The 57,048-nt window shown below is 70.7% G+C and carries 51 protein-coding genes and 1 tRNA gene (2 of these 52 cut by a window edge); 21 read left to right on the top strand and 31 right to left on the bottom strand.

Going from position 1 to position 57,048, the window contains the following annotated elements; all coding sequences use genetic code 11:
• From AB0O93_RS04070 to AB0O93_RS04060, 3 genes are all read right to left on the bottom strand, one after another.
• Positions 1–557, bottom strand: partial view of a ribose-phosphate diphosphokinase gene (locus tag AB0O93_RS04070; RefSeq protein WP_363340748.1) — the 5' portion only. 478 nt of this gene lie to the left of the window's left edge; 557 of the gene's 1,035 nt are visible here — the first part of the coding sequence; its start codon is at positions 555–557; its stop codon lies beyond the left edge, outside the window.
• Positions 532–2,007 (bottom strand): bifunctional UDP-N-acetylglucosamine diphosphorylase/glucosamine-1-phosphate N-acetyltransferase GlmU, encoded by a 1,476-nt coding sequence (gene glmU / locus AB0O93_RS04065; protein ID WP_363340746.1) that lies wholly within the window; start codon positions 2,005–2,007, stop codon positions 532–534. Before glmU ends, AB0O93_RS04070 begins: the two co-directional genes overlap by 26 nt.
• A gap of 1 nt (position 2,008) precedes the next feature.
• Positions 2,009–2,080: transfer RNA gene (locus AB0O93_RS04060), tRNA-Gln, on the bottom strand.
• A gap of 59 nt (positions 2,081–2,139) precedes the next feature.
• Between AB0O93_RS04060 and AB0O93_RS04055 the strand changes: the two genes are divergently transcribed.
• Positions 2,140–2,637 (top strand): MarR family transcriptional regulator, encoded by a 498-nt coding sequence (locus tag AB0O93_RS04055; protein ID WP_363340744.1) that lies wholly within the window; start codon positions 2,140–2,142, stop codon positions 2,635–2,637.
• 24 nt (positions 2,638–2,661) lie between these two features.
• Here AB0O93_RS04055 and AB0O93_RS04050 read toward each other — a convergent pair whose 3' ends face one another.
• Positions 2,662–4,455: an ABC-F family ATP-binding cassette domain-containing protein gene (locus AB0O93_RS04050; RefSeq protein ID WP_363340742.1), complete on the bottom strand. Its 1,794-nt coding sequence runs from the start codon at positions 4,453–4,455 to the stop codon at positions 2,662–2,664.
• Between the two features lie 117 nt (positions 4,456–4,572).
• On the opposite strand from AB0O93_RS04050, the gene AB0O93_RS04045 reads away from it, so the two are divergent.
• Complete coding sequence (locus AB0O93_RS04045) at positions 4,573–6,270, top strand: FAD-dependent oxidoreductase (RefSeq protein ID WP_363340740.1); 1,698 nt, start codon at positions 4,573–4,575, stop codon at positions 6,268–6,270.
• The gene (locus tag AB0O93_RS04040) at positions 6,267–6,557 is read left to right on the top strand and encodes a metal-sensitive transcriptional regulator (RefSeq protein WP_363340738.1); all 291 of its coding nucleotides are present in this window, start codon (positions 6,267–6,269) and stop codon (positions 6,555–6,557) included. Before AB0O93_RS04045 ends, AB0O93_RS04040 begins: the two co-directional genes overlap by 4 nt.
• 14 nt (positions 6,558–6,571) lie before the next feature.
• Here the strand turns inward: AB0O93_RS04040 and AB0O93_RS04035 are convergent, their stop codons facing one another.
• From AB0O93_RS04035 to AB0O93_RS04025, 3 genes are read right to left on the bottom strand one after another with little or no spacing between them, the layout of a single operon-like run.
• Complete coding sequence (locus tag AB0O93_RS04035; protein ID WP_363340736.1) at positions 6,572–7,897, bottom strand: GNAT family N-acetyltransferase; 1,326 nt, start codon at positions 7,895–7,897, stop codon at positions 6,572–6,574.
• 37 nt (positions 7,898–7,934) lie between these two features.
• Complete coding sequence (locus AB0O93_RS04030) at positions 7,935–8,861, bottom strand: 4-(cytidine 5'-diphospho)-2-C-methyl-D-erythritol kinase (RefSeq protein WP_363340734.1); 927 nt, start codon at positions 8,859–8,861, stop codon at positions 7,935–7,937.
• Positions 8,858–9,925: an aldo/keto reductase gene (locus tag AB0O93_RS04025; protein WP_363340732.1), complete on the bottom strand. Its 1,068-nt coding sequence runs from the start codon at positions 9,923–9,925 to the stop codon at positions 8,858–8,860. The genes AB0O93_RS04030 and AB0O93_RS04025 overlap by 4 nt, the downstream gene beginning before the upstream one ends.
• Before the next feature lie 123 nt (positions 9,926–10,048).
• Here AB0O93_RS04025 and AB0O93_RS04020 point away from each other — a divergent pair, with 123 nt between their 5' ends.
• Positions 10,049–11,635: a stealth conserved region 3 domain-containing protein gene (locus AB0O93_RS04020; RefSeq protein WP_363340730.1), complete on the top strand. Its 1,587-nt coding sequence runs from the start codon at positions 10,049–10,051 to the stop codon at positions 11,633–11,635.
• Here AB0O93_RS04020 and AB0O93_RS04015 read toward each other — a convergent pair.
• Both AB0O93_RS04015 and rsmA read right to left on the bottom strand, forming a co-directional pair.
• Entirely contained in the window at positions 11,583–12,503 is a 921-nt protein-coding gene (locus AB0O93_RS04015) for a phosphodiesterase (RefSeq protein WP_363340728.1), read from the bottom strand. The genes AB0O93_RS04020 and AB0O93_RS04015 overlap by 53 nt on opposite strands.
• A gap of 91 nt (positions 12,504–12,594) precedes the next feature.
• Positions 12,595–13,446 carry a 16S rRNA (adenine(1518)-N(6)/adenine(1519)-N(6))-dimethyltransferase RsmA gene (rsmA, locus tag AB0O93_RS04010; protein ID WP_363340726.1) on the bottom strand — a complete coding sequence of 284 codons (852 nt, stop codon included), beginning with the start codon at positions 13,444–13,446 and terminating at the stop codon, positions 12,595–12,597.
• Between the two features lie 64 nt (positions 13,447–13,510).
• Between rsmA and AB0O93_RS04005 the strand changes: the two genes are divergently transcribed.
• Positions 13,511–14,959: a sugar porter family MFS transporter gene (locus AB0O93_RS04005; protein ID WP_363340724.1), complete on the top strand. Its 1,449-nt coding sequence runs from the start codon at positions 13,511–13,513 to the stop codon at positions 14,957–14,959.
• Here the strand turns inward: AB0O93_RS04005 and AB0O93_RS04000 are convergent.
• From AB0O93_RS04000 to rsmI, 3 genes are read right to left on the bottom strand one after another with little or no spacing between them, the layout of a single operon-like run.
• Positions 14,941–15,831 (bottom strand): TatD family hydrolase, encoded by an 891-nt coding sequence (locus AB0O93_RS04000; protein WP_363340722.1) that lies wholly within the window; start codon positions 15,829–15,831, stop codon positions 14,941–14,943. The genes AB0O93_RS04005 and AB0O93_RS04000 overlap by 19 nt on opposite strands.
• A 2-nt stretch (positions 15,832–15,833) precedes the next feature.
• Positions 15,834–17,411 carry a methionine--tRNA ligase gene (metG, locus tag AB0O93_RS03995; RefSeq protein WP_363340720.1) on the bottom strand — a complete coding sequence of 526 codons (1,578 nt, stop codon included), beginning with the start codon at positions 17,409–17,411 and terminating at the stop codon, positions 15,834–15,836.
• 9 nt (positions 17,412–17,420) lie between these two features.
• The gene (gene rsmI / locus AB0O93_RS03990) at positions 17,421–18,272 is read right to left on the bottom strand and encodes a 16S rRNA (cytidine(1402)-2'-O)-methyltransferase (RefSeq protein WP_363340718.1); all 852 of its coding nucleotides are present in this window, start codon (positions 18,270–18,272) and stop codon (positions 17,421–17,423) included.
• Between the two features lie 22 nt (positions 18,273–18,294).
• Here rsmI and AB0O93_RS03985 point away from each other — a divergent pair, with 22 nt between their 5' ends.
• The gene (locus tag AB0O93_RS03985) at positions 18,295–19,875 is read left to right on the top strand and encodes a phospholipid carrier-dependent glycosyltransferase (RefSeq protein ID WP_363340716.1); all 1,581 of its coding nucleotides are present in this window, start codon (positions 18,295–18,297) and stop codon (positions 19,873–19,875) included.
• 43 nt (positions 19,876–19,918) lie between these two features.
• Here the strand turns inward: AB0O93_RS03985 and AB0O93_RS03980 are convergent, their stop codons facing one another.
• Positions 19,919–20,761, bottom strand: a complete 843-nt coding sequence (locus AB0O93_RS03980) for an aldo/keto reductase (protein WP_363340713.1) — start codon at positions 20,759–20,761, stop codon at positions 19,919–19,921.
• Positions 20,762–20,838: 77 nt separating this feature from the next.
• Between AB0O93_RS03980 and hrpA the strand changes: the two genes are divergently transcribed.
• Entirely contained in the window at positions 20,839–24,786 is a 3,948-nt protein-coding gene (gene hrpA, locus AB0O93_RS03975) for an ATP-dependent RNA helicase HrpA (RefSeq protein ID WP_363340711.1), read from the top strand.
• Positions 24,787–24,792: 6 nt separating this feature from the next.
• Here the strand turns inward: hrpA and AB0O93_RS03970 are convergent, their stop codons facing one another.
• A complete protein-coding gene (locus AB0O93_RS03970; protein ID WP_363340709.1) occupies positions 24,793–25,647 on the bottom strand; it encodes a sulfurtransferase in 855 nt (284 codons plus the stop codon).
• 35 nt (positions 25,648–25,682) lie between these two features.
• Complete coding sequence (locus AB0O93_RS03965; RefSeq protein ID WP_363340707.1) at positions 25,683–27,011, bottom strand: M20/M25/M40 family metallo-hydrolase; 1,329 nt, start codon at positions 27,009–27,011, stop codon at positions 25,683–25,685.
• Positions 27,012–27,056: 45 nt separating this feature from the next.
• Between AB0O93_RS03965 and AB0O93_RS03960 the strand changes: the two genes are divergently transcribed.
• From AB0O93_RS03960 to AB0O93_RS03920, 9 genes are all read left to right on the top strand, one after another.
• Positions 27,057–28,061: a Gfo/Idh/MocA family oxidoreductase gene (locus tag AB0O93_RS03960; protein ID WP_363340705.1), complete on the top strand. Its 1,005-nt coding sequence runs from the start codon at positions 27,057–27,059 to the stop codon at positions 28,059–28,061.
• A complete protein-coding gene (locus AB0O93_RS03955; RefSeq protein WP_363340703.1) occupies positions 28,061–28,924 on the top strand; it encodes an NYN domain-containing protein in 864 nt (287 codons plus the stop codon). Before AB0O93_RS03960 ends, AB0O93_RS03955 begins: the two co-directional genes overlap by 1 nt.
• Before the next feature lie 32 nt (positions 28,925–28,956).
• On the top strand, positions 28,957–30,144 hold the full coding sequence (locus AB0O93_RS03950) for an ROK family transcriptional regulator (RefSeq protein WP_363340701.1): 1,188 nt from the start codon (positions 28,957–28,959) through the stop codon (positions 30,142–30,144).
• 3 nt (positions 30,145–30,147) lie between these two features.
• Entirely contained in the window at positions 30,148–31,203 is a 1,056-nt protein-coding gene (locus AB0O93_RS03945; protein ID WP_363340699.1) for a substrate-binding domain-containing protein, read from the top strand.
• A 16-nt stretch (positions 31,204–31,219) separates the two neighbouring features.
• Positions 31,220–32,101 (top strand): ATP-binding cassette domain-containing protein, encoded by an 882-nt coding sequence (locus AB0O93_RS03940; RefSeq protein WP_363341002.1) that lies wholly within the window; start codon positions 31,220–31,222, stop codon positions 32,099–32,101.
• Positions 32,098–33,330 (top strand): sugar ABC transporter permease, encoded by a 1,233-nt coding sequence (locus AB0O93_RS03935; protein ID WP_363340697.1) that lies wholly within the window; start codon positions 32,098–32,100, stop codon positions 33,328–33,330. Before AB0O93_RS03940 ends, AB0O93_RS03935 begins: the two co-directional genes overlap by 4 nt.
• 164 nt (positions 33,331–33,494) lie before the next feature.
• Positions 33,495–34,577 (top strand): substrate-binding domain-containing protein, encoded by a 1,083-nt coding sequence (locus AB0O93_RS03930; protein WP_053548762.1) that lies wholly within the window; start codon positions 33,495–33,497, stop codon positions 34,575–34,577.
• A 94-nt stretch (positions 34,578–34,671) separates the two neighbouring features.
• Entirely contained in the window at positions 34,672–35,490 is an 819-nt protein-coding gene (locus AB0O93_RS03925; protein WP_236968933.1) for an ATP-binding cassette domain-containing protein, read from the top strand.
• Positions 35,490–36,764 carry an ABC transporter permease gene (locus tag AB0O93_RS03920; RefSeq protein WP_363340694.1) on the top strand — a complete coding sequence of 425 codons (1,275 nt, stop codon included), beginning with the start codon at positions 35,490–35,492 and terminating at the stop codon, positions 36,762–36,764. Before AB0O93_RS03925 ends, AB0O93_RS03920 begins: the two co-directional genes overlap by 1 nt.
• Before the next feature lie 55 nt (positions 36,765–36,819).
• Here the strand turns inward: AB0O93_RS03920 and AB0O93_RS03915 are convergent, their stop codons facing one another.
• The 8 genes from AB0O93_RS03915 to AB0O93_RS03880 form a co-directional block, all read right to left on the bottom strand.
• A complete protein-coding gene (locus tag AB0O93_RS03915; RefSeq protein WP_363340692.1) occupies positions 36,820–38,346 on the bottom strand; it encodes an ATP-dependent DNA ligase in 1,527 nt (508 codons plus the stop codon).
• A 72-nt stretch (positions 38,347–38,418) separates the two neighbouring features.
• Entirely contained in the window at positions 38,419–39,183 is a 765-nt protein-coding gene (locus AB0O93_RS03910) for an ABC transporter ATP-binding protein (RefSeq protein ID WP_363340690.1), read from the bottom strand.
• Positions 39,180–40,025: an ABC transporter ATP-binding protein gene (locus AB0O93_RS03905; RefSeq protein ID WP_363340688.1), complete on the bottom strand. Its 846-nt coding sequence runs from the start codon at positions 40,023–40,025 to the stop codon at positions 39,180–39,182. Before AB0O93_RS03905 ends, AB0O93_RS03910 begins: the two co-directional genes overlap by 4 nt.
• Complete coding sequence (locus AB0O93_RS03900; RefSeq protein ID WP_363340686.1) at positions 40,022–40,891, bottom strand: ABC transporter permease; 870 nt, start codon at positions 40,889–40,891, stop codon at positions 40,022–40,024. The genes AB0O93_RS03905 and AB0O93_RS03900 overlap by 4 nt, the downstream gene beginning before the upstream one ends.
• A complete protein-coding gene (locus AB0O93_RS03895; RefSeq protein ID WP_231718044.1) occupies positions 40,888–41,832 on the bottom strand; it encodes an ABC transporter permease in 945 nt (314 codons plus the stop codon). Before AB0O93_RS03895 ends, AB0O93_RS03900 begins: the two co-directional genes overlap by 4 nt.
• A 29-nt stretch (positions 41,833–41,861) precedes the next feature.
• Complete coding sequence (locus AB0O93_RS03890; RefSeq protein WP_363340684.1) at positions 41,862–43,391, bottom strand: ABC transporter substrate-binding protein; 1,530 nt, start codon at positions 43,389–43,391, stop codon at positions 41,862–41,864.
• A 44-nt stretch (positions 43,392–43,435) separates the two neighbouring features.
• Positions 43,436–44,176: a DUF1684 domain-containing protein gene (locus tag AB0O93_RS03885; RefSeq protein WP_363340682.1), complete on the bottom strand. Its 741-nt coding sequence runs from the start codon at positions 44,174–44,176 to the stop codon at positions 43,436–43,438.
• Between the two features lie 98 nt (positions 44,177–44,274).
• Positions 44,275–44,739 carry a DUF3817 domain-containing protein gene (locus AB0O93_RS03880; RefSeq protein WP_363340679.1) on the bottom strand — a complete coding sequence of 155 codons (465 nt, stop codon included), beginning with the start codon at positions 44,737–44,739 and terminating at the stop codon, positions 44,275–44,277.
• 77 nt (positions 44,740–44,816) lie between these two features.
• Here AB0O93_RS03880 and AB0O93_RS03875 point away from each other — a divergent pair, with 77 nt between their 5' ends.
• The gene (locus tag AB0O93_RS03875; protein WP_363340677.1) at positions 44,817–45,926 is read left to right on the top strand and encodes a methyltransferase; all 1,110 of its coding nucleotides are present in this window, start codon (positions 44,817–44,819) and stop codon (positions 45,924–45,926) included.
• A 27-nt stretch (positions 45,927–45,953) separates the two neighbouring features.
• Here AB0O93_RS03875 and AB0O93_RS03870 read toward each other — a convergent pair whose 3' ends face one another.
• The 3 genes from AB0O93_RS03870 to AB0O93_RS03860 form a co-directional block, all read right to left on the bottom strand.
• A complete protein-coding gene (locus AB0O93_RS03870) occupies positions 45,954–47,327 on the bottom strand; it encodes a DUF222 domain-containing protein (RefSeq protein ID WP_363340676.1) in 1,374 nt (457 codons plus the stop codon).
• A 133-nt stretch (positions 47,328–47,460) separates the two neighbouring features.
• Positions 47,461–47,835 (bottom strand): hypothetical protein, encoded by a 375-nt coding sequence (locus tag AB0O93_RS03865; RefSeq protein ID WP_363341000.1) that lies wholly within the window; start codon positions 47,833–47,835, stop codon positions 47,461–47,463.
• Positions 47,835–48,083, bottom strand: coding sequence for a DUF4287 domain-containing protein (locus tag AB0O93_RS03860; protein WP_363340674.1), 249 nt, complete (start codon positions 48,081–48,083; stop codon positions 47,835–47,837). Before AB0O93_RS03860 ends, AB0O93_RS03865 begins: the two co-directional genes overlap by 1 nt.
• A gap of 52 nt (positions 48,084–48,135) precedes the next feature.
• On the opposite strand from AB0O93_RS03860, the gene AB0O93_RS03855 reads away from it, so the two are divergent.
• Positions 48,136–49,098: an NAD-dependent epimerase/dehydratase family protein gene (locus tag AB0O93_RS03855; protein WP_363340672.1), complete on the top strand. Its 963-nt coding sequence runs from the start codon at positions 48,136–48,138 to the stop codon at positions 49,096–49,098.
• A gap of 260 nt (positions 49,099–49,358) precedes the next feature.
• Here the strand turns inward: AB0O93_RS03855 and AB0O93_RS03850 are convergent, their stop codons facing one another.
• On the bottom strand, positions 49,359–50,684 hold the full coding sequence (locus AB0O93_RS03850) for an MFS transporter (RefSeq protein WP_363340670.1): 1,326 nt from the start codon (positions 50,682–50,684) through the stop codon (positions 49,359–49,361).
• A gap of 59 nt (positions 50,685–50,743) precedes the next feature.
• Between AB0O93_RS03850 and AB0O93_RS03845 the strand changes: the two genes are divergently transcribed.
• The gene (locus AB0O93_RS03845; RefSeq protein ID WP_363340668.1) at positions 50,744–51,280 is read left to right on the top strand and encodes a helix-turn-helix domain-containing protein; all 537 of its coding nucleotides are present in this window, start codon (positions 50,744–50,746) and stop codon (positions 51,278–51,280) included.
• A complete protein-coding gene (locus tag AB0O93_RS03840; RefSeq protein WP_363340666.1) occupies positions 51,277–51,786 on the top strand; it encodes a DUF1990 family protein in 510 nt (169 codons plus the stop codon). The genes AB0O93_RS03845 and AB0O93_RS03840 overlap by 4 nt, the downstream gene beginning before the upstream one ends.
• Before the next feature lie 9 nt (positions 51,787–51,795).
• Here AB0O93_RS03840 and nrdF read toward each other — a convergent pair whose 3' ends face one another.
• From nrdF to nrdH, 4 genes are read right to left on the bottom strand one after another with little or no spacing between them, the layout of a single operon-like run.
• Positions 51,796–52,770 carry a class 1b ribonucleoside-diphosphate reductase subunit beta gene (gene nrdF / locus AB0O93_RS03835; RefSeq protein WP_053548779.1) on the bottom strand — a complete coding sequence of 325 codons (975 nt, stop codon included), beginning with the start codon at positions 52,768–52,770 and terminating at the stop codon, positions 51,796–51,798.
• Positions 52,771–52,806: 36 nt separating this feature from the next.
• Positions 52,807–54,966 carry a class 1b ribonucleoside-diphosphate reductase subunit alpha gene (nrdE, locus tag AB0O93_RS03830; RefSeq protein ID WP_363340664.1) on the bottom strand — a complete coding sequence of 720 codons (2,160 nt, stop codon included), beginning with the start codon at positions 54,964–54,966 and terminating at the stop codon, positions 52,807–52,809.
• Complete coding sequence (gene nrdI, locus AB0O93_RS03825) at positions 54,948–55,424, bottom strand: class Ib ribonucleoside-diphosphate reductase assembly flavoprotein NrdI (protein ID WP_363340662.1); 477 nt, start codon at positions 55,422–55,424, stop codon at positions 54,948–54,950. Before nrdI ends, nrdE begins: the two co-directional genes overlap by 19 nt.
• 4 nt (positions 55,425–55,428) lie before the next feature.
• Positions 55,429–55,662, bottom strand: coding sequence for a glutaredoxin-like protein NrdH (gene nrdH / locus AB0O93_RS03820; protein ID WP_363340660.1), 234 nt, complete (start codon positions 55,660–55,662; stop codon positions 55,429–55,431).
• A 353-nt stretch (positions 55,663–56,015) separates the two neighbouring features.
• On the opposite strand from nrdH, the gene AB0O93_RS03815 reads away from it, so the two are divergent.
• A protein-coding gene (locus AB0O93_RS03815) for an MFS transporter (protein ID WP_363340658.1) crosses the window boundary here: on the top strand, positions 56,016–57,048 show its 5' portion. It continues 173 nt past the right edge of the window; only the first 1,033 of its 1,206 coding nucleotides appear in the window; the start codon lies at positions 56,016–56,018; the stop codon falls past the right edge of the window.

Genomic DNA, 57,048 nt, shown 5'->3' with positions numbered 1-57,048 from the left:
TCGGCGCTGAGCGTGCGCTGGAAGTACTCGAGCAGAACGGGCTTGGCGAACAGGTGGTCGACCGGTCCGTCGAAGAAGCCCTGGATCTGTGCCGCGTGGAGGTCGACGCTCATGACGCGGTCGGCACCGGCGGTCTTGAGCAGGTCCGCGACGAGGCGGGCACTGATCGGCTCGCGCCCGCGCCCCTTCTTGTCCTGACGCGAGTAGGGGTAGTAGGGAGCGACGACGGTGATCCGCTTCGCGGACGCGCGCTTGGCGGCATCCAGCATGATCAGCGTCTCCATCAGCCACTCGTTCACGGGCGGACCGAAGCTCTGGATGAGGAAGAGATCGCATCCGCGGATCGAGACCTGGAAGCGCGTGAGCATCTCACCCGACGCGAACGTGCGGTACTCGGTGGGCACGAGCTCGGTGCCGAGGGACCGGGCCACGTCCGCGGCCAGTTCGGGGTGCGAGGAGCCTCGCGCGACGACCAGACGCTTCTTCGTCTTCGCGATCAGCCCCGGGGCGATCTCGTTGTCCCGATCGAGCTCAACCGTTCTGTTCTTGCGACCCATCGTCCGCTTTCTGTGCGGACCGAGCCGTGGCCGCGGCCTGCGCGGCACCGGTACCCGGTCGGTTCTTCTCGACCCAGCCGTCGATGTTTCGCTGGGGGGCGACGCTCAGGGCGAGAGCCCCCGGGGGGACATCCTTGCGGATGACGGCTCCCGCTCCGGTCTTGGCGCCGTCTCCGATCCTAACGGGCGCGACGAAGACGTTGTGCGAGCCCGAGTGGACCTCGTCCCCGATCTCCGTGCGGTGCTTGGTGACATCGTCGTAGTTGGCCGTGATCGCGCCCGCGCCGAGGTTGACCCCGCGCCCGATGGTGGTGTCGCCGATGTAGGACAGGTGCGGCACCTTGCTGCGCGCGCCGATGGTGGAGTTCTTCGTCTCGACGAACGTACCGATCTTCCCGCCCTCTCCGAGTTCGGTGCCGGGACGCAGGTAGGCGAACGGGCCGACGGTGGCGTTCGCACCGATGACGGCGAGGGTCGCATCGGTGCGGGTGACGGTCGCGTTCGCGCCGACCTCGCAGTCCACGAGGGACGTGTCGGGGCCGATCGTCGCCCCCTCGTCGACGACGGTCGCGCGAAGGATGTGCGAGCCGGGCAGCACCGTCACATCGGGGGCGAGGGTGGCCGTGACGTCGATCCACGTGGTCGCGGGATCGAGGATGCTGACGCCCTCACGCTGCCAGTGACGCACCGTGCGGGCGTTGAGCAGGCGCGCGGCGTCGCTCAGCTGGACGCGGTCGTTCACGCCCAGCGCGCTGTCGGCGTCGGGTGCGGCCACCGCGGCCACCGCGTCCCCCGCGGTGCGCAGGAGCGCCACCACGTCGGTGAGGTACTTCTCGCCCTGGGCGTTGGCGGTGCCCACCCGCGCGAGCTCGTTACGCAGACGCGCGGCGGCGAAGACGTAGACACCGGCGTTGATCTCGGTGACGGCGGCCTCCTCGGCGGAGGCGTCCTTCTGCTCGACGATCCGCGAGACCGAGCCGTCCGCGGCGCGCAGCACGCGACCGTAGCCGGTGGCGTCGTCCAGGACCGCCGTCAGCAGGGTGGCCGACGCGGCGCCCGCCCGGTGGGCGTCGAGGATCGACCGCAGCGTCTGCTCCTGCAGGAGCGGCACGTCGCCGGAGAGGACGAGGACGTCGCCGTCGAAATCCTCGAGGGCGCCGAGGGCGAGCTCGACGGCGCGCCCGGTGCCGGGCACCTCGTCCTGGTCGACGATCCGGACGCCCGGCAGGTCGTCCGCCACGGACTGCGCGACGAGGTCGCGCTCGTGGCGGACCACGGTCACCACGGCGTCGGGTTCGAGGGCCGCCGCCGTCGCGAGGACGTGCCCGACGAGGGTCCGTCCGCCGATCCGGTGGAGGACCTTCGGCAGCGCGGACTTCATCCGAGTGCCCTGGCCGGCGGCGAGGACGATGACGGCCAGGGGTGCGTCCGAGGAGGGGTGTTGGGTCATGCTCCGCCGCCAGGATTCGAACCTGGTCCTCACAGCTCCAAAGGCTGTCGTGCTGCCGTTACACTACGGCGGACCGCGGCCCTGCGGGTCGCCCGTCAAGTCTGCCAGACCCGGCGCGCCCATAATGGAGGGATGGCTGGCCAGACCGACGAGGTGGACCGGATCGTCGGTGCCTGGAGCGCGCAGCGACCGGATCTGGACTTCTCCCCGCTGGAAGTCCTCTCGCGTGTCGACCGCCTCTCCCGGCACCTCGATCGCGCCCGCCGGGAGGCCTTCCGCCGCAGCGAGCTGGAGCCGTGGGAATGGGACGTGCTGTCCGCCCTCCGCCGCGCCGGTGAGCCTTTTCAGCTCAGCCCGAAGCAGCTCCTCCAGCAGACGCTGGTGTCGTCGGGGACGATGACCAACCGGATCGACCGGCTCGTGGGACGGCGCCTGGTGCGGCGTGAAGCGGACCCGGATGACGGACGCAGCGTCCTGGTCACCCTGACCGACGAGGGACGGACACGGGTCGATGCCGCGATCACCCGCCTGGTCGACGCGGAGGCGCTGCTCCTGGCCGCGCTCTCGCGCGCCGATCGGGACCGCCTGGCGGGTCTCCTGCGCAAGCTGAGCCTCGGCTTCGACGGCTGACCGCCCCGGGCGCCCGCCCGCGTGTCAGCCGATCTGCTCGGACAGCGCGAACCAGCGCTCCTCGACCTCGTCGCGCTCGCTCTCCCACGCGCCGATGCGCTCCATCTCGCGAGCGAGCCCGACGTAGTCGGCCTGGTCGTGCTCGGCGAGAGCCGCCTTCGCCGCGGCGATCTGCTTCTCCAGCTTCTCCAGCCGACGCTCGAGGGCGGCACTCTCCTTCTGCGCGGCGCGCAGGTCGGCACCGGACAGACCCCATGCACCGCCGGTCGGCGCGTCCCTGTTCCCGGCCTGCGGTTCCTCGCGCTGTCGCTGGCGCAGACGGAGGTACTCGTCGACACCGCCCGGGAGATGCCGCACCCGACCCCCGAGGATCGCGTACTGCTGATCGGTGACGCGCTCGAGGAAGTACCGGTCGTGGGAGACCACCAGAAGCGTGCCCGGCCAGGAGTCGAGCAGATCCTCCATCGCGGCGAGCATGTCGGTGTCGAGATCGTTCGTCGGCTCATCGAGGATCAGCACGTTCGGCTGCTCGAGCAGGATCAGCAGCAGCTGGAGGCGCCGCTTCTGACCTCCGGAGAGATCCTTGACCGGTGTCGACAGCTGCGCACTGGAGAACCCCATGCGTTCCAGCAGCTGTCCGGGGGTCAGTTCCTGCTCCTTCGAACCGCTCCCGAAGCTGTAGGTGGTGCGGAGCCCGGCGATCACGACCCGCACGGGGTCGTCCAGATGCTGCTCGAGCTCGTCGAGCCGCTGCGTGAGCGTGGCCACCCGCACGGTCTTCCCGCGTTTGACCCGACCCGTCGTCGGCTCCACCTCTCCGGAGACAAGCCCCAGGAGCGTGGACTTCCCCGCGCCGTTCACGCCGAGGATGCCGGTGCGCTCCCCCGGAGCGATCCGCCATTCGAACGGATGCAGCACTTCGCGACCGTCGTAGGAGACGCCCGTGTCGAGGAGGTCCACGACATCCTTGCCGAGCCGGGAGACGGCGAGCGCCCGCAGCTGGGTCGCGTCGCGGATCTCCGGCTCGTCGGCGATGAGGGCGTTGGCCGCATCGATGCGGAACTTCGGCTTCGACGTCCGCGCGGGCGCGCCGCGGCGCAGCCACGCGAGCTCTTTGCGGGCGAGATTCTGGCGGCGCGCCTCGATCGCCGCCGCCTGCCGGTCGCGCTCCACGCGCTGCAGGATGTAGGCGGCGTAGCCGCCGTCGAAGGGTTCGACGATGCGGTCGTGGACCTCCCACGTGCGCGTGCAGACCTCGTCGAGGAACCACCGGTCGTGGGTCACGACGAGCATCGCACCGGACCCGGCGGCCCAACGGCGCCGGAGGTGGTCGGCGAGCCAGGCGATGGCCTCGACGTCGAGGTGGTTGGTGGGCTCGTCGAGGAAGATCACGTCGTGATCGCCGACGAGGAGCGCCGCCAGCGCCACGCGGCGCCGCTGCCCACCCGAGAGGTCGACGACGGGTGCGTCCCAGTCGAGGTCGCCGAGCAGCCCCGCGATCACCTCGCGCGTGCGGGCATCACCCGCCCATTCGTGCTCGGGCGTGTCGCCGACGACGGCACGGGCGATGGTGTGGGTGTCATCGAGGGTGTCACCCTGGTCGAGGACCCCGACGCGGACGCCACCGCGGACCGTGACCCGGCCGGCATCCGGCGCGAGACGTCCCGCGAGCATCGCGAGCAGCGAGCTCTTGCCGTCGCCGTTGCGACCGACGATGCCGATGCGGTCCCCCTCGTCGACGCCGAGGGAGACGGCGTCGAAGACGACCTTGGTCGGGAATTCCAGGTGCAGGGCCTCGGCCCCCAGCAGATGTGCCATGACCTCCCCAGCGTAGGCGAGTCCTCCGCGCCCGTTCGTCGCGTTGCGACGTTGATACCCCAGGGGGTATAGTTTGGACACGCCGGGGCGACGGATCCCGGCACGAGGAGGACACCTGTGCGCATCGTGATCGTGGGCGGCGTCGCCGCCGGCATGAGCGCCGCCGCGCGAGCCCGGCGGCATGACGAGTCAGCCGAGATCATCGTCATCGAGCGCGGCCCGGAGGTATCGTTCGCGAACTGCGGCCTCCCGTACCACGTCAGCGGCGAGATCGCCGATGCCGAGGCGCTCCTCCTCCACACCCCGGCCTCCCTCCGAGCCGCTCTGAACCTCGATGTCCGCTGCGGCCACGAGGTGTCGGCGATCGATCCCGATGACAGGACCGTGACGGTCGTCTCGGCGGCCGGGGTCGACACCCTCGCCTACGACGCGCTCGTCCTCACCCCCGGCGCGAGCGCCCTGCGGCCCCCGTTGCCGGGGCTCGACTCGGACCGCGTGAGCACCCTCCGCACAGTGGCGGATGCCGTGGGCCTCCGCGCACGCGTGGACGACGGAGCGCGACGGGCAGTGGTCCTCGGCGCCGGCTACATCGGCCTGGAAGCCGCCGAGGCCTTCCACCACGCAGGACTCGAGGTCGACGTGGTCGAGATGGCCGCGCACGTCCTCCCCCCGCTGGAGCGCGAGCTCGCCCACCTCCTCGACGCCGAACTCCGCCGTCTCGGCATCCGCGTGCACGCGGGCGTCGCCGCCGAGCGGATCGAACCCGGCGGCACGGAGGACGTCGTCGTCCTCGCCGACGGGTCACGGGTGCCCGCCGACGTCATCGTCCTGTCGGTCGGGGTCCGCCCCGACACCGCCTTCGCGGTGGACGCGGGGCTGGCCCACGACCGGGGCGCCATCGTCGTGGACGACCGCGGTCGCACCAGCATCCCGGGAATCTGGGCCGCGGGGGATGCGACCGTGAGCGTCGATGCGGTGACCGGCGCGCGGCGTCCGATCGCCCTCGCCGGTCCCGCGAACCGCGCGGGGCGACTCATCGCCGACGACATCTTCGGCCACGGCGCGGGGCGTCCGATCCCCACGGGCCTCGGCACCGCCGTGGTCCGGGTCGGCTCCCTCACGGCGGCGATGACCGGAGCGAACCGGGCCGCGCTCGACGGCGCCGGCATCGCCCACCACACCCTGCACCTGCACCCGAACCAGCACGCGGGCTACTTTCCCGGCGCCTCCCCCGTGCATCTCATCGTCCATGTGGCCGCGGACGACACCCGCATCCTCGGGGCGCAGGCGGTCGGCGCGGAGGGCGTCGACAAACGCATCGACGTCTTCGCCACCGCGATCCGGGCGGGGCTCACGGCGATGGACCTCATCGACCTCGACCTCGCGTACTCGCCTCCCTACGGCCAGGCGAAGGATCCGGTGAACCTCACCGGCATGGTGGCCGAGAACGTCGCCGAGGGGCGACTGCGCCTGTGGTACGCCGCCGACCTGGACGCCGTGGCCGCGTCGAGCCTGATCCTCGACGTCCGCACCCCGGCCGAATTCGCGTCCGGGCACATTCCCGGCGCCCTCAACATCGCGCACACGGAGCTGCGCGCGCGGATCGACGAGGTGCGGGCCGCGGCCGCCGGGCGGCCCGTACGCGTCCTGTGCGCCGCCGGAGTCCGCGCGAACATCGCCCACCGCATCCTGGTGGGGAACGGGCTGGACTCCGCGTCGCTCTCGGGCGGTATCCAGACCCTCCGGCACTGGTACGGTGCCGAGATCGACCGCATCCTCACCCCCGACACCACCATCGAAGGAGCACGCGCATGATGATCACCGGCACCCCCGAGGAGCAGGCCGCGACGCGCAGACGCATCGTCAACCGTCTCAAGCGCGCCCAGGGCCAGCTCGCCGGTGTGATCACCGCCGTCGAGAACGGCGGCGCGTGCCGCGACGTCGTCACCCAGCTCGCAGCCGTGGGCAGCGCCCTGGACCGGGCGGGCTTCGCCATCGTCTCGGCGGCCATGCGCGACTGCGTCGCCGACCCCGACGCAGCCCGAGAGGCCGAAGGCCTCACCCAGGAGGAGCTCGAGAAGCTCTTCCTCGCCCTCGCCTGATCCGCGTCCGTCGATCAGTACCAGATCGACAGACGCGGAGCCGTCGGCCAGGAGAAGATCCGGCCGGCGGCTTCGGCATCCGTCGAGCGGATCCGGCCGGCGTACGCGAGCGTGGTCGCCGACACCCCGCCGAGGAACAGCGCGGAAAGCTCCTCGACGCCGAGCGCGAGGTCCACGGCGCCGGTCGGCACTTCGGCCGGCATCAGCGGCGTGACGACGGCAGCACCGTCGTCACCCACCTGCAGGAGCCATCGACCTTCGGCGTGCCCCAACGGGTCGGAGACCTCCAGCACGACCGACCCGGGCGCACCGTAGCGACGGGACGAGAGACAGGCCGCGACGTCGAGGATGCGGACGTACTGGTGGTCTCGGACGGACACCGTCGCCGCGCGCTGATCGGCGATCATCCAACGCAACGGCTCCTCCACCGAGAGCTGCTCGGCGGTGACCTCGGCGATGAGGTCCAGCGAGAGCACGAAGCGCCACAGCGCCGCATACGCGTCGGGGGTCTCCGCGAGGAGGTAATGCACGTGGGCTCGCGACGCGGCGAAGTCCGCCTCGTTCTCCTGCACCGTGTAGACCAGCGCGCCGCGCACCTCGCCGTCGTCGTCGGTGTACTGCACCGCCCGTCGCTGCTCCGCCTTCTCGAGGTCGGGGCGCGTCCCCGCGATCGCATCCCAGTGACCGCCCGGCACGTCCACCTCGCCGGGAACCGTGTGACGGCTGCGCTCGTGCACCGTCGCGAGAATCTCACGGACACGCTCACAGGAGATGAAGTCGACCCGACCGGAGAGCGTCGGTCCGATCCAGCCCGCGCGACGCGCGTCGATCCGCCAGGAGGCACCGAAGGCGGCCGAGGCGAAGCCGTAGCGACCGTAGAGCGGCGATTCGCTGACCGTCAGCATCGCTGCGGGGAACCCGGTCGATCGTGCGACGTCGAGCTCGCCCTCCAGCAGAGCGCGCGCGATGCCGCGACGCCGGTGCGTGGGAGACACCGTCACCGAGGAGATGGCGCACGCCGCGATCGCGGCGTCCCCCGGCACGGAGAGCTCGCCGCGCCACGACGCGAGCGTCGCCACCGGCGCGTGCGGGTCCGGCGCGGACGGGTCGTAGACCCCGGTCGCCCGACGGTAGGCGGAGCGTTCCCGCACCGCCTCGATCTGCGCGGGCGTGCGGACACCGTCGAGGAAGCCGCGCGCGACGACCTGCAGCCAGGCCGCGAAGCCGTCGTCCGTGCCGGGCACACGACGCAGCTCGAGGCCGCGGGGGGCGAGGCGGGACGCGGAGGCTTCCGAGACGTCGGCGGCATGCAGGTCACGGGAGAGGGAGTCGTCGATCACCCCTCGATGCTACGCACCGGCTCCGACGTCCCCGGGGTCAGGCCGAGAGGACGCGGGCTCCGGCGACCGGGCCGTGCACGTGAAGGGCGGTCAGGCCCGCGGCGGACAGGACGATCTGAAGCTCGAGCGCCGCCTCCGATCCCGCCGCGAGGAAGGCCAGGGTCGGCCCCGAGCCGGACACCATGCCCGCGAGCGCCCCCGCCTCCGTGCCGAGGTCGAGCACCCGCGCGAGATCGGGTCGCAGCGACAGCGCCGCCTGCTGCAGGTCGTTGCGCACGTGAGCGGCGAGGACACGGGGGTCCCCGGCCCGCAGGGCCTGGAGCACCTCGGGAGCGACTGCCGGCTCGGCGGCCTCGGCAGCATCGCCACGGGCGCGCATCTCGTCGAGATGGCCGTAGACCGCGGGGGTCGACAGGCCGCCCTCGGCGGGAACGACCACCCAGTCCAGGCGGCCTGTGGCGAGCGCCGGACTCAGCTCGTCTCCGCGCCCCGTCCCCACGGCCGTGCCCCCCATGAGCGCGAAGGGCACGTCGGCACCGAGCCGGGCGGCGAGGGCGTGCAACGCCGTAGGTGGAAGGCCCGCGCCCCACAGCGCGTCGCAGGCGACGAGCGCGGCCGCGGCATCCGCCGATCCGCCTCCCATCCCCCCGGCGACCGGAACGTCCTTGACGGCATCGAGGTGCACGCCGCCGTCGTATCCGATCTCCGTCGCGAGGATGCGCGCGGCACGCAGGGCGAGATTGCGGTCGTCGGCGGGGACGCCGGAGACATCGACCGAGCCGCGGACGGTCATCGAGAAGCCCGATGCGTGCGTGGCCCGGATCTCCTCGTACAGCGACACCGCCTGGTACACCGAGGCCACGTCGTGGTAGCCGTCGGGCTGAACCGCCCCGACCTGGAAGAAGACGTTGAGCTTACCGGGGGCGCGCACGCGCACCGCCGTCGAGCGCGCCGTGTCGGTCATCGGGTGGCCGAATCCGACCAGAGGTCGACGTCGATGCCGTCGGAGAGGGCGTCGATGCGCTCGATCTCCTCGACGGAGAAAGCGGGGCCGTCCAGCGCCGCGAGGTTCTCGTCGATCTGCGCGGGCCTCGAGGCTCCGATCAGCGCGGAGGCGACCACGGGATCGCGTAGGACCCACTGGATCGCCATCTGCGCGAGAGTCTGGCCGCGCTCGCGCGCGATCAGGTCCAGACTCTGCAACTGGCCGCGCTGGTCGTCGGTGAGGGTCATGCCCTGGAGCGACCCGCGATCCTGCGCACGGTCGACCGGCCCGTCGCCGAGGTACTTGTCGGTGAGGAGCCCCTGGGCCAGCGGTGTGAACGCGATCGCCCCCATGCCCTCCTGACGCAGGACGCCGGTCAGGGAGTCCTCGACCCACCGGTTCAAGATCGAGTACGCCGGCTGGTGGATGATCAGCGGAGTGCCGAGCGAGCGGGCGACCGCGACGGCTTCGACGGTGCGTTCGGCACTGTAGGAGGAGATCCCGACGTAGAGGGCCTTGCCCTGGCGCACGAGGGTGTCCAGCGCCCCGATCGTCTCCTCGATGGGCACGGTGTCATCGACGCGGTGCGAGTAGAAGACGTCGACGTAGTCGACGCACATGCGGCGGAGGGACTGCTCGGCGCTCGCGAGGATGTACTTCCGCGACCCCCCGTCACCGTAGGGGCCCTCCCACATCTCGTAACCCGCCTTCGACGACAGGATGAGCTCGTCCCGGTAGGGCGCGAAGTCCTCGCGCATCATCCGACCGAAGTTGGTCTCGGCACTGCCGAAAGGCGGTCCGTAGTTGTTGGCGAGATCGAAGTGGATGATCCCCCGGTCGAACGCGTGCCGCAGGAGCGTGCGCTGATCGTCGAACGGGATGTTGTCGCCGAAGTTCCACCACAGGCCCAGCGAGATCGGCGGGAGGACGAGCCCCGACCCGCCCACCCGGCGATACGCGAGGCGGTCGTAGCGGTCCTCCGCCGCGGTCCACGGGCGGTGCAGGTCTCCTCCGCGCGAACGCGGTCGCGGTGATTCGGTCACCGCCCCAGGCTATCCACTCCGTCGCGAAGCGGCACGGGGTGCGGCGAAACCTGCGCGTAACGACGGCCACGTATCGTTGCTCAGTCGGACACGCACACCCGCGACATCCGAGAAGGAGGATTCGTGACCACACTGTCGGCTCTCCCCGCGCGCACCCACACCTGGACGACGCTGCTGGCGCGCCCGGACGTCGTCGTCGACGCCGGGATCCTGCATCTCGTCCACGACGACCTGGCCCCGCACGATGCGCGCATCGCCGACCTGTCGTTCGTCTCCGATGTGCTGCAGGCCGCCGGGATCGACGCACTCCTCATCCGGCACTCCCGGTTCCTCCCGGCCCTCGTGGTCGACGTCGACGACGCCGAGAGGGCCTTCACGGCGCTCGCGGACGCCTGCGGACGCGAACCCCTCTACGTCAAGACGAAGGGCGCGCCGCCGACGCTCGTCGCCGACGGCGCCCCGTTCGCGCAGACGCCGACCACGGTCCGCCTCTACCGCCCGCGGATCACCCCGTCCGGAAGCCTCCGGTACGGCGCGTCCCTTGCTGCGCACGTGGAGTTCTGGCGCTTCGGCGACGAGACGATCGACGCCCCGCGGGACAACACCCTCACCCGTCGCACCACCGCGGCGGCGGACGTCTCCTTCGTCGAGATCGAGCGCTACGGCCGCACCTGGCGGACGATCGCCGGGATGTTCGACCCCCAGCCGCAGGAGGTCACCGAGGACGTGGACATCGTCTTCTCGTGGGTCGACGGCTCCGCCACGGAGTTCCAGCGGCAGCGCGCCGCGCAGATGGCGGAGTACGTCGTCGGCGAGGGCGACGACGGTCCGGCCCGCTACCGGCACGTCGACGAGCTGCGGTACGCCCTCCGCAGCGTCCACATGTACGCCCCGTGGGTGCGGCGCATCTTCATCGCCACCGACTCCCCCGTGCCGGCGTGGTTGGACGATCACCCGAGAGTCACGGTGGTGCGGAGCGAAGAGTTCTTCGCCGACCCGGGGGTGCTCCCCACGCACAACTCGCACGCGGTCGAGGCCCAGCTGCACCGCATCCCCGGGCTCGCGGAGCACTTCCTCTACTCCAACGACGACATGTTCTTCGGTCGCCTCGTCGAGCCGGAGATGTTCTTCACCCCCGGCGGCGTGACGAAGTTCGTCGAGTGCGACGTCCGGATCGGGGCGGGGCCGACCGCGGTGCACCGCAGCGGACACGACAACGGTCTGCGGGTCAACCGCGCGCTGCTCGCCGAGCGCTTCGGACGGACGATCGTGCGCGACCTCGAGCACTGCGCCACGCCGCTGCGCCGCAGCGTGATGTCCGAGCTCGAGGCCGCGTTCCCCGAGGACTTCGCCCGGACGGCGGCCTCCCGTTTCCGTTCGGCGACCGACATCTCCGTCACCAACAGCCTGTACCACTACTACGCGATGATGACGGGCCGGGCCGTCTCCACGCGCGCGCCGCGCGTCCGCTACGTGCAGACGACCCTCGCGCGGGGGCTGCGCCAGATGGATCGACTCGCGGACGGGGCGGACGTCGACATGTTCTGCCTCAACGACGGGGGCAATGCCGAGGTCCCCGAGGAGGTCCGGGTGCAGACCCTGCGCGCGGCGCTGGAGCGGATGTTCCCCGTCCGAGCTCCGTGGGAGCGGCAGGAGCTCAGCGCAGCAGCGTCGTCCGTCCGCGCGGCGCATCCCGTCGCGCAGCACTGACCGGACCGACGCCCGCCTCCCGGAGGCGGCGCTGCGCCTCACCCGGGTCGATGAACTCCAGCGTCCGCGGAGCATCGACGGGGACGACCGAATGGACCACGGTGTCGTCGTAGACGTGCACCAGATTGAACGCCTGCGCCCCGTCTTGCGGCCGCGTGCCCCCCGTGGGGACCGTCAGGTCCTGCGCGTAGCACGTGGATGAGGCGACGGACACCGGGATGCCGGCGACCGTGGCGAAGGTGGAGTAGTGGAGGTGCCCGGCGATGATCGCGCGCACGTCCGTTCCCCGCACCACACGGGCGAACGCGCGCTGATCGCGCAGCTCGACACTCGAGGCGAGCGGCAGGACGCTCGGGACGGGCGGGTGGTGCATGGCGATGATCGTCCCGAGCGGCGCGGGCGTGGACAGCACGTGGGCGAGCCAGGAGAGCTGCGCCTCGGCGACCTCGCCGTGATGGTGACCGGGGACGGTCGAATCCAGCGTGATCACGCGGAGTCCGTCGAGCTCGTCGACCCGGTCGTAGACGCCGGTGTCCGAGGCGTCGCCGTCGACGAGCTCCGCGCGGAACGCCCCGCGGTCGTCGTGGTTCCCCATCACCCAGAGCACGCGTGCGGACAGCGAGTCCGCGAGCGGTTCGACCATCCGGCGCAGCTGCGCGTAGGCCGCGGGCTCGCCGAGGTCGGCGAGGTCGCCGGTGAAGACCACCGCGTCGGGGCGGACTCCGGAGGAGGCGATGACGCGGAACGCCCGCTCCAAGCGGTCGGCGGCGTCGACCGTGTCGAACAGACGGACGCCCTCGGCGCGCAGGTGGGTGTCGCTGATGTGCAGGAGAACGCGTTCGGGCGCCGGATGCTCTGCGGTGCGCATGGCCCGAATGTTACCGGCATGTTTCGTCGCCCCGGCGACTGGACAGGCCGGAAGAGGTGAACGTCCGGCGAACGTTCGGCTGCGGGCCGGCTCAGGCGGGCCCGACGATCTCGGCGATGCGGACGAAGTCCTGCACCGAGAGCTCCTCGCCGCGCGCGGTCGCAGCCACTCCCGCAGCTTCGAGCAGAGCGGATGCCGCGGCCGCGGACCCGCCCAGCACACCGGACAGCGCCTGGCGGAGCATCTTCCGTCGCTGTTGGAAGGCGGCGTCCACCAGCGCGAACGTCCGTCGCCGCAGTTCCTCCGATCCCCGCGGCTGCGCGTCGCGCCGAAAAGCCACGAGGACGCTGTCGACGTTCGGGACGGGCCAGAAGACCTGTCGCGAGACCGTCCCGGCCAGGCGCCACGCGCCGTACCAGGCGGCCTTGACGCTCGGGGCGCCGTAGATCTTCGACCCCGCGGGCGCCGCCAGGCGCTCCCCGACCTCCGCCTGCACCATGACCACCCCGCGCTCGAGGTAGGGGAAGGACTCCAGGAAATGCAGGAGGACCGGGACCGAGACGTTGTACGGGAGGTTCGCCACGAGCACCGTGGGGTCGCCCGGGAGCTCGCGGACGCGCAGGGCGTCGGCGTCCACGACCGTCAGCGCGTCGGGAGCGACGCCGTGGGCGGCGGCCGTCTGCGGGAGCCGTGCGGCGAGGCGGTGGTCGATCTCGACCGCGGTCACCGACGCGCCGGTCTCCAGGATCGCGAGCGTGAGCGACCCGAGCCCCGGCCCGACCTCGACCACCCGCTCGCCCGCGCGCACGCCGGCGACCTGGACGATCTTGCGGACGGTGTTGGCGTCGACCACGAAATTCTGCCCCAGCTTCTTGGTGGGGGTGACCTCGAGTTCGGCCGCGAGCGCGCGGATCTCACCGGCGCCGAGAAGCTGGACGGGCATGGTCTCCACCCTAGTTGCGCGCCGAAGCTCCCCCCTCGCCCGGGGAAGGACTACGGTTCCGGATATGACTTCTCCCCTGCCCACGTCGGCGTTCTCGATGAAGAGTCCCTTCGGTCGTCGCGCGGTGGCCCTGTCCATCGCCGCCGCGGTGGGCGGGTTCCTGTTCGGTTTCGACTCCTCCGTCATCAACGGCGCGGTGAACTCGATCGAGTCCCAGTTCGGCCTCACCTCGATCACCACCGGATTCGTGGTGGCCGTGGCGCTCCTCGGCTGCGCCTTCGGCGCGGTCCTCGCCGGCGTCCTGAGCGACCGATGGGGGCGCCTGCGGGTCATGCTCATCGGTGCGGTGATGTTCTTCGTCAGCGCCCTCGGCTCGGGCCTCGCCTTCACCGCGATCGATCTGACCTTCTGGCGCCTCGTGGGCGGCATCGGCATCGGCATCGCCTCGGTGGTCGCCCCCGCGTACATCGCCGAGGTCGCTCCGCGTCAGATCCGCGGGACGCTCGGCTCGCTCCAACAACTCGCGATCACCCTCGGAATCTTCGCCGCGCTCCTGTCCAACGCCGTCCTCGCAGGCGTCGCCGGCGGTGCGTCCGACACGCTGTGGCTGGGTCTCGAGGCCTGGCGGTGGATGCTGCTGGTCGAGGCGGTCCCCGCACTCGTCTACGGTCTCCTCGCGCTGAGGATGCCGGAATCCCCGCGGTTCCTCATCGCCAAGGGCCGACCGGATGAGGCCCGCGCGATCTTCGCCAAGCTCGTCCCCGAGGTCGACCTCGATCAGACGATGCGGGAGCTGCAGCAGCGGATCGTCACCGATCAGAAGAACGCCGGGGTGTCGCTGCGCGGCCCGCGGTTCGGACTCCAGCCGATCGTGTGGGTCGGCATCATCCTGTCGGTGTTCCAGCAGTTCGTCGGCATCAACGTCATCTTCTACTACTCCACGACGCTGTGGCAGTCGGTCGGGTTCGACGAGTCGTCGTCCTTCGGCATCAGCGTGTTCACCTCGGTGATCAACGTCCTGGTCACGCTCGTGGCGATCTTCCTCGTCGACCGCGTGGGCCGCAAGCCCATCCTCCTCAGCGGCTCGCTCCTCATGGCGGTCTCCCTCGGCACGATGGCGCTGTGCTTCGGGTTCTCCACCACGGATGCCGAGGGCGCCGTGTCTCTCCCCGCACCGTGGGGACCGATCGCCCTCGTCGCCGCGAACCTCTTCGTGATCGGCTTCGGCGCGTCGTGGGGACCGCTCGTGTGGGTGCTCCTCGGCGAGATCTTCCCGAGCCGGATCCGCGGCAAGGCGCTCGGCGTCGCCGCCGGCGCGCAGTGGATCGCCAACTTCCTCATCACCGTCAGCTTCCCCGCGATGTCGTCGTGGTCGCTTCCGATCACCTACGGGATGTACGCGGCGTTCGCGGCGCTGTCCTTCTTCTACGTGCTCCTGCGCATCCCCGAGACCAAGGGGATGGAGCTCGAGCAGACCGAGACGCTGTTCGTCCGTCAGTCGAAGGCGCCGTAGACCGCGAGGGTGTTCGCGGCGATCTGTGTGCACAGCTCGTCCAGCTCGACGCCGAGCTCGGCCGCGAGGAAGCGCACCGTCACCGGGATCAGGTAGGGCGCGTTGGGTCGCCCGCGGTGCGGGGTCGGGGTCAGGAAGGGCGCGTCCGTCTCGACCAGGATCCGCTCGAGAGGGGTGACGGCGAGGGCGTCGCGGAGATTCTGCGCATTCTTGAACGTGACGTTCCCGGCGAAGGACAGGTAGTAGCCGCGGTCCGCGGCGATGCGTGCCATGTCGGCGTCGCCGGAGAAGCAGTGGAACACCGTGCGGTCGGGTGCGCCGACGCGCGCGAGAGTGGCCAGCACCTCATCGTGGGCGTCGCGGTCGTGGATCTGCATCGCGACATCGCGCGCCTTGGCGAGCGCGATGTGCGCCTCGAAGCTCTCGTACTGGGCCGGGAGACCCTCCGCCTCGGTGCGGAAGAAGTCCAGCCCCGTCTCTCCGATGGCGCGCACGCGGGGCTGTGCGGCCAGCTCGTCGATGACCGCGATCGCCTCGCCGAGGCGTCCCGCGGCCTGGTACGCCGGGGCCTCGTTGGGGTGGATCGCCACCGCCGCCAGGACCCGCGGGTGGGATGCCGCCGCCCACGCCGACCACCGGCTGGAGTCGATGTCGCCGCCGGCCTGCACGACGCCGATGACCCCGACCTCCTCGGCGCGGGCGAGCTGCGCTGCGAGATCGAGCGGCTCGTCCCCGTCGACGATCTCGAGGTGGGCGTGATTGTCGTACACCGGCACCGCCAGCGGCTCGGGCGCCGCGGGCCACCGGACGTCGCGGCGCCCCTCCTGCGTGCGCTCGCGTACGTAACCGCTGGGGTCGATCGGATCGCTCATCGTCAGGCGGACTGCTCCACCCGGGGGAACAGCGGCGCGAGACCGTTGACGCTCGTCCCGGGGCGGAGGACCCCCCACGCGCCCGCCTCGCGGATCGGCTGATCCTGCAGGCGCCCGATCGTCTCGGCGGCACCGAGCGCGATCCAGAGCTTCTCTGTCGACTCCGGCATGACCGGCGACAGCAGCACCGCCAGCGCGCGCAGGCCCTCGGCGGCCGTGTAGAGCACCGTCTCCAGGCGTGACCGGCGCTCGGGATCCTTGGCGAGCGCCCACGGCTCGTTCTCGGTGATGTAGAGGTTCAGCGCGTCCACGATCGTCCAGATCGCCGAGATAGCCTCGTCGACCCGGAATCGCTCGATCGCGGCATCCGCGGCGGCCGCCGCCTCGGCGACGATCCGCTGGATGCGCAGATCACCCTCCTCGGAGGAGGCCGCGGGCGGGATCACGCCCTCGAAGTAGCGCTCGATCATCGCCGTGGTGCGCGACGCGAGGTTGCCGAATCCGTTGGCGAGCTCCGCCTGGTACCGAGCCGACAGATCTTCCCACGAGAACGATCCGTCCTGTCCGAACGCGATCGCCGAGAGGAAGTAGAACCGGTAGGCGTCGGACCCGAAGACGTCGGTGATCTCGGTGGGCGCGATGCCGGTCAGCTTCGACTTGGACATCTTCTCGCCGCCGACCAGCAGCCAGCCGTGGGCGAAGACCCCGCGGGGAACCTCGACGCCGGCGGCCATCAGCATCGCCGGCCAGATGACGGCGTGGAAGCGCAGGATGTCCTTGCCCACCACGTGGTAGGCCGGCCAGCGGCGGTCGAACTCGTCCTGCTCGGCGCCGTATCCGACCGCGGTGGCGTAGTTCAGCAGCGCGTCGACCCACACGTAGATGACATGCGACTCGTCCCACGGGACGGTGATGCCCCAGTCGAAGGTGGATCGCGAGATCGACAGGTCCTTCAGACCGTTCTTGACGAAGGACACGACCTCGTTGCGGGCGGATTCGGGACGGATGAAGTCCGGCTGTGTGGCGTAGAGCTCCAGCAGGCGGTCGCCGAACTCGCTGAGCTTGAAGAAGTAGTTCTTCTCCTGGAGGAGCTCGAGCGGCTTGGAGTGGATCGCGCAGACCTTCAGCCCTTCGAAGGGTCCGGTGCCGTCCACGATCTCGGACTCGGTCTTGAACTCCTCGCAGCCCACGCAGTAGAGCGCCTCGAACTCGCCCGCGTAGATGTAGCCGCGGTCGTGGATCGCCTGGACGAACTTCTTCACGCGCTCCTCGTGACGCTCCTGCGTCGTGCGGATGAAGTCGTCGTTGGCGACGTCGAGGGTCTCCAGCAGCGGGAACCAGGACTCGGAGACGAGCTTGTCGACCCACTCCTGGGGCTGGACGCCGTTGGCCGAGGCGGCGCGCATCATCTTCTGCCCGTGCTCGTCGGTGCCGGTGAGCATCCAGGTGTCGTCACCGGCCTGACGGTGCCAGCGCGCCAGGGTGTCGACGGCGACCGTGGTGTACCCGTGCCCGATGTGCGGGACATCGCTCGGGTAGTAGATCGGCGTCGTGATGTAGAAGGATCGGCCGGTGCTCACCAGGGAATTCTAGTTCGGTCCCGCGGACGCCCCGTCGCCGTGACGATCCGGTGACCCCAGCGCCGCCTGATACAGATCACGGCGCGTGTGGCCGGTGTGCGCGGCCACGTCCACCGCCGCCTCCTTCAACCGGATGCCGGAGGCGACCTGCGCGCGCACCTGCGCGACCGCGTCGGCGAAGGAGATCTCGCGGGCGGGTGCTCCCTCGACCACGAGGACGACCTCCCCGCGGATGCCGACCCGCGCCTGCTCGGCGACCTCGGCCGCGGTCCCGCGCAGGACCTCCTCGTACATCTTCGTGAGTTCCCGAGCGAGCGCGACCCGGCGGTCGGGACCGAGCACCTCGGCGATGTCGGTCAGCGACGCCGCGACGCGCGACGGCGAGTCGAAGAACACCATCGTCCGCGCCTCGGCGGCCAGCTGGCGGAGCACGGTGCGGCGCTCCCCGGATTTCCGCGGCAGGAATCCCTCGAAGGCGAACCGGTCGGTCGGAAGCCCGGACAGCGCGAGGGCGGTGAGGACGGCGCTCGGCCCCGGCAGGGCGGTCACACCGACGCCCGCCGCGATCGCGGCGGCGACCACGCCGTACCCGGGGTCGCTCACGGTCGGCATCCCGGCGTCGCTCAACAGCAGCACGTCCGCGTCGCGCGCGAGCTCGACGATCTCGCCCGCGCGCTCCTTCTCGTTGTGGTCATGGAGCGCCACGAGACGCGGCCGGTGGGTCACGCCGAGGGCGGCCAGGAGGCGCTGCGTGGTGCGGGTGTCTTCGGCCGCGATGACCGGAACGGTGCCGAGGGCCTCCACGAGCCGCGCCGAGGCGTCCCCCAGATTGCCGATGGGGGTCGCCGCGAGGATGATCACCGCTCCAGCCTAGACTTGGCGGGTGACGCACGCCCGGCTCGAGATGCACGCGGGGGCGGCGCGACCGAGCGTCTATGACCGGTGGCGTATCCGCCTCGGAGAGCCGCGGATCCTCCGCATCGCGGAGTGGGTCGCCCCGCTGCTGATCACCGTCCTGGCCGGCATCCTCCGGATGTGGAATCTCGGCCATCCGCACGCCCTGGTGTTCGACGAGACGTACTACGTCAAGGACTCCTGGAGCCAGTGGAACCTCGGCTACTCGGCGACCTGGCCCGACGACGTAGACGATCGCTTCGTCGCCGGCGAGACGGGACTGTTCGGCTCGGACGGCAGCTTCGTGGTCCACCCTCCGCTCGGCAAGTGGATCATCGGCGCCGGGATGGCGCTGTTCGGCGCGGATTCCTCGGTGGGCTGGCGGATCGGCGTGGCCGTCGTGGGGACCCTCACCGTCCTCGCCCTCTACCTGCTCGCCCGCACGCTCACCGGGTCCGTCGTCTTCGCGTCCGTCGCGGGCCTCCTCATGGCGATCGACGGCATGGCGATCGTGATGAGCCGCGTGGCGCTCCTCGACGGGCTCCTCACCTTCTTCCTCGTCCTGGCCTTCTGGTTCGTCGCCCTCGACCGCGCGCAACAGGACCGTCGGGCCGCGGCCCGTCGGCTCCTCGACGCGGATGCCGACCCCCCGGGGTGGGGGCGACTCAGCGTCGACCGCCCGTGGGTGCTCGCGGCGGGCGCAGCGCTCGGCGCCGCGAGCGCGGTGAAGTGGTCGGGTCTGTACGTGCTCGCGGCGGTCGGGCTGTATCTCGTCGTGATCGACGCCCTCGCGCGGCGGCGCGCGGGCGTGACGTTCTGGCCGAGCGACGCGGTCTTCCGGCAGGGACCGGTGACCTTCCTCCTGCTCGTTCCGATCGCGGGCCTGGTGTACCTCATGTCGTGGAGCGGGTGGCTCCTCACGTCCGGGGGGTACGGCCGCACGACGGACGCGGTCCCGGCTCCCCCGGGGGATCTCGTCGGCGCCCTCGCGAACCTCTGGACCTACCACCAGGGGATCTACGGCTTCCACGTGGGGCTCTCCACCCCGCACAGCTATCAGAGTCCGGCGTGGGCGTGGCTGTTCCTGCTCCGGCCGACGGCGATGTACACCTTCAGCTCCACGGCGGGGGATGCCGGGTGCCCGGGCCCCGGCGACTGCATCGCCACGATCTCGAGCATGCCGAACCCGGTGATCTGGTTCGCCGGCGTCATCGCCGTGGGCTACCTGCTCGTGCGCCTGGTGCGCCGGCCGGCCGCGGGGCCGGCCCTGGCCCTCCTCGGCGTCGCGGCGACGTTCGTGCCGTGGCTGCTGTACCCGGAGCGGACCATCTTCCAGTTCTACGCCGTGGCGATGCTGCCGTTCATGATCCTCGCGCTGACCTACGCCCTCCGCGACGTCCTCGGACCCCCGGATGCCGGTGCCCACCGGCGCACGACGGGATTCGGTCTGGTCGCGGTCTTCCTCGTCGCGGCGATCGCGATGTCGGTGTTCTGGTACCCGATCCTCACCGCCGTCACGGTCCCCTACGACTTCTGGCGGCTCCACTACTGGTCGGTCGGCGCGATCTGACGCGCCGACCGACCGGGAGGTGGAATCGCAACCGGGAGCGCGGTCAGTTGACCTCGTCCGGGTGGGCGCTGACCCGGCCCGAGCCGTCGCCCGGATCCATCGCGTCGATCGCGGCGATCTCGTCGGCACTGAGGGTGAAGTCCCGCACGTCGAGGTTCTCGGCGAGACGCTCGCGGCGCACCGACTTCGGGAAGACGATGAAGCCCTTCTGCAGGTGCCAGCGGAGCACCGCCTGGGCGGGCGTCTTGCCGTGGGCCGCTGCCGCCGCGGCCACGGGGGCGGCGCCGAACAGGTCGTACTTGCCCTGGCCGAGGGGGCCCCACGACTCGATCGCGACACCGTGTTCGGCGGCCCAGTCGGTGATCTCGCGCTGCTGGTAGGCCGGGTGCAGCTCGATCTGGTTGACGGCGGGGACGACGCCGGTCGCCGCGACGATGCGCTCGAGGTGCGGGACGAGGTGGTTGGAGACGCCGATGCTGCGCGTGAGTCCCGCGTCGCGCAGAGTCACCATCTGCTCCCACGCGTGGACGTAGTCGTCCTTGGCGGGCGTCGGCCAATGCACGAGGTACAGATCGACCTGCTCGAGGCCGAGACGGCCGAGGCTCTCGTCGATGGCCCGACGCGGTTCGTCGTCGTGATGGCGGTCGTTCCAGAGCTTCGTGGTGACGTAGAGCTCGTCGCGCGGGATGCCGCTCTTGGCGATCGCGGCGCCGACGCCCTCCTCGTTACCGTAGATGGCGGCGGTGTCGATGTGGCGGTAGCCGAGCTCGAGGGCCTCGGTGACGGCGCGCTCCGCGTCGTCGGCCGGAACCTTGAACACGCCGTAGCCGAGCTGGGGGATGCGGTGACCGTCGTTGAGGGTCACCGTGGGAATCGAATCGGTCATGCCGACACCCTAGGACGGGGTCCGCGAGCTCGCGGGGCGGAGACATCGCCCCGGTCCGCACGATACGATCGAAGGCTATGTCTTCGCCCGCGCCCGTGATCTCCTATCCGCCGGAGCTCCCCGTCAGCGCCGCGCGGGACGAGATCGCCGATGCCGTCGCGCACCATCAGGTCGTGATCGTCGCGGGCGCGACCGGCTCGGGGAAGACCACCCAGCTGCCGAAGATCTGTCTCGACCTCGGCCGGCAGAAGATCGCGCACACGCAGCCGCGCCGGATCGCGGCCCGAACGATCGCCGAGCGCATCGCCGAGGAGCTCGCCGTTTCGCTCGGGACGACCGTCGGCTACAAGGTGCGCTTCACCGACAACGTCTCCGCCGAGACCTCGATCGCGCTGATGACCGACGGCATCCTCCTCAACGAGATCCACCGCGACCGGCTGCTCTCGCGGTACGACACGATCATCGTCGACGAGGCGCACGAGCGCTCGCTCAACGTCGACTTCCTCCTGGGATACCTGCACCGCCTGCTCCCCCGCCGCCCCGACCTCAAGATCATCATCACCAGCGCGACGATCGACCCGGAGAGCTTCGCCGCGCACTTCGCCGCGGCCGACGGCACTCCCGCACCGATCATCGAGGTCTCCGGCCGCACGCACCCGGTCGAGGTCCGCTACCGGCCCGGAGAGGCTCCGGGCGGGGGCGACGGAGAGGGCGACTCCGGTGATGACGTGGACGGCATCCTGCGGGCTCTCCGCGAGCTCGATCGCGAACCCGCCGGGGATGTCCTGCTCTTCCTTCCGGGCGAGGCGGAGATCCGGGATGCGGTGGATGCCGTACGCGGCATGTACGCCAAGGACGCCGCACCGACCGAGGTGCTGCCGCTCTACGGCCGTCTCAGCGCCGCCGACCAGCACCGGGTCTTCGAGCGCTCGAGCGTCGCCGGCCTCCGGCGCCGCGTGATCCTCGCCACCAACGTCGCCGAGACGAGCCTGACGGTGCCCGGCATCCGCTACGTCGTCGACACCGGGACCGCGCGCATCTCCCGCTACTCCGCACGCAGCAAGATCCAGCGGCTCCCGATCGAACCGATCTCGCAGGCCTCGGCGCAGCAGCGCTCCGGTCGCGCGGGCCGCACGAGTCCGGGTGTCGCGATCCGTCTGTACGGCGAGGACGACTTCCTCACGCGCGACGAGTTCACCGACCCCGAGATCCTCCGGACCTCCCTGGCGGCCGTCATCCTGCAGATGCTCGCTCTCGGGTTCGGCGACATCGAGCGCTTCCCGTTTCTGACACCCCCCGACTCCCGCGGGGTGAAGGCGGCCTTCGACCTCCTCCGCGAGCTCGGCGCGGTCGCGTCGGGAGCCCGCGGGGAGAACCGGCTCACCGACATCGGTCGCGAGATCGCGCGGCTGCCCATCGATCCGCGGTTCGCGCGCATGCTGCTCCAGGCCCGCAAGGACGGGGTCCTCCCGGCGGTGCTGGCGATCGTGTCGGGCATGTCGATCCAGGACGTGCGCGAGCGCCCCGAAGAGCGACGGGAGGAGGCGGATCGCCTCCACGCGCGCTTCACCGATCCGACGAGCGACTTCCTCTCCCTGCTGAACCTGTGGAACCACCTGCGCGAGAAGCAGGACGAGTTGGGGTCGAGCGCCTTCCGCAGGCTCTGCCGCGCCGAGCACCTCAACTACGTGCGGGTGCGGGAGTGGTCCGACGTCCACCGGCAGCTCACCCAGCTCCTGCGCCCCACCGGGGACGAGCGTCGCGACCCCCGCGACGCCCCCGCGGATCCGGATGCCGTCCACCGGGCGATCCTCTCCGGCCTCCTCTCCCACATCGGCATCCTCGACGAACGCTCCGTCGCAAAGGGCGCCCCCGCGCGCGGCACCGGTCGCGGCAAGCCGCCGGGGGCGGAGTACCTCGGCGCGCGCGGAGCGCGGTTCGCCATCTTCCCCGGGTCGGGGCTGAAGAAGAAGCGCCCCGCCGCGCTCATGGCCGCCGAGCTCGTCGAGACCTCGCGGCTGTTCGCCCGGACGGTCGCCGAGATCGATTCGGCCTGGGCCGAAGCCCTCGCGGGGGATCTCGTCCGCCGCCAGCTCAGCGAGCCGCACTGGTCGCAGACCGCGGGAGCGGCGTCGGTCTACGAGAAGGTCACCCTCTTCGGCGTGGAGATCATCGCGCGCCGGCGGGTGCAGCTGGCCCGATTCGACCGTCCCCTGGCCCGGGAGATGTTCCTCCGCCACGCGCTCGTCGACGACGAGTGGGACCCGAGCGGCCTCGACAAGCGCGCGAGCGCGTTCCACCGTCGCAACCACGAGCTGCGCCGCCGTCTCGAACGGCTCGAGGAGCGCCAGCGCCGGCGCGACATCCTCGTCGGCGACGAGGCGGTGTTCCGCTTCTACGACGCCCGCGTCCCGCGCGACGTGTTCGACGTCCGCTCGTTCGAGGCGTGGTGGAAGGAGCACTCCCTCCGCGCTCCGCGGCTGCTCGACATGAGCGAGGCCGATCTCGTCGACGAAGCCGCCCGCGGGGACGAGCGCGACTTCCCCGGGCGGTGGACCCAGGGCGACCAGGTGCTCTCCCTCGCCTACCGCTTCGAGCCGGGCGCGGAGGACGACGGCGTCACCGTCGTCGTGCCCATCGCCCTCCTCGCCACCCTCCGCCCCGACGGATTCGACTGGCAGGTCCCGGGCATGCGGGACGAGCTGATCACGGCGCTCCTGCGCGCCCTCCCCAAGGCGATCCGTCGTCACGTCGTCCCGGCCGGGGACTGGGCGGGCACCTTCGCCGCGGAGCTGCGGGGCCAGGGACCGGAAGATCACGACGGGCTCCCGCCGGAGTCCCTCCGCGCGGCCCTCGCGCGACGGATCCAGCGCGTGGCGCACCAGCCCGTGACCGCCGACGACTTCGAGTCCGATCGCATCCCCACCCACCTGCAGGTCACCTTCCGCGTCGTCGACGGGCGCGGGCGCGTGCTCGGACGCGACACGGATCTCGCCGCCCTCCAGTCCGCGCTCTCGGCCCGCGCCCGCGAGGAGGTGTCCCGTTCGCTCTCCCGGCCCGCCGCGGCCACGCCGTCCGCCCGGGGCGGCGCACCCCGCGCAGGCGCGCGGAAGGATGCCGCGCCGAACGACGCGCCGGCCTTCACGGAGCAGTCCGGCCTCACTTCCTGGCCGGCGGAGACCCTCCCCGAGGTGGTCGACACCCGCGTGGCCGGCGGTGTCGTCCGCGGGTATCCGGCGATCGTCGACGACGGATCGACGGTGTCGCTGCGCGTGGAGTCCACGCCGGAGCGCGCACGGGAGGCCACGCACCGCGGTATCCGTCGACTGCTGCTGCTGGCGGTGCCCTCCCCCGCGACGTATGTGCTGGACCACCTCACCTCGACCGAGAAGCTCGCCCTCGCCGCCTCGCCCTACCCCTCGGCGAAGGCCCTGGTGGAGGACGGCCGCGTCGCCGTCGCCGACGCGGTGCTCCGCCACGCCGCTCCGGACGGCGTGCTGCGCACCCGGGCGGAGTTCGAGCGGGTGCGGGACGCCCTGTCGGCGGTCGTCGTCGACGAGACGTTCCGGGTGGTCTCGCTCGCGGCGAAGATCCTCATCGCGGCGCGCGACGTCGAACGCGGCATCCGGGATCGGAACTCCCTCACGCTCCTCTCCGCCCTCGGCGACGTGAAGTCGCAGCTGGCGGGGCTGGTCTTCCCCGGCTTCGTCGCCCGCACCGGAACGGCTCGGCTCGCTCATCTGCCGCGCTACCTGCGCGCGGCGCGGGAGCGTCTGGACGGCATGGCCGACAACCCCGGACGCGACCGGCAGCGCCAGACCGAGTTCGAGCGGGCGGCTGCCCTTTACGCGGATGCCGGCGGCGTGCTCCCCCTCCCCGAGGACGCCGCTCCCGCGCTCACGAGCGCGCGGTGGCTGCTCGAGGAGTACCGGGTGAGTCTGTTCGCGCAGGGGCTCGGGACGGCCGAGCCGGTGTCGCTGCCGCGCATCCAGAAGGCGCTGCGCCCGGACGCGGGATCCCGCTGACGCGCGTCACGCCGGTCGCACCACACCCGCCGGCGTCGGACCGGTCGCCACGAGGCGTCCCGGCGTCCGCGACCATGCACTCCACGACCCCGGGAAGAGGGTGACTTCGATCCCGGCGAGTTCACCCGCGAGGACGGCGTGGCTCGCGGCGATCCCCGACCCGCAGGACGCGGCCACCGGCACCGTGCCGTCGGCGCCGACCGCGGCGAACAGCGCGCGCAGCCGCGCGGGCTCGGCGAAGCGTCCCCGATCGATCAGGGTCGTCGTGGGCAGGTTCACCGCTCCCGGGATGTGACCGGCCACGGGGTCCATGGGCTCGCTCTCGCCGCGGTAGCGTTCGGCGGCGCGCACGTCGAGGAGGACGCCGTGCGATGACCACCGCGCCGCCTCCTCGATGTCGATCGTGCCGCCGTCGATCGCGTCGAGGGCGATGTCCCCCGCCGCCGGAAGCACGTCGCCGGTCTCGAGGGCGTGACCGGCGTCGGTCCAGGCGCGCAGGCCCCCGTCGAGCACGCGCACGTCGGCGACACCGCTCCGGGTGAGCAGCCACCAGGCGCGCGCCGCCGCCACGGAATCGATGTCGTCGTAGACCACGACCACATCGCCGCGCGAGATGCCCCAGCGCCGGGCCGCGCGCTCGAGATCACCCGCCTTCGGGAGCGGATGGCGCCCCTCCTCCGGTTCACCGGGCCGGGAGAGCTCCCGCTCCAGGTCGACGTACACCGCGCCCGGAAGGTGGCCCGAGAGGTAGTCGGGTCGGCCGTCCGGCCGGTCCAGACGCCACCGCACGTCCAGCAGACGGACAGGGGCGCCCGTGACCAGGAGGTCGGACAGGTCGGCGACGGAGAGGAGCGGAGCCATACGGTCATGGTGCAGCCCGATGGCGCGCCCCGCCGTCACGACGCGCGGATCAGCGCCGCGTAGAACGCGATGCCGCGCAGCCACACGTCGACGCGGATGCGCTCGTTCGGCGCGTGCAGGGCGTCGCGCTCGGCGCGGGTGAGGTGGAACGGGGTGAAACGGTAGACGTGCTCGCTGATCCCGGTGAACCAGCGGCTGTCGCTGGCTCCGAGCTGCAGGTAGGGCGTGGTGACGACGTCCGCCCCGAGCGTGTCGGCGACCGCCGTGGCGATCCGCCGCCACGGCTCGCCGCGCCAGGGCGAAACCGGAGAGGGGTCGCTCCCCTGGCGCAGCGCGACCTCCACCGCCGGATCGCCGATCACGCGTCGCACCCGCGCGATCGCGCCCTCCACCGTGTCGCCGGTGAGCAGGCGCACGTTCACGGTCGCCCGCGCGCGCGTGGCGAGGACGTTCTCCCCCACCGCGCCGTCCAGCTCGGTCACGACCGCGGTGGTCCGGACGATCGCGTTCGTCTCCGGGCCCGCGAGCGGCAGGGCGCGGGCGAGCAGCGGCGCGGTGACCGCGAGGTTCGCGAGGAGCGGCCGCAGCGGCCCGCGCGCGTGCGGGGCCAGCGTCGCCAGCATCGCCCGCACCGGCGGGGCGAGGCGCACGGGGAACGGATGCCGGTGCAGTCGCCCGATCGCGCGGGCGAGCCGCGCGGGAGCCGGGAAGGACGGCGGCGTCGAGGCGTGGCCCCCGGCCTCGTGGACGGTGAGGGTCAGCGTCATCACCCCGCGCTCGGCCACCCCGACCATGGCCGTGGGGACGTCGACGCCGGGGAGGACCCCGTCGACCACCGCTCCGCCCTCATCGAGGACCAGGGCGGGGCGGATGCCGCGCTCCTGGAGCACCGTCGCGATCGCGCGGGCGCCGTCGCCGGCGGTCTCCTCGTTGTGGCCGAACGCGAGATAGACGTCCTGTGCGGGGACGACGCCGTCCGCGAGCGCGTCCTCCACCGCCTCGAGGATCGCCACGAGGGCGCCCTTGTCGTCGATCGCGCCGCGGGCGTGGATCTCGGCATCCGCTCCCTCGCCGGAGATCTCGGCCGCGAACGGCGGATACCGCCACTCGGTCGGATCCACCGGGACGACGTCCTGGTGGGCCATGAGCACCAGCGGCCCTTCCGCCGTCGTGCCGCGCCAGCGGTAGAGGAGTGCGTGCCCGGCGACGACCTCGCGCTCGAGCTCGTCGTGCACGCGCGGATAGAGCCGCGCGATCGTGTCGTGCAGGAGATCGAACGCGGCGGTGTCGACGAGCGACGCGTCGACGTGCGAGACAGTGGGGATCCGCAGGATCTCTCGGAAGCGGTCGATCGGAGTGCTCACCCTGCGAAGCCTAATTCGCGACGCCCCGCCCGCTACCCTCGGAGGATGACCGCATCCGCATCCCCGAGTCTTCGCTGGGGCATCCTCGGCCCCGGCGGCATCGCGCACGCCTTCACTCGCGACATCCGTCTCGCCGGCCGGGAGGTCGTCGCCGTCGGATCGCGCGATCGCGACAAGGCCGCGGCCTTCGCCGAGCAGTACGCGATCCCCCGCGTCCACGGGAGCTACGAGGAGCTCGTGGCCGACCCCGAGGTGGACATCGTCTACATCGCCACTCCGCACCCCTTCCACCACGCCCAGGCCCTCCTCGCCCTGAACGCCGGCAAGCACGTCCTGGTGGAAAAGCCCTTCACCCTGACCGCCGCCGAGGCCGCGGAGGTGCGCGACGTCGCCGCCGAGAGAGGCCTGCTGGCGATGGAGGCGATGTGGACGCGCTACCTCCCGCACATGGCGCGCATCCGCGAGATCATCGCCGCCGGGACGCTCGGCGAGGTGCGCGCGGTCATGGCCGACCACACGCAGCTGCTGCCGTCGGATCCGACCCACCGCCTGAACGCCCTGGAGCTCGGGGGCGGCGCGCTGCTGGACCTCGGGGTGTACCCCGTGTCGTTCGCGTGGGACATCCTGGGCGAACCGATCTCGATCGCCGCCTCCGGACGCCTCGGCGAGACCGGCGCCGACACCGAGGTCGCCACGATCATGGTGCACCCCTCCGGCGCCGTGTCCACGTCGCTCTCGGCCTCCCGGGCGTCGGGACCGAACGTCGCCCACATCATCGGCACCGAGGGGCGGATCGACATCGACCGCGTCTGGTACAACGCCACCTCGTTCCGCGTGATCGGCCCCGATGGCACGGTCATCGAGGAGTACCGCTCCGAGATCTCCGGGCGCGGGATGCAGTTCCAGGCGCTCGCGGCGGAGGCGTACATCGCCGACGGCACCCTCGACAGCGCCCTGCTCCCGATCGACGAGACGGTGGCGATCATGGAGACCCTCGACGAGATCCGCGGCCTCATCGGCGTGCGCTACCCGTCGGAGGAGGAGGACTGATGGCTCCCGCTCCCGGCGCCCGCGTGGCGGTGTACCTCGACTTCGACAACATCGTGATGTCCTGGTACGACCGGGTCCATGGACGGAACGCCTACTCGCGCGACCGGCAGAAGATCGCCGCCGACCCCACGGATCCCGAGATCGCCGAGCGGTTGACCGCGGCGACGATCGACGTGGGCGCCATCATCGACTACGCCACGTCCTTCGGGACGCTGGTGACCACGCGCGCCTACGCCGACTGGTCCGCTCCCGTCAACGCCGAGTACCGCTCCCAGCTCGTGGCCCGCGCGGTCGACCTCGTCCAGCTCTTCCCGGCCGCCGCCTACGCCAAGAACGGCGCGGACATCCGTCTGGCGGTGGATGCCGTGGAGGACATGTTCCGCCTTCCCGACCTCACCCACGTCGTCATCGTCGCGGGGGACTCGGACTACGTCCCCCTCGCCCAGCGGTGCAAGCGCCTCGGGCGCTTCGTCGTCGGTGTCGGGGTCGCCGGCTCCACGGCCAAGTCCCTCGCCGCGGCGTGCGACCAGTTCGACTCGTACGACGCCCTCCCCGGCGTCGCCGTCCCCGCGAGCGCCGAGAAGGAGTCCACCCCGACGCGCCGACGCGGGCGGAAGGCGGCATCCGATCCCACCGCCGATCTCCTGGAGCGCGCGCTGCGGCTGGAGAGCGACAAAGAGGATGCGGAGTGGCAGCACGCCTCGGCGGTGAAGAGCCTGATCAAACGGCTCGACCCGTCCTTCAGCGAGAAGGCGCTCGGCCACAAGAGCTTCTCGGAATTCCTGAAGGCCCATCCCGCCGTCGCCGAGACCGACGAGGCGGAGAACATCGTCCTGGTGCGGCTCGCGGCCGACCGCCGCTGACGCCCGCACCGGCGAGCGGTACAGTGTGTCCCGTGGCACGCCGTACTCCTCCGCCGGGCTCGCAGACCTCTCTGCGAGAGGCGAACCGTGCGCGCGTGATCGAGTCGCTGAAGCGGCACGGCCGTCTGACGCAGGTGGAATTGGCCGGAAGCACGGGGCTGTCGCCGGCCACGGTGTCGAACATCGTCAAGGAGCTCACCGCCTCGGGGCTGCTGCACACCTCGTTCACGTCCCGCAGCGGCCGGCGCGCGACGCTGGTCTCGCTCGCCCGTCAGGTCGGGCTCGTCGCCGGAGTCCACTTCAGCTCCCGGCACCTGCGCATCGCCATCGCCGATGCCACGCGCACCACCGTCACCCAAAGCACGCTTCCGCTCCCCCTGGACCACCGCCACGATGCGGAGCTGGATCGGCTGAGCCTCCTGCTCGGCGACATGATGGAGTCCCTCGGCGGATCGGTCTCGGATCTCCTCGCGGTGGGTCTCGCCCTGCCCGCACCCATCGATCCGCGCACGGGCATGGTCTCCACCCCCGGGCTCCTCCGCGGCTGGGAGGGCGTCGACGTCGCCGAGAGCCTCAGCTCCCGCATCGGCCGCCCCGTGCACGTGGACAGCGAAGCGAATCTCGGCGGTCTCGCCGAGGCCCGCGAGGGCGCCGGCCGGGCATCGCGCTCGTCGGTGTTCATCCGGATCGGCCACACCATCAGCGCAGGAATCATCGTCGACGGCGATCTCTTCCGCGGGGTCAACGGCAAGGCCGGGCAGATCGGGCACGTCACGCTCGACGAGAACGGCCCCATCTGCCGGTGCAGCAACCGCGGATGCCTCGAGACGTACGCGGCGGGCCCCGCCCTCCTCTCCCTCTTCCCGCCCGGCGAGGGGATGCAGCGCCTGGGCGATCTCCTGCAGGCCGCCGAGTCCGGCGACGGCAGCTCGCGACGCGTCATCGCCGACGCCGGCCGCCACATCGGCGTCGCCGCGGCGAGTCTGTGCAATCTCTTCGACCCCGAGCTCATCATCGTCGGCGGCGAGCTGGGACTCGCGGGCGAACTCCTCATGGCTCCCATGCGCCACTCGCTGGAGCGCACGGCGCTCGCCTCCGCCGACGGTCTCCCCGAGATCGTCGAGGCCTCGTTCGGCGAATGGGCCGAGACCCGCGGAGCCATCGCGACGGCGCTCGACCAGGTCGCCGTCGACGCCCAGACCCTGCCCATCACGGCCTGACCCGTGCGCCTCTCCCGCCTGCATCCGGCGGCCGTCCTCGCGGCGACCGCGCTGACGGCCGCCCTGCTCACCGCGTGCGCACCGGCCGCCGACGACGACGGCACGATCGCCCTCCTCCTCCCCGACGCCAAGACTGCGCGGTACGAGACGTTCGACCGCCCCGTGTTCGAAGAGCGGGTCGCGGAGCTCGGCGATTTCCGCGTGCTGTACTCCAACGCCGACCAGGATGCCGCCAAGCAGCAGCAGCAGGCGGAGTCCGCCCTCGCGGCGGGGACGGACGTCCTCGTGCTCGACCCCGTCGACGGCAACGCGGCGGTCTCGATCGTCGCCGCCGCCAACGCCCAGGGCGTTCCCGTGATCGCCTACGACCGGATGATCTCCGGCGGCGAGCTGGCCTACCACGTGTCCTTCGACAACGAGAAGGTCGGACAGCTGCAGGCCGAGACCCTCGTGGCGGGGCTCGACGCCGCCGATCGGGCGGATGCCGGCATCCTGATGATCAACGGCTCCCCGACCGACAGCAACGCGGCCCTCTTCCGGGCGGGGGCGCGCGAGGTGCTGGACGCCGCCGGAGTGACCATCCTGGCCGAGTACAGCACGCCGGACTGGAGCCCCGACAAGGCCCAGGAGTGGACCGCAGGCCAGATCTCGCAGTTCGGCGACCGCATCGCCGCGGTGTACGCCGCGAACGACGGGACCGCGTCGGGAGCGGTCTCGGCCCTGAAGGCCGCCAACGTCACGCCGTATCCGCTGGTGACGGGGCAGGATGCCGAGCTGACGGCGCTGCAGCGGATCCTCACCGGGGACCAGTACATGACGGTCTACAAGGCGATCAAGCCGCAGGCGCGGCTCGCCGCTGAGGTCGCCGTCACGCTCGCCCGCGGGGACGAGGTCACCGCACCGACGGAGATCGACGGCGTCCCGACGACCTTCCTCGAGCCGGTCGCGGTGACGGTGGACACCATCGCCGACACGGTGATCGCCGACGGATTCTGGAGGGTGGAGGACATCTGCACGCCGGCCTATGCGGCCGCGTGCGCCGCCGCCGGTCTACGGTAGCCAGGTGGCAGCGGACATGGCGACGACGCATCCCCGACCTCGGCGCACCCGGGAGCGGGTCCTGACGATGACGGGCATCCGCAAGCGGTTCGGCGCCGTGAAGGCGCTCTCGGACGTGGACTTCTGGGTCAATGAGGGCGAGGTCGTCGCGCTCGTGGGCGACAATGGCGCGGGCAAGTCGACGCTGGTGAAGGTACTCGCGGGAGTCCACCCGCCGGACGCCGGCGAGACCGTGTTCGACGGCCGGAGCGTGCAGATCGCCAGCCCCGCCGACGCGCAGGACCTCGGGATCGCGACCGTCTTCCAGGACCTCGCGCTGTGCGACAACCTCGACGTCGTGGCGAACCTGTGGCTGGGTCGCGAGCGCCGCGACGGCGTGCTGCTGGACGAGGTCGACATGGAGCAGCGCACGTGGAGCCTCCTGCGCGAGCTGTCGGCGAAGATCCCCTCGGTCCGCGTGCCCGTGGCCTCGCTCTCGGGTGGTCAGCGGCAGACCGTCGCGATCGCCCGCTCGCTCGTGGGAGAGCCCCGCGTGGTGATCCTCGATGAGCCGACGGCCGCGCTCGGGGTGGCCCAGACCGCCGAGGTGCTCAACCTCATCGAGCGGCTGCGCGAACGCGGTCACGGGGTGATCCTCATCAGCCACAACATGGCCGATGTGCTCGCCGTCGCCGACCGCGTGGTCGTCCTCCGCCTCGGACGCAACAACGGCGAGTACAACGTCGCCGACGTCACGAGCGAGACACTGATCGCCGCGATCACGGGGGCGGGCGACTTCGGTGCGCGTCCCCGACCCGCGCCACCCGAGCCGGTCGAACCGACCGAACCACCCGTTCCGGTCATCCCCCTCCGCCCGCGCGGATCGCACCCGCGCCCCGGGCACGGAGACGGCGAATGACGGCCGCCGACGACCGCGCGGCGGTCGGCGCCCTGCCGCCCAGCGGCGGCATCCGTCAGAGTCTCGACCTGTTCGTCGCGCGGATCCGCGGCGGGGACCTGGGCGCGGCTCCCGTCGTCGCCGGCCTCATCGTGATCTGGATCGTCTTCCAGACGCTGAACCCGGTCTTCCTCTCCAGCACGAACCTCGTGAACCTCACGATGCAGAGCGCCGCGATCGGCACGATCGCCCTCGGGATCGTGCTGGTGCTGCTCATCGGCGAGATCGACCTGTCGGTGGGATCGGTGTCGGGGCTCGCCGCCGCGGTGCTGGCCGTCGGGTTCGTCCAGCTCCAGTGGCCGCTGGTCGTGGCGCTCCTCGCCGCCGCGGGGGTCGGGATGATCATCGGCCTGGTCTACGGGTTCCTCGTCACGACCTTCGGTCTCCCGAGCTTCGTGGTGACCCTCGCGGGGCTCCTGGCCTTCCTCGGCGTGCAGCTGTGGGTCCTCGGCCCGTCGGGATCGATCAACCTTCCGTTCGACTCCTGGATCGTGCAGTTCGCACAGCAGATGTTCCTTCCCGCGTGGGCCTCCTACGTCGCCGTCGCCGTCGCCGTCGGACTCTACGCGGCCAGCCTCGCCCGGCGGGCGCGGCGACGCGCGGCCGCCGATCTCGTCCACCAGAGGCCGGTCGAGATCGCCGCGCGCACGGCGGTGCTCGCGGCGGTGCTGGCCGTCTCGGCGTGGTACCTCAACCTGTCGCGCGGCGTCGGGGTGATGTTCGTGTTCTTCCTGGTCCTCGTCGTGGGGATGCACATCGCCCTCACCCGCACCCGGTGGGGTCGTGCGGTCTACGCGGTCGGCGGGTCGGTGGAGGGCGCGCGGCGTGCCGGCATCCGGGTCGATCGGATCTACCTGTCCGTGTTCGCGATGTGCTCGACCCTCGCCGCCGTCGGCGGACTCCTCGCCGCCGCCCGCCTCGCGGCCGCGAACCAGAGCTCGGGCGCCGGAGACACGAACCTGACGGCGATCGCCGCCGCCGTGATCGGCGGTGCGAGCCTGTTCGGAGGGCGCGGCAGCGCGTTCTCCGCGCTCCTCGGCATCCTCGTGATCGGCTCCATCGCGTCCGGACTGACGCTGCTGAACCTGGATTCATCCGTTCAGTTCATGATCACCGGTGCCGTGCTCGTCCTCGCCGTCATCGTCGATTCGATCTCCCGGCGTACGCGCGTGGCCACCGGACGCGCCTGATTCCGCGCCGACACCTCGCCCTTGGGTTCAGGGGGCGAAGCCGTTCGTCGCGTTATCGAGGCGTTATCTTCAAGTCTTGACGCCAATGCGTTCACTCGTCAAGATCGGTGCAAGCGATGTGGCTCGGCCTCGGGCCTCGCACCTTCAATGACGAAAGGCGAAAGATGAAGAAGTCTTCACTCCTGACGCTCGCGGCCTTCTCCGGCGCCGTGGCTGTCGCACTCACCGGCTGTGCCGGCGGCAGCACCGACGGCGGCGGCGCGACCGACGGCGGCGACGCCGCCGGTGACGCCGGGCGCGCGTGCGTCATCCTCCCGGACGCGGCATCCTCGCCCCGCTGGGAGAACTTCGACCGCAAGTACCTCCAGGAGGGCCTGGAGGGCGCCGGTTTCCAGGTCGACATCCAGAACGCCCAGGGTGACGTCAACCAGTACTCCACCATCGCCGACCAGCAGCTCACGCAGGGCTGCGGCGTGATGCTGCTCGTCGACTACCAGGGCGCGGCCGAAGCCGTCGCCGAGAAGGCCACCGCGCAGGGGATTCCGGTCATCGCCTACGACCGTCCCTTCGCCGGCGCGGACTACTACGTCTCGTTCGACAACATGGAGGTCGGGCGCCTTCAGGGCCAGACGGTGCTCAACGGTCTCGAGGCCGCGGGCGTCGACCCGGCCGAGGCAACCGTGGTCTACATCGGCGGCGACCCCACCGACGGCAACGCGGCGATGTTCCACGACGGCGCCGACGAGGTGCTCTCCGAGGCGGGCATCACCCCGGCCGCCGAGCCCCCGGGAGCCTGGGACCAGGCGGTCTCGCAGACCAACTTCGAGCAGGCGCTGACCTCGCTCGGCGGACAGGTCGACGGCGTCTGGGCCGCGAACGACACCAACGCCGCCGGTGTCATCCAGGTGCTGCAGACGAACAACCTCGAGGGCGTGGCCGTCTCCGGACAGGACGCCAACATCGCGGGGCTTCAGAACATCCTCCTCGGCTGGCAGACCGCGACGGTCTACAAGCCGGTCGCCGATGAGGCCGCCGCGGCCGTCGAGGTCGCCATCGCGCTCCTGAACGGCGAGTCGGTCTCCACGGATGCCGAGCTCGAGGACGGGACGCCGTACATCCAGGTGACCCCGGTCCTGGTCGGACCCGACGAGGTCAAGGACGTCATCGCCGCCGGCGACGCCGCCTACGACGACGTCTGCACCCCCGAGGTCATGGCCGCGTGCGAGGAGTTCGGCGTCACGCCGTAACCCCGCAGCACGGGGCGCCGCGTCCTCCGGGGCGCGGCGCCCCTTCCCTACCCGCACGCGGGATGCCCGGCATCCTGCTGGCAAGGAAGCGATCATGACAGACACGATTTCCCATCCCTCCACCGCCACGGACCCGATCATCAAGCTGGTCGGCGTGAAGAAGTCCTTCGGCCCCGTCAGCGTCCTCAAGGGCGTGGACCTGAGCGTCCACCCGGGACGCGTCACCGCCCTTGTGGGCGACAACGGCGCCGGCAAGTCCACCCTCATCAAGGGACTCGCAGGCGTCCAGCCCTACGACGAGGGCGACGTGCTCATCGACGGCGTCCACCGCGACCTGCACGCCCCCCGGGACGCGTCGGGGCTCGGCATCGAGGTCGTCTACCAGGACCTCGCGCTGTGCGACAACCTCGACATCGTCCAGAACATGTTCCTCGGCCGCGAGGAGACCTCCCTCGGCACCTTCGACGAGGGGCGCATGGAGAAGGAGGCCTCCGACACCCTGCGCTCCCTCTCCGTCCGCACCGTCAAGTCGGTGCGGCAGAAGGTCTCCAGCCTCTCCGGCGGACAGCGTCAGACCGTCGCGATCGCCCGCGCGGTGCTGAAGAAGGCGCGCGTGGTGATCCTCGACGAGCCCACCGCGGCCCTCGGCGTCGCGCAGACCGAACAGGTGCTGAACCTCGTGCGGCGCCTGTCGGACCAGGGGGTGGCGGTAGTCCTCATCAGCCACAACCTCGCCGACGTCTTCGCCGTCGCCGACGACATCGCCGTGCTCTACCTCGGGCAGATGGTCGCCCAGATCCCCACCGCCGAGACCACCCGCGACGACGTCGTCGGGTACATCACCGGCACCAAGACACCCACCGGATTCGTCGTGCAGGACACCGCGACCATCCGCACCGAAGGAGACTCGTGATGAGCAGCAGCACCGCCCGCACGGAAGCCTCCGTGGACCCCATCGCGGGTGATCTGATCGGCAGCGGCGTCGAGGGCGGACTCGGCGACCAGATCCGCGCCTGGTGGCAGCGCGTCCGCGGCGGCGACATGGGCGCGCTCCCCGCCGTCGGCGGACTCGTCGTCCTCGGCATCCTCTTCACCACCCTGAGCCCGTTCTTCCTCACCGAGCGGAACTTCGCCAACCTGCTGAACCAGGCGGCGACCCTCGTCATGCTCGGGATGGCGTTGGTGTTCGTCCTGCTCCTCGGCGAGATCGACCTGTCCGCGGGTGTCACGGGCGGTGTGGCGATGGCGCTCTTCGTCGTCCTCAACGCCCAGTTCGGCATCGCCTGGCCGCTCGCCCTGCTCGTCGGATTCGGGTTCGGTCTGCTGGCGGGCGCGTTCATCGGCTTCTTCGTCGCGAGGGTGGGCATACCGTCGTTCGTGGTGACCCTCGGGTTGTTCCTCGGCCTCCAGGGTCTCGCCCTGGTCATCATCGGGCCGGGCGGTCTGTACCGCGTCGAGGTGCCCGAGCTCATCGCCCTCCAGAACGGCAACCTGCCCGTCTGGGGCGGGTGGCTGATGCTCGCGATCATGCTCGCCGTCTCCGCCGGAACCGCCTTCTGGGACCGCGCCCGCCGCAGCCGCGCCGGGGTGCCGAACCGCGCCCTCTCGCTGGTGTGGATCAAGCTCGCCGCGATCGCCGTCCTCGGCGGGGTGGTGGTCTATGTCCTCAACGTCGACCGCGGACAGGGCACCGTCGCGGTGCAGGGCGTCCCCAACATCGTGCCGGTCGTGCTGGTGATCCTGTGGGCGGGCACGTTCGTCCTGGACCGCACCAAGTTCGGTCGCTACATCTACGCCGTCGGCGGCAACGCCGAGGCCGCGCGCCGCTCCGGCGTGAAGGTCCGGTGGGTGAAGTGGTGGGCGTTCGTGATCTGCTCCAGCCTCGCCGTCGTGTCGGCGCTGTTCAGCGTCACCCGCGTCGGATCGGTGGATGCCGCAGTGGGACGCGACATCGTCCTCTCCGGTGTCGCCGCCGCCGTCGTCGGCGGGGTGAGCCTCTTCGGTGGTCGCGGACGCCTCGTCCACGCCGCGATCGGCGCCCTCGTGATCGCGGTGATCACCAACGGTCTGGGTCTCCTCGGCCTCCCCGCCGGAGTGAACCTCCTCGTCACGGGCGGCGTGCTGATCCTCGCCGCCACGGTCGATGCCCTGTCGCGCCTGCGCTCGGGCGGAGCGATGAGACTCTAGCCCCGGTTCCCCGAATCGGGCCCCGGCGTCGCAATGACGCCGGGGCCCGCTCTGTTCACGGCCGGAGGAGCGCGCGGAGAGCACCGATCGTGTCGGCCTGCCGGGCGTCCTTGTCGGGGCGATACCCCTTCACCCGGGCGAAACGGAGGGCGACTCCGCCGGGGTACCGGGTCGAGCGCTGCACCCCGTCGATCGCGATCTCCACGACCGTCTCCGGCCGCACATGCACCGCTCCCGCCGTCCGCCGCGTCTCGATCGACGGGAGATGCGCGCTCTGCCAGCGGAGGGTCTCGTCGGTGAGGCCCTTGAAGGTCTTCCCCACCATCACGAACCCGCCCGGCTCCCCGTACTCCCCGTCCGGATCCCGGGCGGCCAGGTGCAGGTTCGACAGGAGTCCGGTCCGCCGTCCCGACCCCCATTCGGCCGCAAGGACGACGAGGTCGAAGGTGAGGACGGGCTTGACCTTCAGCCACGACTTCCCTCGACGGCCCGCGGCGTAGGGCGCGTCGAGCGCCTTCACCATGACCCCCTCGTGGCCGGCGGCCAGGGCTTCACGGGCGAACCGCTCCCCCGCGTCGGCATGCGCGGTGTGGAGGGCCGGGATGATCTGCTCACCGACGAGCGCGGCGAGCGCCGCGCGCCGCTCGGCCAGGGGCGCATCCAGGAGGTCCGCCCCGTCGAGGTGCAGCAGATCGAAGAACCAGGGCCGTAGCAGGGTGTGCGCGTCGGCCACCGAGCCGAAGCGCGCCATCGTGTCCTGGAACGGCCGCGGGCCGCCGTCCTCGTCGAGCGCGAGCGTTTCCCCGTCGAGGATCACGCGCTGCGCGGGAAGCGCTCGCGCCGCCGCCACGATCTCGGGCACCCGCGCGGTGATGTCGGCGAGCGAGCGGGTGAAGACGCGGACATCGTCCCCGTCGCGGTGCACCTGCACGCGCGCACCGTCGAGCTTGTACTCCACCGCCGCCGGCCCGTCGAACGCCCCGAGGGCGTCGGTGACCGACGAAGCGGTCGCGGCGAGCATCGGCAGGACACCGCGTCCCACGACGAGACCGACCGCGTCGAGGTCGTCGGCCGTTCCGGTCATCGCCAGACGCGCGGTCTCCCCCAGGTCGCCGCTCAGCATCGCGGCGCGGCGGACCGCGGCGCTCGGATGCCCGCTCGCGCGTGCGATCGCGTCGAGGACCACGCCCTCCAGCGCGCCGGAGCGGAGCTCGCCCAGGACGATCCGCCGCAGGAGGTCCCACTCCTCGGCGGTGGTCTGCGCTGCGAGCGCCGCGAGGATCTCCGCCCTCCGGACGCCCACCCCGTCACCGCCCGCCCGGGCGAGGGCGTCGAGCGCCGCGTCGACCTCGGCGATCGTCAGGGTCGGCTCCGACGCGGCGTCGGCTGCGATGTCCGACAGGGTCCGCCACCCGATGCCGATGCGCCCCTGGCGCGGCCGTGCGAGGAGGAAGCCGACGACGACCGGGAGCTCCTCGGGATCCGTGCGCGCGAGGAGGCGGGCGACGGCGTCGATCTTGGCGGTGCGCGACGCTGTGGCCGTCGCTTCGTCGACGCTCTCGCGGACCTCGTGGAACAGCATCCCCGCATTGTCGCACCGGCCGGGGACGTCACGACCCGTTCGGATCGACCGGATCAGCCGGATCCGCGCCGCTCAGGCGGGCAGTCGCGGCACAGCCGAGAGGAGCCGCCGCGTGTACGGGTGCTGCGGGGCGGTGAGCACGGATGCCGTCTCCCCCGCCTCGACGATGCGGCCGCCCTCGAGCACGACCATCCGCTGACACAGCGCCGCGATGATCGTGAGGTCGTGCGAGACGATCAGCAGACCGATCCCCCGCTCGGCGACGAGGCCGCGCAGCAGCTCGATGACCCGCATCCGCACGGAGGTGTCGAGCGCACTGACCGGCTCATCGGCCAGGAGCAGCCGCGGCTCGGGGGCGAGCGCCCGGGCGATGGCGATGCGTTGCCGCTGCCCACCCGAGAACGCCTCCGGATGCCGCGTCGCAGCGTCGGCGGGGAGATCCACCGCCGTCAGCAGCTCGGCGATCCGGGCCGCCCGGGTCCGGGCGTCGCCCGGGATGTCGAGCGAGCGGAGAGGTTCGGCGAGGGAGGCGCCGACGGTCATCCGCGGATCGAGGGACGAGAACGGGTCCTGGTAGACCGGCTGAACGGCACGTCGGAAGCGTCGCATCGTGGCACGGTCCCGCCGCCGGAGGGCGGCACCCTCGAACAGCACCTCGCCCTCGCTCGGCGCGTCGAGTCCGAGGAGGAGGCGCAGCAGCGTGGTCTTGCCGGCGCCGGACTCCCCGACGAGTCCGACGGTCTCCCCCGGGGCGAGCGCGAGGTCGACGCCGTCGAGGACGGGCGCCCCTTTGCGGTACGAGAACGAGACGTCTCGGGCGTGCAGGAGTGCGCTCACGTGTCGTCCCCTCGGGATCGGTGGCGTCCGGTCTCCCGGGGGAGGAAGGCGTCGAGGTTCCTGGAGGCCACCACGAGGCTCCGGGTGTACTCCGCGGCCGGCGTCATCAGCAGCTGCCGCGTGGGTGCGAGCTCGATCTGCCGGCCGTGCCGGAGGACGAGCACGCGGTCGGAGATCTCGGAGACGATCGGGAGATCGTGACTGATGAAGACGAGCGACATCCCCCGCTCGGTGACCTCCCGCTGCAGCAGGTCGAGCACCCCGGCCTGCACCGTCACGTCGAGCGCCGTCGTCGGCTCGTCGGCGATGAGGAGGGCGGGGTCGCCGGCGAGGGCGATCGCGATCGCGACGCGCTGGCGCTGGCCGCCGGAGATCTCGTGGATGTACGACCGCGCGATCCGCTCCGGGTTCGGCAGGGCGACGTCGGCGAGGGCGTCGAGGACCGCTCTGCGCAGCCGATCTCCGCGGAGTCCCCGGTGACGACGGAGCGGCCACGCGATCTGCGCGCCCACCCGCATGAGGGGGTCGAGGGCGGCGAGCGGCTCTTGGAACACCGCGCTGACGACGCTGCCGCGGACGGCGTCCATCCGCCGGGAACGCGCGGTCACGGCATCCACCGATCCGTCGGGGGTGTCCAGGACGATCTCGCCCCGCGCCGCGAGGGGGTGCGCGAGGAGGCCGAGGATCGCCAGCGCCGTCAGCGACTTCCCGGACCCCGATTCTCCGATGATGCCGAGGCGCTCACCGGGGGCCACCTCGAACGAGACCTCCGCCACGAGGTCGCGCGGCTCCGGCTCGGTGAGCGCGATCCCGAGGTCGCGGACCTGCAGCAGCGCGCTCATCGGATGCTCCGCGTCGTCGGATCGGCGATGTCCCGCAGACCGTCGGCGAGAAGGTTCATGCCGATGATCGTGGCCACCAGGAGGATGCCGGGGAGGATCGCCGCAGTGGGAGCGACGAGCACGGTGCTCTGCGCCTCCTGCAGCATCCGCCCCCAGGACGCGTTCGGCGGTGGGGAGCCGAGCCCGAGGTAGGACAGCGACGCCTCCGCGACGACCGCGCCGCCGAACTGCAGGGCGAGCGGGACGACGAGGGTCGGCCAGACGTTCGGGAGGACGTGGAGGAAGAGGATACGGAAGCTGCCGGTCCCGGAGGTGCGCGACGCGGTGATGAAGTCCTGTGCGAGGACGCGCGTGGCCGTCACCCGGGTGAGTCGGGCGATGACGGCCGACCCCGCCAGACCGATCGCGAGGGTGGCGGATTCGAGCGAGGCGCCTCGCCACGCGACGATCAGCATCGCCAGCAACAGGGTCGGGAAGGCGATCGCGATGTCGAGGAGGCTGGACAGGGCGTCGTCGACCCACCGGCCCGCGGTCGCGGCGAGCAGGCCCAGTGTGATGCCGAGGAGTGCGGCGATGAGGACCGACCCGAAGCCGACGAGCATCGCCAGGCGCGCCCCCACCATGAGCTGCGAGAAGAGGTCGCGCCCGAGCCGGTCGGTGCCCGCCCAGTTCTGCAAGGAGGGTGGGGACAGGCGTCCGCCGGTGGTGTCTTCCAGCGGGAACGGCGTCCAGACGAGCGAGACGAGCGCGATCACGAGGATCGTGCCGAACAGGATCGCGCCCACGAGGAGGTTCAGCGAGCGACGCCGTGACGAGCGGCGCGCGGCGGGCGCGACACGGGTGGCCGGAAGGTCGGTCGCGGTCATGCGGCGGCCCTCGCGCGTCGGTTGCCGGACAGGGTGTCGCGCAGTCGCGGATCGATGAGGCGCTGGAGGATGTCGGCGGCGAAGCCGAACAGCAGCACGAGTGCGGTGGAGAAGAGGAGGATCCCCTGGATGCTCGGGAAGTCCTGCTCGCGGATCGCCACGAGCAGCATGTCGCCGAGTCCGGGGAGGGCGAAGACCCGCTCGATGACGACCGCCCCGACGAAGGTCGTCGAGAGCATGATGGCGAGGATCGAGATCACCGGGACCACGGCGTTGCGCACGCCGTGGCGCCACAGGGCCGTGGCGAAGCTCTGGCCGCTCGCGCGGGCCGCGCGCATGTACTGCTGCCCGAGGATGTCGAGCGTCGCACTGCGGACGTACCGGGCCAGGTCGCTGCCGGCCACGATCGCGATCGCCAGCACCGGCAGGGTGAGCGAGTACAGCGCGGCCCCCGGATCCTCCCAATCGGTGCGGGGGAAACCGCCGGCGGGGAAGACACGCCATCCGAGCGAGAGCACGGAGACGAGCAGGATGCCGACCCAGAAGGCCGGGATCGCGCCGCCCAGCTGCGACAGCGCGGAGAAGGTCGCGCCGTACCAGGTGCGCGACTTCCAGGCGGCGAAGAAGCCCACGGGCACCGCGATCACGACCGCGAGGGCGAAGGAGATGAGGGTGAGCGGCAGGGTGACATTCAGTCGGCGGGCGATCTCGTCGCCGACGTCGAGCCGGTTGGTGAAGGACTGCCCCAGGTCGAGCGTCGCCAGCTGGGCGAGGTAGTCGCCGAACTGCACGTACAGCGGGCGATCCACGCCCAGGCGCGCCGCCGCGGCGGCGATGTCGGCCTCGGTGGCGCCGACGGAGATCAGCGCGAACACGGGGTTGCCGAGCACGCGCAGCACGACGAACAGGATTGTCGCGGCCAGCGCGAACGCCAGCAGCAACAATCCTGTCCGTCGGATCAGATACGCGCCTATGACGCCGCCTTCTCGATGTCGTAGACGTAGAACAGCGAGTTCAGGCCGTTCTCGGGGACTCCGCTGATACCGGGGGCAGCGACCCGCAACTGGGGGTTGAGGTACAGCCAGACGCTGGCCGCGTCGTCGGAGACCTGCTGGTTCGCCAGCTTCACCAGCTCCGTCTGCTCCTCGACCGTGGAGGCGGCCTCCGAGTCGGCGAGCCAGGTCTGCACGTCGGCGTTGTCGTAGCCCCAGTAGAAGTCGGGGTTGCCGTAGAAGTTGATGTCGCGGTCGTTGACGTGCCCCTGGAGGGTCGCCTCGAAGTCGGTGTCGGTGTACACCTTCTGGTACCACTCGTCATCGGTGATGATGTTGATGTCGACCGTGATGCCGACCTTCGCCAGCTCCGTCTTGACGAACTCCGCCACCGTGGAGTGCACGCCCGAGTCGGGGGTGTCCAGGGTGAAGGAGAACCCGTCGGCGTAGCCGGCATCCGCGAGCAACTCCTCGCTCAGCGCCGGGTCGTACGGGTTGTTGTCGGCGAGGTCGAGGTACCAGGGCTCCGACGGGGGCACCATCGATCCGATGAGCTGACCGCGGCCGTCCCAGATCGCGTCGAGGAGCTGTTCGCGGTTGATCGCGGAGGAGATCGCCTTCCGGACCTGGATGTCGTCGAACGGTGCGATCCGGTCGTTGAAGGCGAGGAGCTCCTTGGTCGTGGAGGTGCCCTCGATGATCTCGAAGCCCGCGGCTTCGAATTCGGCCAGGCTGTCGGGGTTGGACTGGCTCGTGACGAGGTCGACCGCGTTCGTCAGCAGCGCGTTGTTCAGTGCGGTGGGGTCGGCGTAGTACTGGTAGACGACGCCGCCGTTGGCGGGCGCCTCGCCCCAATAGTCCTCGTTGACCTCGAGGGCGATCGAGTCGCCCTTGCGGTAGTCGGCGAGGGCGTAGGGGCCGCTGCCGTCCGCGGCGGAGGTGAGGTCTCCGGCCGCGGGGTTCACGATCCAGACGTAGCCGAGGTTGTAGGTGAAGCTGATCGAGGGCTGGCTGAGGGTGACGGCGACCGTGCGGTCGTCGATCACCTCGACGTTGTCGATGACGCTCAGCTGGCGCTTGCGCGCGGCGATCGACCCCTCGCTCACGAAGCGCTCGAGGCTGTACTTCACCGCCTCGGCATCCACCGGGTCACCGGAGTGGAAGGTCGCGTCCGGCTGCAGGGTGAAGGTGTAGACGAGGCCGTCCTCGGACACCTCGGTCTCGGTCGCCAGGAGGGGCTCGACGGCGGCGTCGTCGGTGATCCGGAACAGACCCTCGTAGACGTTGCCGGTGAAGACCTCGGTGACGCCGGAGCTGCCACCGAAGATCTGGTCGAGATTGGTGGGCTCGTTCTGCGAGCCGACGATGACCTCCGCCTGCGGGTCGGCCTCACCGGAGGCGGAGGAGGAAGCGGCCCCGCCACCCGCGCAGCCGGCGAGGACGAGAGCACCGACAGCGAGGCTGGCGGCGGAGGCGAGCAGGCGGGTACGACGATGGCGTGCGGTCACGTCAGGGTCCTTCTGTGGGGGTGGGGGGAGGTCGGGAGGGAGGGTCAGAGGGCGAAGCCGTCGGCGTAGCGCACGCGCAGCTCTCCGGCGCGGACCGCGAACGGGAGGCGGTTCTGCAGCGGCGGGAGCGGACAGTTCATCTGGTTGGAGAATCCGCACGGCGGGACCGTGGCGCGGTTGAAATCGACGGTGATCGGGATGCTGTCGCCGGGGCGGAGCGGCGTCGCCGCGCCGGGGTGATCGAGGAACAGGAACCGACCGGCGCCGTAAGACTCCGCGCCGTTGGTGGTGTCGCCGAAGACGAGCTGCAGGGTCGCGTGGCCGTCGTGGGTGGTGTCGAACGCGGCGAGCCGGTATTCGGTGCCGTCGACGGTGAAGATCAGGTCGCCCGAGACGGGGAGCGAGCGGGTGGCCCCGGCATCCTTGATGTGCTCGAAGGGGACGACGCGGTCCTCGTCGACGAGTTCGAAGCGTCCCTCGAGCACCCACGCGGGGTCGTAGGGGGCGGTGACGATCTCCTCGAACGCCTGCTGGGCCGGCGAGTCCTGACGCCAGATGCGGTAGCCCTCCTGCGGGGCGCCGGTGTCGAGGTCGGTGCGGCGGAGCCGCGTGAAGACGGCGTCGGCGGGGTGGCCCTCGCGGGCGACGTCCTCGGCGACCGGCGGATCGCCCGCGACCGACCAGTGCGTGAGCACCAGCGACAGGGCGCCCGTGGGGCCCGTCACGGTCTCTCGGCGGTCACGGATCCACTGCGCGTGGGCCGTCTCGGTCGTCGTGTCGCTCACCATCACAGGTAACCAAATGCCGCGCGGCGCTCAGAAATTCCGTGTCGCCGTGTTTCTCTTCGTCGACGGTGGATGGGTGCTCCGGGTGCGGACCGTGCTCAGTCCCGGCCGCCGGGCGGACCGATGATGAGCAGGGCGACGTAAAGGCCGACGACGGCGACGGCGATGAGCAGCGCGAGCACCCACGGGCGCGCGAGGAACCAGCGCATCAGCCGGTCGTGCCATGCGCCGTCGCGCGGGTCGTCGGTGCGCTCGAGGCGCCAGGGGCCGTTCAGGCGACCGCTGCGGTGCAGCCAGATCTCGGTGGGGATCGTCGCGTAGGGGATGACGGCGCTCGCGACGGCGACGACCGTCGGGCCCGCACCCCACCGCTGGTTCTTCGCCACGAGGATCGCGGTGGCCCCGTAGGAGAGGAAGACGAAGCCGTGGATGCCGCCGCCGATCGTCACCGCGATCGCGAGGTCGGCCGTCGCCCGGAGGATCAGACCGGCGATCAGCAGGGTCCACGAGATCGCTTCGGCGACGGCGAGGACGCGGAACAGGTTCAGGGGCGCGCGGAACACGGGTCTCCTCCACTCGGGTGCCCGACCAGCCTACGTCCGCCGCGTGCGCCCGCCGTTCCGCGCACTACCGTGGAGCGGTGACCTTCTCCTTCGACGCCCTGCGTCGCGCACCCGACGTCGAGGGCCCGGGTCTCGTGGCGGTGGATGCCGCGGATCGGCTGATCCTCGATGAGTCCGCCGACGCGCGGGCAACGGCGCGGCCGGGGCGGGTCGTCGTCATCGGCGACACCCACGGCGCGATGACGCTGGGCGCGGCGGATGCCGGGGCGCGCGGCATCCGGGTGCATCAGGACGCGTTGAGCGGCGAGCGGGCGCTGGAGCGGAACGCCGAGGGCGTCGGACGGGTCGGGACGTTCACGAGCCTGCCGCTGTCACCGGAGCTCCTGCGCGACGCCGAGGTCGTCCTGCTGCGCCTCCCCCGGTCGTTGGATGCGCTCGCCGATCAGGCCGGACTCATCGCGCGGCACGCCGCGCCCGGCGTGCGGGTGTTCGCCGGCGGGCGTCTGAAGCACATGTCGCGGTCGATGAACGACGTGCTCGGGCGGCGGTTCGGTGTCGTCGAGGCGTCTCTGGCGCGGCAGAAGTCGCGCGTGCTGCGCGCGTCGGATCCGCGCGACGGCGCCGATCCCGTGCCCGCCCGCGCGGACGTGGACGGGCTCGTGGTCTGCGCATTCGGCGGGGCGTTCGCGGGCGCGACGATCGACATCGGGACGCGGCTGCTGCTCGCACATCTTCCCGAGCGGATGCCGAGCCACGGCGTCGTCATCGACTTCGCGTGCGGCACGGGTGTCGTGGGCGCCGAGCTCGCCCGTCGGCATCCGGAGCTCACGGTGATCGCCACGGATCAGTCCGCGGTGGCGGTGGCGTCGGCACGCGCGACGGCGGAAGCCAACGGCGTGGGCGATCGAGTTCGCGTGGTGCGCGACGACCTGCTCGCGATGCAACCCGACGGGAGTGCCGGGTTGATCGCCCTGAATCCGCCGTTCCACAGTGATGCCGCCGTGACGTCGACCCTCGCGCCACGCTTCTTCCGCGAGGCGCGACGCGTCCTCCGCCCCGGCGGCGAGCTGTGGACGGTGTGGAACTCGCCGCTGAACTATCGCGGCACGCTCGAGCGCACGGTCGGACCCACGCGCCAGGTGGCGCGCAACGCGAAGTTCACGGTGACCGTGTCGGTCGCCCGCTGACCACCTCACCGGCAGCCCCGCGAATTCTCAGAACGGTGGGGACCCCATCGACCGCGCCGGTTCGGGTTCGGGTTCGGGCTCAGGATCCGGGATGAACATCACTCGGGGTGGTGGGTCCTCGATGTAGACCGCCCCCGAGGGCGCGGTGAATCGGAGTCTGCCGCCGGGGAGTTGCTCGACGGTCCATCCCGCGGCATGGCGGGTCACGTGGTGTCGGGTGCAGCACGGGCCGAGATTGTCGCCCTCGGTCTTCCCGCCGTTCGCGTACTCCTGGTGGTGATCGATCTCGGAGCGCATCGCGGGTCGACGGCAGCCGGGGAACGCGCATCGCACGTACCGGGCCTGCAGGAATCGCTTGATCCCCGCCGTCGGGGTATACCGGTCCGTGGTGAGCACTTCCGCGGTGACGGGGTGGAGGAACACCCGGTCGAACCCGGGAGCATTCCCGGTGAGGATCCGCACCGTGGCGGGGTCGATCGCGCACTTCCCGTTGAGCTCCGCCCCACCCGAGGTGGTGCCGGCGAGGGTGGTGGCGGGGATGCTGACCTGCACGCTCCCGCGGATCGCCGCGAGCCCACCCCCGGTGGGATCGACGGTGGGGGCAGCGGTCAGGAGCATGTCCATCACCACATCCGCGCGGATCTGATCCAGCGTGCGGTCATCGAACCACGGCTCTTCGACCTCCTCCCCGCGCGCCTGCCGCCCGGCGTACTCCCGTCGGGCCCGGAGGTCGGCCGCTTTGATCTCACGCGCCACCTGCGTCGCACGGTCGTACGCCCCGTGAACATAGGTGGAGGGCGCGATCGTTCCCAGCATCGACATCCCATCGGGGAGGTCCTCGACGAACACCCGCTGCGTGCACGCCGCGACCTCGTGCCGCTCCTGCACCGTCCGCGGGTTGAGCTTGTCCGCCACCTGCTGCGCATACGGACGCAACCGGCCCGTCGCAGTCTTCACCGCGTAATCCAGGACATCCTTCTCATACGCCGCCCGCGCCTCCGGGTCCGGCAGGTCGGCACCGAACTCCACGATCACCTTCGTGTGCGCCTGCGACACCTGCCCCGCCCGCCACGCCTCGAACGTCGGGGCGTACTCCGTCACCAACCGGTGGCACTCGAAGAGCCGGTTCTGCACCGTGCTGTCGTTCACCCGGGTCGCGGCACCGATCTCCGCCGCCATCGCCCGCAAAGGCATCTCCCGCGCCTTGGCCGTTGTCGATCCGAGGCGTGCGGTCTGCTCCTGCGTGAACGCATACGCCTCGGCCATTGCCGCGGCCTCGCGCGCCTGACCCTCCGCAACCACGCGACGAGCCTCCATGATCTCGTCCACGAACGCCGCCGTCTTCCGCGCCACCGCATCACGATCATCGTTGTCGCCCACCGGCTCCGGAGTCTCGTTCATGGCTTCTCGTCTCGATCAGTTTTCGATGATCACAGACTAGAACACACCTACGACAGTCCGCCGCGAGGATCGAGCCGTGTGGAGAAGATCCGACCTACGGGAGGCAGAGCCGAAGCCGCACCCCGCACGCCCGTCAGCGCCGTGTCGACCAGAGCGCCCATGCGACGAGCACGGGCTGGAAGAACAGGCGGAAGAAGCGCTTGCGGTCGGTGTCCAGACCGAACCCGTCGCGGCGACGGAGCCACTGCTCGATGTTGCCGGGGAAGATCGCGATGAAGAAGGCGGCGAGGATCGCGCCCATCCGCCGGCGCGATCCGGGCAGGGCGACGAGCGATGCTCCGAGCATCACCTCGACCACCCCGGAGGCGACGACGACACCGTCTTCGTCCATCAGCTCGCGGGCGAAATCCGGGACCTGCGCCCGGAACTCTTTGCGCGCCCAGGTGAGGTGACTGATGCCGGCGAACACCATGGCCGAAGCCAGCGCCCACCGGGCGGCGGTGCGGATCATGCGAGCTTCGCCTTGGCGTAGGCGACGATCGCGTTCGCGTGCCCGTGGCCGAGACCGTGCTCGGACTTCAGCGCCTGGACAACCGCCATGTGCGACTGGGTGTCGAGTCCGTCGGCCGCGATGTCGAGCCACTCCTGGACAGGACGGCCATAGGTCTTCTCGATGCTCGGAAAGTACGAGGCCGGCCCCTTGACGGTCCCGCCGGCGGCGGGTGCGGGTGGCGCGGGCACGCGGTGGGTGGTCATGCTGAGAGCGTAAGGGCTGGAGCACCGGCGCGACACCGTCGACACTGGGTCCATGCAACGCGTTCTCGTCCTCGGCGGTACGGGCTGGGCGGGTCGCGAGACCGCCCGGCACCTCATCGACAGCGGCGCAGACGTGACCTGCCTCGCCCGCGGGATTTCCGGCGGCGTCCCGGACGGCGCCCACCTGATTCGGGCCGACCGCAGCGCCCCCGGCGCGTACGACCGACTCCGCGGGGAGTGGGACGAGGTCATCGAGTTCTCCTCCGCGCCCGACCTCGTCGGACCGGCCCTCGACGCACTCGCCGACCGCACCGCCCATTGGACGCTCGTCTCGACGATCTCGGTGTACGCGCGCAACGACGAACCCGGCGCCGACGAGTCGGCCGCGCTCGTCTCCCCCGCCGATCTGACGCAGTACCCCGACGCGAAGGTCGCCGCCGAGCTCGCCACCCGCCGCCGCCTGGAGGGGCGACTACTCATCGCCCGCCCCGGACTCATCGTCGGCCCCGGTGACCCGAGCGACCGGTTCGGCTACTGGCCGGCGCGCTTCAGCCGGAGCGGTCCTGCGCTCCTGCCGGTCACGCAGGACCGATTCGTGCAGGTCATCGACGTGGCGGACCTGGCCGCCTGGCTCGCCCGCGCCGCCACCGACGGCATCCGCGGCTCCGTGAACGCCGTCGGCGAGGTCCACCCGATGGCCGCCGCGCTCGCCGGCGTGGCGGATGCGGCGTCGTTCGCCGACGATTGTGTCGAAGCGGACGACGACACCCTGCGCGCCCACGACGTGCAGTACTGGGCCGGGCCTCGATCCCTGCCCCTGTGGCTCCCTCGCGCGGATACCGCGCTCGCGCAGCGGTCCGGGCGCCGTTTCCTCGAGACGGGTGGTCGCCGCCGGCCGCTCGCCGAGACGATCGAACGCACCCTGGCGGACGAACGCCGTCGCGGGATCGACCGGGAGCGCCGCTCGGGACTCACCGCCGCCGAAGAGCGTGCGATCCTCGAGGCGCTCCGCTGAACGAATGCCTCGACGACGCGACCGCAACACCCGCGAACCGTCGCTCCCCCACACGGAGGAAGCGGTGCCCTCCGGGTCTCGATGGTCCTGGGGGGCTGGACCACGGACTCCCGGAGGGCACCTGAACCCGTCACCTCGGCCCGGAGTCGGGTGGCCGTCTCGACGGGTGCACAGGCCTGGCTGCGCGGTCGCGATGCGGATCTATCGGCCACGGTAGTCGGCGAAAACGGCGGGGTCCATTCCCCCGCATGAGAGTTCCCTCAGTCTTTGATCAAGGTCTCGGCCTTCGCCTCGTCTTCGGCAGTGACGCCCGGCAGCTCGCGCAGCCCCCAGAACGGACCGATGACGACGAACAGCACGGACAACAGCCCGCCGATGGCCCCGATCCACATCGTCGCCACAGCCCCGTACGCGGTGCCGAGCACGCCGGCGAGCAGCGCGCCGATCGGCATCACTCCCCACACGAAGAAGCGGATTGAGGCGTTCATCCGGCCGAGCAGCGGTTTCGGCGTGATCCTCTGACGGAACGACACCTGCACGATGTTGTAGACGAGCACCGTGAACATCCCGACCGCGGACTGCACCACGAGCACGACGAAGGCGATCTCGGGGACGAGGGCGGCGGCCGGCAGGAAGAGTCCCGCGACGGAGAATCCGATCGAGCTGATCGGGATGGTGCGGGCTTCGCCGAGCCATCGGACAAGGTGCGGCGTCGCCATCGCACCGATGAGGCCGCCCACCGCACCGAAGGAGAAGATGACCCCCATGCTCGCGGGGCTGAGCCCCAGATCACGGAGAAGGAAGATCGGCAGCATCGTGTAGGTGATGACGCTGAAGAAGTTCGACACCGCGGTCGTCCCGACGATGCGGCGGAGGTAGGGGTTGGCGAACACCCAGCGCACGCCGACGCCGATCGCGCGGACGATCGGTTCGTGCTCGTGGCGGGGCGCGACGACCTCGTCGTCCCTCGTGAAAAGGAGCGCGACGAGCGAGGCGCCGTAGGTCCCCGCCGTGGCGAGGACGGCGAACGGCGCTGTCAGCACACCGACGAGCCAACCGCCGAGCGCGGGGCCGGCGATGCCTGCGAGCTGGTGCGTGGCCTCGAGCTTGCCGTTGGCTTCGGGGATCGCCGTCGCGCGCACGAGGGACGGAACGACCGATTGGTACGACACGTCGAAGAACACCGTCGCGACACCGATGACCAGCGCGATGACCACGAGGTGCCAGACCTGCAGGACGCCGATCGCCCACAGCACCGGGATCGCCGCGAGCGCGACGATGCGGACGGCATCCGCGGCGATCATGACGTGGCGCTTGCGCATCCGGTCGATCCAGGCACCCGCCGGCAGACCGATGACGAGGAAAGCGGCGACCCCGGCCGCGTTCAACACGCCGACCTCCCACTCGGTCGCGCCGAGCACCAGCACCGCGAGCACGGGGAGCGCCAGCTCGGTGATCTGCGAGCCGAACTGCGCGAGCGACTGGCCGCTCCAGAACGTGAGGAAGTTTTGATCCCGCCAGAGTCCACCCCGACGCCGCTCGACGGTCGCCGGATCGGGCTCATCGATGCGGGATGTCTCGGTCATGCTGGCCAGTGTGTCCGACTGATTGAGATATGTCAATCAGTCGGCGCTAGGCTGGCCCCGTGACGGACGATGCCGCGGATGATCCGGATGCCGAATCCCTCGCGCGCTCGCGCGCGCTGAGCTCGCCGCTGCGCTTGCGCGTGCTCCGCCTCTGCCGTTTCGAGAGCCGGACGAACAAGGAACTCGCCGCGCTGCTCGACGTGAACCCCGGCACGATGCTCCACCACGTGCGGACCCTCGCTCAGACCGGCTTTCTCGCCGCCGAAGAGTCCCGCACAGGCGCTCGCGGCGCGCGCGAGATCCCCTACCGCGCCACGGGGCTGTCATGGCGGACGCCGATGCCCGGGGGAAGCCTCGTGCTCGTCGAAACGTTCCTGCAGCAGATCGAGGGGCTCGATCCGGAGGACATCCAGTTCTCCTGGCTCGGGCTGAAGCTCGACGCCGCGCATAAGGCCGAGCTCGACCAGCGCGTCTACGAGCTTCTCACCGAGTTCGCAGAGCGCGGGCCGGATGCCGACGGCGACCCGTACTCGCTCGTCGTCGTCACGCACCCCGACCTGAACCCCGCCTCCCCCCAGAGCGAGGACGACCGGTGACCCGCGTGCCGGGACTCGGCGCGGACGCGGCGACCTGCCCCGAGATCGCCATCTGGCCCGCGGCGCGGGTCCCGGGATTCCGCCGCGCCGACGTCACCACGCGGCTCGGCACCGGCGACGACCTGTGGCGCCGGGCGTCGCGAGACGTGCGGCGCTGGGTCGTCAAGACCCGGAGCGGCTTCACGGTCGATGACGACTCCCCCGTCCGCGCCGGGATGCGTCTGACGATCACGGCGCGGGTGCTCGGCATCCGCGTCCACGAACCGGTCCGCGTCGTGGCGGTGGTCGACACGCCGACTCGCGTCGGGTTCGCCTATCGCGCCCTCCCCGGCCACCCGGTGCACGGCGAGGAGGCGTTCGTCGTGCACCGCCGGGGCGACGAGGTGGTCTTCACCGTGCGATCGCTGACCGCGCCTGCACCGAGCGGACGGTGGAGGTGGGTCTTCCCGCTACTGCGGGTCGCCCAGGTCGTCGCGAGACGCCGCTACCTCCGCGCCCTCCGCTGAGGGTCGGTCTCAGAAGTCCCAGTCCTCGTCTTCGGTGGCCTCGGCCTTGCCGATGACGTACGACGAACCCGACCCGCTGAAGAAGTCGTGGTTTTCGTCCGCGTTCGGCGACAGGGCCGAGAGGATCGCCGGGTTCACGTTGGTCGTGGTCGCCGGGAACATCGCCTCGTAGCCGAGGTTCATCAGGGCCTTGTTGGCGTTGTAGTGCAGGAACTTCTTGACGTCCTCGGTCAGGCCGATGCCGTCGTAGAGGTCCTGGGCGTACTGCACCTCGTTGTCGTAGAGCTCGTACAGGAGCGAGAACGTGTAGTCCTTGATGTCCTGACGGGTGGCCTCGTCGACCTTCTCGAGACCCTTCTGGAACTTGTACCCGACGTAGTAGCCGTGCACGGCCTCGTCGCGGATGATGAGGCGGATGAGGTCGGCGGTGTTGGTCAGCTTCGCCCGCGACGACCAGTGCATCGGCAGGTAGAAGCCCGAGTAGAACAGGAAGCTCTCCAGCAGGGTCGAGGCGACCTTGCGCTTGAGCGGCGAGTCGCCACGGTAGTACTCCATGACGATCTGCGCCTTCTTCTGCAGATTCGGGTTCTCCACCGACCAGCGGAACGCCTCGTCGATCTCCTTCGTCGAGCACAGGGTCGAGAAGATCGAGGAGTAGCTCTTGGCGTGCACCGACTCCATGAAGGCGATGTTGGTGTACACCGCCTCCTCGTGCGGGGTGATCGCGTCGGGGATCAGCGAGACGGCACCGACGGTGCCCTGGATGGTGTCCAGCAGCGTCAGGCCCGTGAAGACCCGCATCGTCACCAGCTGCTCTTCGGGGGTGAGCGTGTTCCACGACTGGATGTCGTTGGACAGCGGCACCTTCTCGGGCAACCAGAAGTTGTTCACCAGGCGGTTCCAGACTTCGAGGTCCTTGTCGTCCTCGATGCGGTTCCAGTTGATGGCCTGCACGTGGTTCAGCAGTTGCAGCTTCTCAGCCATGGGGTTCTCTCTCGGTGCTCAGCGGATCTCAGCGGGTCACAGCATGCAGGAGACGCACTCGGTCATGTCGGTGCCCTCCAGCGCCAGCTGCCGCAGGCGGATGTAGTAGATCGTCTTGATGCCCTTGCGCCACGCGTAGATCTGGGCCTTGTTGATGTCGCGCGTGGTGGCGGTGTCCTTGAAGAACAGCGTCAGCGACAGGCCCTGGTCGACGTGCTGCGTGGCCGCGGCGTACGTGTCGATGACCTTCTCGTAGCCGATCTCGTACGCGTCCTGGTAGTACTCCAGGTTGTCGTTCGTCATGAACGGCGCCGGGTAGTAGACGCGACCGAGCTTGCCCTCCTTGCGGATCTCGATCTTCGACGCGATCGGGTGGATCGAGCTGGTGGAGTTGTTGATGTACGAGATCGATCCGGTCGGGGGCACCGCCTGCAGGTTCTGGTTGTAGATGCCGTGCTTCTGGATCGACGCCTTCAGCTGGATCCAGTCGTCCTGCGTGGGGATGTGCTTGCCCGCGAAGAGCTCCTTCACCTTGTCGGTCTCGGGAACCCACGCCCGCTCGATGTACTTGTCGAAGAACTCGCCGGTGGCGTAGGTGGAGTCCTCGAAGCCGTCGAACGCACGCCCCCGCTCGATGGCGAGGTTGTTCGACGCCCGCAGCGCGTGGAACAGCACCGTGTAGAAGTAGATGTTCGTGAAGTCGAGACCCTCGACCGAGCCGTAGTGCACGTGCTCGCGGGCGAGGTAGCCGTGCAGGTTCATCTGGCCGAGGCCGATCGCGTGGGAGCGGTCGTTGCCGTCCTCGATCGAGCGGACCGAGGCGATGTGGCTCTGGTCGCTCACCGCGGTGAGGGCCCGGATGGCCGTTTCGACCGTCTGACCGAGGTCGTCGGCATCCATCGACAGGGCGATGTTCATCGAGCCGAGGTTGCAGGAGATGTCCTTGCCGATCTCGGCGTAGGAGAGGTCTTCGCTGTAGGTCGTCGGCGTGTTCACCTGCAGGATCTCGCTGCAGAGGTTCGACATGTTGATCCGGCCCTTGATCGGGTTGGCCCGGTTCACCGTGTCCTCGAACATGATGTACGGGTAGCCCGACTCGAACTGGATCTCGGCGAGGGTCTGGAAGAACTCGCGCGCATTGATCTTGGTCTTCTTGATGCGGGCGTCGTCGACCATCTCGCGGTACTTCTCCGTGACGGAGATGTCGCCGAAGGGCACGCCGTACACGCGCTCGACGTCGTACGGGGAGAACAGATACATGTCCTCGCCGTTCTTGGCGAGCTCGAAGGTGATGTCGGGCACCACGACGCCGAGCGACAGCGTCTTGATGCGGATCTTCTCGTCCGCGTTCTCGCGCTTGGTGTCGAGGAACCGCATGATGTCGGGGTGGTGGGCGCTGAGGTACACCGCACCGGCACCCTGACGGGCTCCGAGCTGGTTGGCGTAGCTGAAGCTGTCCTCGAGGAGCTTCATGACCGGGATGATGCCGGACGACTGGTTCTCGATCTGCTTGATCGGAGCCCCCGACTCGCGGATGTTCGACAGCAGGAGCGCCACGCCGCCGCCGCGCTTGGACAGCTGCAGCGAGGAGTTGATGCCGCGCGAGATCGACTCCATGTTGTCTTCGATGCGCAGGAGGAAGCACGACACCAGCTCGCCGCGCTGGGCCTTGCCGGAGTTGAGGAACGTCGGCGTCGCCGGCTGGAAGCGGCCGGAGATGATCTCCTCCACGAGCGCGGTCGCGAGCTTCTGGTCGCCGTCGGCGAGGCCGAGGGCGGTCATCACGACGCGGTCCTCGAAGCGCTCGAGGTAGCGCTTGCCGTCGAAGGTCTTCAGCGTGTAGCTGGTGTAGTACTTGAACGCGCCGAGGAAGGTCTCGAAGCGGAACTTCTTCGAGTAGGCGAGGTCGTTGAGCTCCTGGATGAACTCGAACGGGTACTTCTCCAGGACGGATCCCTCGTAGTACTCCTTCTCGACCAGGTAGTCGAGGCGCTCCTTGAGGGAGTGGAAGAAGACCGTGTTCTGGTTGACGTGCTGGAGGAAGTACTCCCGCGCCGCGCGCTTGTCGGCGTCGAACTGGATCTTCCCGTCCGCGTCGTACAGGTTCAGCATCGCGTTGAGGGCGTGGTAATCGAGGCCCTCGAACCGCGCGTCCAACTTGAACGGCGCCTGATCCTTCACTGCTGCTTCCACCATCGTTCCAATCCGTCGCTCACGCGATCCACGTCTTCTGGCGTGCCGAAAACTTCGAGCCGGTACAAGTGCGGCACACGACACTTGCGGCTGATGACTTCACCGGCGAAGCAGAAATGCTCGCCGAAGTTGGTGTTGCCCGCGGAGATGACCCCGCGGATGAGGCTCCGGTTTCGCTCGTCGTTGAGGAAGCGGATGACCTGCTTGGGAACCGCACCCTTCTCGACGCCCCGCCCCTGACCGCCCCCGTAGGTGGGGGTGACCAGGATGTAGGGCTCGTCGACGACGAGCGGCGGTTCGGTCGCGTGCAGCGGGATCCGGAGCGCGCGGATGCCGCCGGTCGCGACGACCTTCTCGACGAAGCGGGCCGTGTTGCCCGAGATGCTGGAGAAGAACACCAGCAGAGGGCCCGCGGTCGCCGGGTCGGCAACCGCGGGTCGCTGCGCGATCGCGGTTGCCATGGGATCAGGCCAGACGCGAGGCGAGCTCGTCGATCTTGTCGGGACGGAAGCCCGACCAGTGGTCCTCGTCGGTGATGACGACCGGCGCCTGCAGGTAACCGAGCGCCTTCACCTGCTCGAGGGCCGAGGGGTCCTCGGAGAGGTCGAGGACCTCGTAGTCGATGCCCTTCGAGTCCAGCGCGCGGTAGGTGGCCGTGCACTGCACGCAGGAAGGCTTGGTGTACACCGTGATCGCCATGTCGATCCATTTCTGTCGTCGTCGTCCGGGTGATTCCGGTCAGTTCTCGGGCTGGCCCCCCGCCGGGAGTCCAATACTACATATGGGTACGGACATCGGATAGCACCACAAGGGGTAGTAGTTACATCCGTGTGATTTTCCACCGTCATCCCCATGTACAACACAGGTTCTCCACCGTTTCATCCACAGCCCGGCACACCCTCGGACACGAGGAAAACGGCCGGATGACGCGGGTTTCCTCCGACGCCTCCGACGTTGTCCACAGATCGGACGCTACGCCGGGCCACCGACACCCGATTCCCTGTGGATGGACGCGCACGGCGTGTCGGGGCGTGTCGCGCTAGCGTGTCCTGGTGGCGGGCTATCGGGATCTCCTGCGCACCCCGGGCGTGGGTCGCATCATGGCGGCGCAGCTGACCGCACGCTTCCCCAACGGGATGACGAGCCTGGCGCTGCTGCTCTACATCGAGCGCGAGACGGGTTCCTACGGAGCGGCTGGCCTCGTCCTCGCCGCGACCTCGATCGGTCAGGCGATCGCCGGCCCCGTCACCAGCCGCTGGATGGGCATCTGGGGCATGCGGAAAGTCCTCACCCTCACCCTGATCGTGTGCGCCACGGCCATCACGACCATCGCCCTGGTCGACATGGTGCTCCCCGCCTACATGGCGCTCGGCCTGATCGCCGGCCTGTCGACGCCGCCGGTGCAGCCGGCCGTCCGCACGATCTACCCGAAGATGGTCACCGGTCGCCAGCTGACCCCGCTGTTCTCCCTCGACGCGTCGCTCCAGGAGATCATCTGGATCCTCGCGCCCGTCGTCATCACGGTCGTGGCCACCCAGGTCGGCACCGTGCCGGCGCTGCTGCTGATCGTGGTGATCCTCCTCCTCGGCGGGGCGTGGTTCATCCTCTCCCCCGAGGTCGGCCGCGTGCGGATCCCCCGGAGTCGCCGCAGCATCGGCACCGTCATGACCAAGCCCCCGATCATCCTCGCCACGGTCGTGGGGTTCCTCCTCATCGGTGCGTGCGCGGCCGTCGAGGCGGGGGTCGTCGCCACGTTCGGGCACGACGGACTGGAGGCGGGCCTGGTCCTCGCCGTCTTCGCCGTCGGAAGCCTCGCCGGCGGCCTCGGGTTCGGCCACATCCCGATCGGACGCTGGGCGATGGCCCGGCGCCTCGGCATCGTCACGGTCGGACTCGCCCTCACGATGGTGTCGCTGAACGTCTGGTGGCTCGGCGGCACGCTCGTCCTCGCCGGCCTCGGCGTCGCGCCGGCGCTGGCGGTGCTGTTCGCGATGACCTCGGCGAGCGTGAAGTTCAGCGACACCGCCGAGGCCTTCGGATGGGTGGGCACCGGGCAGCTCATCGGCGCGGCCGCGGGGTCCGCCG

The sequence above is a fragment of the Microbacterium sp. NPDC077184 genome, assembly GCF_040687055.1.
Taxonomy (GTDB): Bacteria; Actinomycetota; Actinomycetes; order Actinomycetales; family Microbacteriaceae; genus Microbacterium.
Note: the sequence above shows the minus strand (reverse complement) of the source record. Positions and strands in the feature narration are given on the sequence as shown.

What these genes read in the sequence shown, in the direction of transcription:
- glmU (WP_363340746.1), bottom strand. Translation starts at nt 2,007, where the DNA reads ATGACCCAACACCCCTCCTCGGACGCACCCCTGGCCGTCATCGTCCTC.
- AB0O93_RS04055 (WP_363340744.1), top strand. Translation starts at nt 2,140, where the DNA reads ATGGCTGGCCAGACCGACGAGGTGGACCGGATCGTCGGTGCCTGGAGC.
- AB0O93_RS04050 (WP_363340742.1), bottom strand. Translation starts at nt 4,455, where the DNA reads ATGGCACATCTGCTGGGGGCCGAGGCCCTGCACCTGGAATTCCCGACC.
- AB0O93_RS04040 (WP_363340738.1), top strand. Translation starts at nt 6,267, where the DNA reads ATGATGATCACCGGCACCCCCGAGGAGCAGGCCGCGACGCGCAGACGC.
- AB0O93_RS04030 (WP_363340734.1), bottom strand. Translation starts at nt 8,861, where the DNA reads ATGACCGACACGGCGCGCTCGACGGCGGTGCGCGTGCGCGCCCCCGGT.
- AB0O93_RS04015 (WP_363340728.1), bottom strand. Translation starts at nt 12,503, where the DNA reads ATGCGCACCGCAGAGCATCCGGCGCCCGAACGCGTTCTCCTGCACATC.
- rsmA (WP_363340726.1), bottom strand. Translation starts at nt 13,446, where the DNA reads ATGCCCGTCCAGCTTCTCGGCGCCGGTGAGATCCGCGCGCTCGCGGCC.
- AB0O93_RS04005 (WP_363340724.1), top strand. Translation starts at nt 13,511, where the DNA reads ATGACTTCTCCCCTGCCCACGTCGGCGTTCTCGATGAAGAGTCCCTTC.
- AB0O93_RS04000 (WP_363340722.1), bottom strand. Translation starts at nt 15,831, where the DNA reads ATGAGCGATCCGATCGACCCCAGCGGTTACGTACGCGAGCGCACGCAG.
- AB0O93_RS03980 (WP_363340713.1), bottom strand. Translation starts at nt 20,761, where the DNA reads ATGACCGATTCGATTCCCACGGTGACCCTCAACGACGGTCACCGCATC.
- hrpA (WP_363340711.1), top strand. Translation starts at nt 20,839, where the DNA reads ATGTCTTCGCCCGCGCCCGTGATCTCCTATCCGCCGGAGCTCCCCGTC.
- AB0O93_RS03970 (WP_363340709.1), bottom strand. Translation starts at nt 25,647, where the DNA reads ATGGCTCCGCTCCTCTCCGTCGCCGACCTGTCCGACCTCCTGGTCACG.
- AB0O93_RS03960 (WP_363340705.1), top strand. Translation starts at nt 27,057, where the DNA reads ATGACCGCATCCGCATCCCCGAGTCTTCGCTGGGGCATCCTCGGCCCC.
- AB0O93_RS03955 (WP_363340703.1), top strand. Translation starts at nt 28,061, where the DNA reads ATGGCTCCCGCTCCCGGCGCCCGCGTGGCGGTGTACCTCGACTTCGAC.
- AB0O93_RS03940 (WP_363341002.1), top strand. Translation starts at nt 31,220, where the DNA reads ATGGCGACGACGCATCCCCGACCTCGGCGCACCCGGGAGCGGGTCCTG.
- AB0O93_RS03935 (WP_363340697.1), top strand. Translation starts at nt 32,098, where the DNA reads ATGACGGCCGCCGACGACCGCGCGGCGGTCGGCGCCCTGCCGCCCAGC.
- AB0O93_RS03930 (WP_053548762.1), top strand. Translation starts at nt 33,495, where the DNA reads ATGAAGAAGTCTTCACTCCTGACGCTCGCGGCCTTCTCCGGCGCCGTG.
- AB0O93_RS03925 (WP_236968933.1), top strand. Translation starts at nt 34,672, where the DNA reads ATGACAGACACGATTTCCCATCCCTCCACCGCCACGGACCCGATCATC.
- AB0O93_RS03920 (WP_363340694.1), top strand. Translation starts at nt 35,490, where the DNA reads ATGAGCAGCAGCACCGCCCGCACGGAAGCCTCCGTGGACCCCATCGCG.
- AB0O93_RS03915 (WP_363340692.1), bottom strand. Translation starts at nt 38,346, where the DNA reads ATGCTGTTCCACGAGGTCCGCGAGAGCGTCGACGAAGCGACGGCCACA.
- AB0O93_RS03905 (WP_363340688.1), bottom strand. Translation starts at nt 40,025, where the DNA reads ATGAGCGCGCTGCTGCAGGTCCGCGACCTCGGGATCGCGCTCACCGAG.
- AB0O93_RS03900 (WP_363340686.1), bottom strand. Translation starts at nt 40,891, where the DNA reads ATGACCGCGACCGACCTTCCGGCCACCCGTGTCGCGCCCGCCGCGCGC.
- AB0O93_RS03870 (WP_363340676.1), bottom strand. Translation starts at nt 47,327, where the DNA reads ATGAACGAGACTCCGGAGCCGGTGGGCGACAACGATGATCGTGATGCG.
- AB0O93_RS03860 (WP_363340674.1), bottom strand. Translation starts at nt 48,083, where the DNA reads ATGACCACCCACCGCGTGCCCGCGCCACCCGCACCCGCCGCCGGCGGG.
- AB0O93_RS03855 (WP_363340672.1), top strand. Translation starts at nt 48,136, where the DNA reads ATGCAACGCGTTCTCGTCCTCGGCGGTACGGGCTGGGCGGGTCGCGAG.
- AB0O93_RS03850 (WP_363340670.1), bottom strand. Translation starts at nt 50,684, where the DNA reads ATGACCGAGACATCCCGCATCGATGAGCCCGATCCGGCGACCGTCGAG.
- nrdF (WP_053548779.1), bottom strand. Translation starts at nt 52,770, where the DNA reads ATGGCTGAGAAGCTGCAACTGCTGAACCACGTGCAGGCCATCAACTGG.
- nrdE (WP_363340664.1), bottom strand. Translation starts at nt 54,966, where the DNA reads ATGGTGGAAGCAGCAGTGAAGGATCAGGCGCCGTTCAAGTTGGACGCG.
- nrdI (WP_363340662.1), bottom strand. Translation starts at nt 55,424, where the DNA reads ATGGCAACCGCGATCGCGCAGCGACCCGCGGTTGCCGACCCGGCGACC.
- nrdH (WP_363340660.1), bottom strand. Translation starts at nt 55,662, where the DNA reads ATGGCGATCACGGTGTACACCAAGCCTTCCTGCGTGCAGTGCACGGCC.